This window comes from Streptomyces sp. NPDC002776 (assembly GCF_053592195.1).
Window position 1 is genome coordinate 220,439 of the sequence record NZ_JBSFVG010000011.1, and the last position, 57,671, is coordinate 278,109.

Annotated in this window: 42 protein-coding genes and 2 pseudogenes (1 of these 44 cut by a window edge); 20 read left to right on the plus strand and 24 right to left on the minus strand. The window is 72.9% G+C overall.

The window, feature by feature from the left end; all coding sequences use genetic code 11:
* Positions 1–10: 10 nt before the first annotated feature.
* Positions 11–1,198 (minus strand): ROK family protein, encoded by a 1,188-nt coding sequence (locus tag ACWD11_RS23200; RefSeq protein WP_451285179.1) that lies wholly within the window; start codon positions 1,196–1,198, stop codon positions 11–13.
* Between the two features lie 33 nt (positions 1,199–1,231).
* Positions 1,232–2,677 carry a xylulokinase gene (gene xylB / locus ACWD11_RS23205; RefSeq protein WP_451285181.1) on the minus strand — a complete coding sequence of 482 codons (1,446 nt, stop codon included), beginning with the start codon at positions 2,675–2,677 and terminating at the stop codon, positions 1,232–1,234.
* Between the two features lie 183 nt (positions 2,678–2,860).
* Here xylB and xylA point away from each other — a divergent pair, with 183 nt between their 5' ends.
* Together xylA and ACWD11_RS23215 are read left to right on the plus strand one after the other, a co-directional pair.
* The gene (xylA, locus tag ACWD11_RS23210; protein WP_389417654.1) at positions 2,861–4,027 is read left to right on the plus strand and encodes a xylose isomerase; all 1,167 of its coding nucleotides are present in this window, start codon (positions 2,861–2,863) and stop codon (positions 4,025–4,027) included.
* Positions 4,028–4,236: 209 nt separating this feature from the next.
* On the plus strand, positions 4,237–4,671 hold the full coding sequence (locus ACWD11_RS23215; protein ID WP_389417655.1) for a hypothetical protein: 435 nt from the start codon (positions 4,237–4,239) through the stop codon (positions 4,669–4,671).
* Positions 4,672–4,757: 86 nt separating this feature from the next.
* Here ACWD11_RS23215 and ACWD11_RS23220 read toward each other — a convergent pair whose 3' ends face one another.
* Together ACWD11_RS23220 and ACWD11_RS23225 are read right to left on the minus strand one after the other, a co-directional pair.
* On the minus strand, positions 4,758–6,026 hold the full coding sequence (locus ACWD11_RS23220; protein ID WP_451285183.1) for an SWIM zinc finger family protein: 1,269 nt from the start codon (positions 6,024–6,026) through the stop codon (positions 4,758–4,760).
* The gene (locus ACWD11_RS23225) at positions 6,023–8,980 is read right to left on the minus strand and encodes an SNF2-related protein (RefSeq protein ID WP_451285185.1); all 2,958 of its coding nucleotides are present in this window, start codon (positions 8,978–8,980) and stop codon (positions 6,023–6,025) included. Before ACWD11_RS23225 ends, ACWD11_RS23220 begins: the two co-directional genes overlap by 4 nt.
* A gap of 136 nt (positions 8,981–9,116) precedes the next feature.
* Here ACWD11_RS23225 and ACWD11_RS23230 point away from each other — a divergent pair, with 136 nt between their 5' ends.
* A complete protein-coding gene (locus ACWD11_RS23230) occupies positions 9,117–9,299 on the plus strand; it encodes a hypothetical protein (protein ID WP_389417658.1) in 183 nt (60 codons plus the stop codon).
* 45 nt (positions 9,300–9,344) lie between these two features.
* Here the strand turns inward: ACWD11_RS23230 and ACWD11_RS23235 are convergent, their stop codons facing one another.
* The 4 genes from ACWD11_RS23235 to ACWD11_RS23250 form a co-directional block, all read right to left on the minus strand.
* Positions 9,345–10,730, minus strand: coding sequence for a tannase/feruloyl esterase family alpha/beta hydrolase (locus tag ACWD11_RS23235; RefSeq protein ID WP_451285248.1), 1,386 nt, complete (start codon positions 10,728–10,730; stop codon positions 9,345–9,347).
* A 313-nt stretch (positions 10,731–11,043) separates the two neighbouring features.
* Positions 11,044–11,949, minus strand: a complete 906-nt coding sequence (locus ACWD11_RS23240) for a hypothetical protein (RefSeq protein WP_451285187.1) — start codon at positions 11,947–11,949, stop codon at positions 11,044–11,046.
* 137 nt (positions 11,950–12,086) lie between these two features.
* Positions 12,087–12,383 carry a hypothetical protein gene (locus tag ACWD11_RS23245; RefSeq protein ID WP_389417660.1) on the minus strand — a complete coding sequence of 99 codons (297 nt, stop codon included), beginning with the start codon at positions 12,381–12,383 and terminating at the stop codon, positions 12,087–12,089.
* A 169-nt stretch (positions 12,384–12,552) separates the two neighbouring features.
* Positions 12,553–13,152, minus strand: a complete 600-nt coding sequence (locus tag ACWD11_RS23250; protein WP_451285189.1) for a class I SAM-dependent methyltransferase — start codon at positions 13,150–13,152, stop codon at positions 12,553–12,555.
* A gap of 173 nt (positions 13,153–13,325) precedes the next feature.
* Here ACWD11_RS23250 and ACWD11_RS23255 point away from each other — a divergent pair, with 173 nt between their 5' ends.
* The 7 genes from ACWD11_RS23255 (at position 13,326) to ACWD11_RS23285 (ending at position 19,956) form a co-directional block, all read left to right on the plus strand.
* Positions 13,326–14,099, plus strand: a complete 774-nt coding sequence (locus ACWD11_RS23255; RefSeq protein ID WP_389417662.1) for an MHYT domain-containing protein — start codon at positions 13,326–13,328, stop codon at positions 14,097–14,099.
* A gap of 34 nt (positions 14,100–14,133) precedes the next feature.
* Positions 14,134–16,653 (plus strand): nitrate- and nitrite sensing domain-containing protein, encoded by a 2,520-nt coding sequence (locus tag ACWD11_RS23260; RefSeq protein ID WP_451285191.1) that lies wholly within the window; start codon positions 14,134–14,136, stop codon positions 16,651–16,653.
* Positions 16,650–17,123: a roadblock/LC7 domain-containing protein gene (locus ACWD11_RS23265; protein WP_451285193.1), complete on the plus strand. Its 474-nt coding sequence runs from the start codon at positions 16,650–16,652 to the stop codon at positions 17,121–17,123. Before ACWD11_RS23260 ends, ACWD11_RS23265 begins: the two co-directional genes overlap by 4 nt.
* 19 nt (positions 17,124–17,142) lie before the next feature.
* Entirely contained in the window at positions 17,143–17,556 is a 414-nt protein-coding gene (locus tag ACWD11_RS23270) for a DUF742 domain-containing protein (protein WP_451285195.1), read from the plus strand.
* Positions 17,557–17,753: 197 nt separating this feature from the next.
* Complete coding sequence (locus ACWD11_RS23275; protein WP_389417666.1) at positions 17,754–18,359, plus strand: GTP-binding protein; 606 nt, start codon at positions 17,754–17,756, stop codon at positions 18,357–18,359.
* A gap of 160 nt (positions 18,360–18,519) precedes the next feature.
* Entirely contained in the window at positions 18,520–18,933 is a 414-nt protein-coding gene (locus ACWD11_RS23280; RefSeq protein WP_451285197.1) for a roadblock/LC7 domain-containing protein, read from the plus strand.
* A gap of 126 nt (positions 18,934–19,059) precedes the next feature.
* Positions 19,060–19,956 carry a DUF6397 family protein gene (locus ACWD11_RS23285; RefSeq protein WP_451285199.1) on the plus strand — a complete coding sequence of 299 codons (897 nt, stop codon included), beginning with the start codon at positions 19,060–19,062 and terminating at the stop codon, positions 19,954–19,956.
* A 1-nt stretch (position 19,957) separates the two neighbouring features.
* Here the strand turns inward: ACWD11_RS23285 and ACWD11_RS23290 are convergent, their stop codons facing one another.
* Both ACWD11_RS23290 and ACWD11_RS23295 read right to left on the minus strand, forming a co-directional pair.
* Entirely contained in the window at positions 19,958–20,827 is an 870-nt protein-coding gene (locus ACWD11_RS23290; protein ID WP_389417669.1) for an acyl-CoA thioesterase, read from the minus strand.
* Between the two features lie 19 nt (positions 20,828–20,846).
* On the minus strand, positions 20,847–23,360 hold the full coding sequence (locus ACWD11_RS23295) for a DEAD/DEAH box helicase (protein ID WP_389417670.1): 2,514 nt from the start codon (positions 23,358–23,360) through the stop codon (positions 20,847–20,849).
* A gap of 145 nt (positions 23,361–23,505) precedes the next feature.
* Between ACWD11_RS23295 and ACWD11_RS23300 the strand changes: the two genes are divergently transcribed.
* Entirely contained in the window at positions 23,506–24,300 is a 795-nt protein-coding gene (locus ACWD11_RS23300; RefSeq protein WP_451285202.1) for a metal-dependent hydrolase, read from the plus strand.
* 20 nt (positions 24,301–24,320) lie between these two features.
* Here the strand turns inward: ACWD11_RS23300 and ACWD11_RS23305 are convergent, their stop codons facing one another.
* The 5 genes and pseudogenes from ACWD11_RS23305 to ACWD11_RS23325 all read right to left on the minus strand — a co-directional run.
* Positions 24,321–24,581 (minus strand): type B 50S ribosomal protein L31, encoded by a 261-nt coding sequence (locus ACWD11_RS23305; protein WP_389417672.1) that lies wholly within the window; start codon positions 24,579–24,581, stop codon positions 24,321–24,323.
* A gap of 33 nt (positions 24,582–24,614) precedes the next feature.
* Complete coding sequence (locus tag ACWD11_RS23310) at positions 24,615–25,085, minus strand: DUF5709 domain-containing protein (protein WP_451285204.1); 471 nt, start codon at positions 25,083–25,085, stop codon at positions 24,615–24,617.
* A gap of 279 nt (positions 25,086–25,364) precedes the next feature.
* Positions 25,365–27,182 carry an ABC transporter ATP-binding protein gene (locus tag ACWD11_RS23315; protein ID WP_389417674.1) on the minus strand — a complete coding sequence of 606 codons (1,818 nt, stop codon included), beginning with the start codon at positions 27,180–27,182 and terminating at the stop codon, positions 25,365–25,367.
* Complete coding sequence (locus ACWD11_RS23320) at positions 27,179–29,263, minus strand: ABC transporter transmembrane domain-containing protein (protein WP_451285207.1); 2,085 nt, start codon at positions 29,261–29,263, stop codon at positions 27,179–27,181. The genes ACWD11_RS23315 and ACWD11_RS23320 overlap by 4 nt, the downstream gene beginning before the upstream one ends.
* Before the next feature lie 296 nt (positions 29,264–29,559).
* Positions 29,560–29,700 (minus strand): annotated as a pseudogene (locus tag ACWD11_RS23325) (peptide-N4-asparagine amidase); the annotation flags it as partial.
* Here ACWD11_RS23325 and ACWD11_RS23330 point away from each other — a divergent pair.
* Positions 29,695–30,573, plus strand: a pseudogene (locus tag ACWD11_RS23330) (peptide-N4-asparagine amidase); the annotation flags it as partial. The pseudogenes ACWD11_RS23325 and ACWD11_RS23330 sit on opposite strands and share 6 nt — an antisense overlap.
* 51 nt (positions 30,574–30,624) lie before the next feature.
* Here the strand turns inward: ACWD11_RS23330 and ACWD11_RS23335 are convergent.
* Positions 30,625–31,068: a MarR family winged helix-turn-helix transcriptional regulator gene (locus ACWD11_RS23335; protein WP_389417678.1), complete on the minus strand. Its 444-nt coding sequence runs from the start codon at positions 31,066–31,068 to the stop codon at positions 30,625–30,627.
* 91 nt (positions 31,069–31,159) lie between these two features.
* Between ACWD11_RS23335 and ACWD11_RS23340 the strand changes: the two genes are divergently transcribed.
* Complete coding sequence (locus ACWD11_RS23340) at positions 31,160–32,962, plus strand: ABC transporter ATP-binding protein (RefSeq protein ID WP_451285209.1); 1,803 nt, start codon at positions 31,160–31,162, stop codon at positions 32,960–32,962.
* 43 nt (positions 32,963–33,005) lie between these two features.
* Positions 33,006–33,854, plus strand: a complete 849-nt coding sequence (gene mltG / locus ACWD11_RS23345; protein WP_451285211.1) for an endolytic transglycosylase MltG — start codon at positions 33,006–33,008, stop codon at positions 33,852–33,854.
* 12 nt (positions 33,855–33,866) lie between these two features.
* Here the strand turns inward: mltG and ACWD11_RS23350 are convergent, their stop codons facing one another.
* Positions 33,867–34,937, minus strand: a complete 1,071-nt coding sequence (locus tag ACWD11_RS23350) for an NAD(P)-binding domain-containing protein (protein WP_451285213.1) — start codon at positions 34,935–34,937, stop codon at positions 33,867–33,869.
* 110 nt (positions 34,938–35,047) lie between these two features.
* Between ACWD11_RS23350 and ACWD11_RS23355 the strand changes: the two genes are divergently transcribed.
* On the plus strand, positions 35,048–35,470 hold the full coding sequence (locus ACWD11_RS23355; protein WP_389417682.1) for a secondary thiamine-phosphate synthase enzyme YjbQ: 423 nt from the start codon (positions 35,048–35,050) through the stop codon (positions 35,468–35,470).
* Positions 35,471–35,672: 202 nt separating this feature from the next.
* Here ACWD11_RS23355 and ACWD11_RS23360 read toward each other — a convergent pair whose 3' ends face one another.
* Positions 35,673–37,166, minus strand: a complete 1,494-nt coding sequence (locus ACWD11_RS23360) for a SulP family inorganic anion transporter (protein WP_451285250.1) — start codon at positions 37,164–37,166, stop codon at positions 35,673–35,675.
* Between the two features lie 271 nt (positions 37,167–37,437).
* Between ACWD11_RS23360 and ACWD11_RS23365 the strand changes: the two genes are divergently transcribed.
* From ACWD11_RS23365 to ACWD11_RS23375, 3 genes are read left to right on the plus strand one after another with little or no spacing between them, the layout of a single operon-like run.
* The gene (locus ACWD11_RS23365; RefSeq protein WP_389417683.1) at positions 37,438–38,295 is read left to right on the plus strand and encodes an ABC transporter ATP-binding protein; all 858 of its coding nucleotides are present in this window, start codon (positions 37,438–37,440) and stop codon (positions 38,293–38,295) included.
* On the plus strand, positions 38,292–39,278 hold the full coding sequence (locus tag ACWD11_RS23370; RefSeq protein WP_389417684.1) for an ABC transporter substrate-binding protein: 987 nt from the start codon (positions 38,292–38,294) through the stop codon (positions 39,276–39,278). The genes ACWD11_RS23365 and ACWD11_RS23370 overlap by 4 nt, the downstream gene beginning before the upstream one ends.
* Positions 39,279–39,282: 4 nt before the next feature.
* The gene (locus tag ACWD11_RS23375) at positions 39,283–41,349 is read left to right on the plus strand and encodes an iron ABC transporter permease (RefSeq protein ID WP_389417685.1); all 2,067 of its coding nucleotides are present in this window, start codon (positions 39,283–39,285) and stop codon (positions 41,347–41,349) included.
* On the opposite strand, the gene ACWD11_RS23380 is transcribed toward ACWD11_RS23375, so the two are convergent.
* Together ACWD11_RS23380 and ACWD11_RS23385 are read right to left on the minus strand one after the other, a co-directional pair.
* On the minus strand, positions 41,346–42,125 hold the full coding sequence (locus ACWD11_RS23380; RefSeq protein ID WP_451285216.1) for an ABC transporter permease: 780 nt from the start codon (positions 42,123–42,125) through the stop codon (positions 41,346–41,348). The genes ACWD11_RS23375 and ACWD11_RS23380 overlap by 4 nt on opposite strands.
* Before the next feature lie 9 nt (positions 42,126–42,134).
* The gene (locus ACWD11_RS23385) at positions 42,135–43,460 is read right to left on the minus strand and encodes a lysine N(6)-hydroxylase/L-ornithine N(5)-oxygenase family protein (RefSeq protein ID WP_451285218.1); all 1,326 of its coding nucleotides are present in this window, start codon (positions 43,458–43,460) and stop codon (positions 42,135–42,137) included.
* A 122-nt stretch (positions 43,461–43,582) separates the two neighbouring features.
* Here ACWD11_RS23385 and ACWD11_RS23390 point away from each other — a divergent pair, with 122 nt between their 5' ends.
* Positions 43,583–44,530, plus strand: a complete 948-nt coding sequence (locus ACWD11_RS23390; RefSeq protein ID WP_451285220.1) for a methionyl-tRNA formyltransferase — start codon at positions 43,583–43,585, stop codon at positions 44,528–44,530.
* Positions 44,531–44,539: 9 nt separating this feature from the next.
* Here ACWD11_RS23390 and ACWD11_RS23395 read toward each other — a convergent pair whose 3' ends face one another.
* Genes ACWD11_RS23395 through ACWD11_RS23410 form a run of 4 tightly spaced genes read right to left on the minus strand, consistent with a single transcriptional unit; the run spans position 44,540 to position 48,176 of the window.
* Positions 44,540–45,403: an ABC transporter ATP-binding protein gene (locus ACWD11_RS23395; RefSeq protein ID WP_451285222.1), complete on the minus strand. Its 864-nt coding sequence runs from the start codon at positions 45,401–45,403 to the stop codon at positions 44,540–44,542.
* A 4-nt stretch (positions 45,404–45,407) separates the two neighbouring features.
* Positions 45,408–46,511, minus strand: a complete 1,104-nt coding sequence (locus ACWD11_RS23400; protein WP_389417690.1) for a FecCD family ABC transporter permease — start codon at positions 46,509–46,511, stop codon at positions 45,408–45,410.
* Positions 46,512–46,514: 3 nt separating this feature from the next.
* Positions 46,515–47,132, minus strand: coding sequence for a hypothetical protein (locus tag ACWD11_RS23405; protein ID WP_451285224.1), 618 nt, complete (start codon positions 47,130–47,132; stop codon positions 46,515–46,517).
* A gap of 3 nt (positions 47,133–47,135) precedes the next feature.
* Complete coding sequence (locus tag ACWD11_RS23410) at positions 47,136–48,176, minus strand: FecCD family ABC transporter permease (protein ID WP_451285226.1); 1,041 nt, start codon at positions 48,174–48,176, stop codon at positions 47,136–47,138.
* 179 nt (positions 48,177–48,355) lie between these two features.
* On the opposite strand from ACWD11_RS23410, the gene ACWD11_RS23415 reads away from it, so the two are divergent.
* Positions 48,356–57,671, plus strand: the 5' end (the start) of a protein-coding gene (locus ACWD11_RS23415; RefSeq protein WP_451285228.1) for an amino acid adenylation domain-containing protein. It continues 9,356 nt past the right edge of the window; 9,316 of the gene's 18,672 nt are visible here — the first part of the coding sequence; the start codon lies at positions 48,356–48,358; its stop codon lies off the right edge, out of view.

A 57,671-nucleotide genomic window follows, 5' to 3' on the forward strand; every position in this document is an offset into this window, starting at 1 on the left:
CGGCCTGGGGTCAGGCTCGTTCGCCCACCGCGGCCGGATCGTCCAGCACCCCGCGCACCACCCAGTGCGCGGCGCCCAGCAGCGGCCCCTCGGGCCCGAGCCGCGACACGGACACCGGACAGGCCGCGCCCGCTGTGCGCCCGTCCAGCTCGGCCTCCAGCGAGGGCAGCAGCCAGGGCGCGAGCCCGGCCAGCGCGCCGCCGAGCACCACGCTCTCGGGATCCAGCAGGTTGACCGCCCCGGTCAGCGCGACGCCGAGCGCCTCGCCCGCGTCGTGCAGCGCGCCCCGTACGTCCTTGTCCCCCTCGGCAGCCCGTCCCGCGAGCAGTCCGACGCGGTCCTGGCCCGGTTCCAGCCCCGCCGCCCGCAGCACCGCCTCCTCACCGGCGTACTGCTCCAGACAGCCGCGCCCCCCGCACGGGCACGGATGTCCTTCCGGGCGGACCGGAACATGCCCCAGCTCGCCCGCGAAACCGCGTGTTCCGCGCAGCAGTTGCCCGTCCACGACCACGGCCGCACCGATGCCGATCTCCGCGGACACGTGCAGGAAGTCCCGCGGAGTGCCCTCGCCGAGCCAGAGTTCGGCGAGCGCGCCGAAGTTCGCCTCGTTGTCCACGGTGAGCGCGAACTCCTCGGGCAGCAGCGCCCCGAGGTCGACGTCGTGCCATTCGAGGTTCGGCGCCCGGACGACCGTACGACCGTCGCGGGCCACCAGACCGGGCACCGCCACCGCGAGCCCGGCCGGCCACAGCCCTTCGCGCCCGGTCTCCGCCACGACCGCCCGCACCAGCTCGGTCAGCTCCCGGATCACCGGTTCGGGGGAACGCCCCCGGTTCGCGCCGTGCCGCACCGCCCTGGCCCGTACCGCGCCGCGCAGGTCGACCGCGCACACCGCGAGGTGGTCGACGCCGATCTCGGCGCCGATGCCGGCCGGGCCGTGTGCGCTGACGGCGAGCGCCGAGCCGGGCCGGCCCACCCGGCCGGGGCGCTCCGGGCCGAGTTCCTCGATCAGCCCGGCGCGGATCAGCTCGTCCACGAGGGTCGACACCGCCGCCCGCGTCAGACCGATCCGGGAGGCCACGGCGGCACGGGACAGGGGCCCCTCCGCGCTGACGGTGTGCATCACCCGGGCCAGATTGCGGCGGCGCATGCCCTGCTGCGTGTCGGGCAGCGCCCGTCCGGGAAGCGGTGCGGTCATGCCTCCGTCAGTCCTCGATCGGTGTGCGTGCGGTCACTGGGCCTGGGTGCCCCGCTCCAGCAGCGGGGCCGCGTCGGAGAGTACCCCGGCGATCCTCGCCAGGGCCGCCTCGTCCCGCTCCACGGCCTCCAGCACGGGACCCGCGGCCGTGTTCCAGCGCCGGGCGACCGCGGCCGGATCCTCGCCGGTCAGCAGGCCGGCCGCCTGGGCGGCGGCGCCGAGCGCCACCAGTTCCTTGGCCTCGGGCACCCGCACGGGACGCCCCGACAATCGGCGCACGGTCTGCTGCCAGGCCCTGCCGCGCGCGCCGCCGCCGATCAGCAGCAGCGGGGCCGAGCGGTCCGCGTCGGCGTCGAGGACCAGGTCCAGCGCGCCCAGCAAGGAGTGGACGGCGCCGTCGTAGGCGGCCTGGAGGAGCTGGCCCGCCGTGGTGTCGTGGCGCAGGCCGAACAGCAGGCCCGAGGCGTTCGGCAGGTTCGGGGTGCGTTCGCCGTCCAGGAACGGCAGGAGCGTCACGTCCCCGGCCGGTTCCACCGCCTCGCGGTCCAGGCCGAGCAGCGTGGCCACCCGGTCGACGGCGAGGGTGCAGTTCAGGGTGCAGGCCAGCGGCAGCCAGTCGCCGTGGGCGTCGGCGAAGCCCGCGACCGTGCCGGTGGGGTCGGCCGGGCGGCGCCGGGACACGGCGTACACCGTGCCGGACGTGCCGAGACTGAGCACCGGGGCGCCGGGGCGCAGGCCGAGGCCGAGTGCGGCGGCGGCGTTGTCACCGGTGCCGGGAGCGACCAGGGTGCCCTTGGAGAACGGCAGGTCGTGGTGGGTGCGCACGGTGCCCGCCACCTCGCCGGGCCGGACCACGCGGGGGAGCAGCGCCGGGTCGAGGCCCACATGCGCGAGGGTCTCCTCGTCGTACGCCTCCGTGCCGGCCGCCCACCAGCCCGTGCCGGAGGCGTCGCCGCGGTCGGTGGTGCCCTCCCCGGTGAGGCGCTCGGTGAGGTAGTCGTGGGGGAGCCGTACCGCCTTCGTCGCGCGGACGGCCTCCGGCTCGTGCTCGGCCAGCCACGCCCACTTCGTCACCGTGAAGGACGCGCCGGGCACGCTGCCGGTGCGCTTGGCCCAGGCTTTCGGGCCACCCAGCTCCTCGATGAGCCGGCGCGCCTGCGGCGCCGAGCGGACGTCGTTCCAGAGCATCGCCGGGCGCACCGGTTCACCCCGGGCGTCCAGGGTGACCAGGCCGTGCTGCTGGCCGCCGACCGACACCGCGGCGGCCTCGTGCGCGGCGTCGCCGCATTGGCGCAGGGCCTCGCACAGGGCGTCCCACCACTGGCGGGGGTCGGACTCGCGGCCCGCCCCGGCGGACACCGTGTGCGGGGCCTGTCCGCTCGCGACGACCCGCCCGGTGGCCGCGTCGACGACAAGGGCCTTGGTGGACTGGGTGGACGTGTCCACGCCGACGACGAGCGGTCCTTCGGCTGCTGACATCGGGCTCTCCTCCTGTGCGGCTCGGGTCCCGTGGGCGGCTGCGGCCCGGGCCCTGTGTGCGGCGCGTGATCATCCCTGAGGACAACTGTTCTCTTCCCAGGGATGCCTCGGCATACTAATTTGTAAATCGCCATGACGAAATAGTCGGCAGCAAGCAACTCGCAGCAGGCAAGGAGCCGCGGCATGAACTACCAGCCCACCCCCGAGGACAGGTTCACCTTCGGCCTGTGGACCGTCGGCTGGCAGGGACGGGACCCCTTCGGCGACGCCACGCGCCGCGCCCTCGACCCGGTCGAGACGGTGCAGCGCCTGGCCGAACTCGGTGCCCACGGGGTCACCTTCCACGACGACGACCTGATCCCCTTCGGATCCTCGGACACCGAGCGGGAGGCGCACATCAAGCGCTTCCGGCAGGCCCTGGACGCCACCGGCATGACCGTGCCGATGGCCACCACCAACCTGTTCACGCACCCCGTCTTCAAGGACGGCGCGTTCACCGCCAACGACCGCGACGTGCGCCGTTACGCCCTGCGCAAGACGATCCGCAACGTCGACCTGGCCGTCGAGCTGGGCGCGAAGACCTACGTCGCCTGGGGCGGCCGGGAGGGCGCCGAGTCCGGCGCCGCCAAGGACGTACGCGTGGCCCTGGACCGGATGAAGGAGGCCTTCGACCTCCTCGGCGAGTACGTGACCTCCCAGGGCTACGACCTGAAGTTCGCGATCGAGCCCAAGCCGAACGAGCCGCGCGGCGACATCCTGCTGCCCACCGTCGGCCACGCGCTGGCGTTCATCGAGCGCCTGGAACGCCCCGAGCTGTACGGCGTCAACCCCGAGGTCGGCCACGAGCAGATGGCCGGGCTGAACTTCCCGCACGGCATCGCGCAGGCCCTGTGGGCGGGCAAGCTCTTCCACATCGACCTCAACGGCCAGTCCGGCATCAAGTACGACCAGGATCTGCGGTTCGGCGCCGGTGACCTGCGCGCCGCCTTCTGGCTCGTCGACCTGCTGGAGAGCGCCGGCTACGCCGGGCCGCGCCACTTCGACTTCAAGCCGCCGCGGACCGAGGACCTGGACGGCGTGTGGGCGTCGGCCGCGGGCTGCATGCGCAACTACCTGATCCTCAAGGAGCGCGCGGCGGCCTTCCGCGCGGACCCGGAGGTCCAGGAGGCGCTGCGGGCCGCGCGTCTGGACGAGCTGGCGCAGCCCACCGCGGCCGACGGCCTGCAGTCCCTGCTCGCCGACCGCGGCGCGTTCGAGGACTTCGACGTGGAGGCGGCCGCCACGCGCGGAATGGCCTTCGAGCAGCTCGACCAGCTGGCGATGGACCACCTGCTGGGAGCGCGTGGCTGAACGAGTACGCGCGCGTGCCGCGCGCTGCCTTCGGGTGAGCGCGCGGCGCCGGTACGGCACGTATTGCGGCGAGGCGCGCACCGGTCATGGCGAGGCGCGCGCCGGTCGCGGCGGGGAATGCACCGGAATCGTCCCGTCCACCGCATGGGCCGGTACCAACTTTCGCGACGGGCTCGCGTGATCACCGCCGAGAGGTGACGCTGGGCGGTATGGCCATCCCGCCCGTACCGCCCCAGCCGCCCGGTTCGCCGGGCGGTGGCTTCGGCCCGCCCTCCGACGGCTCCGGACCGCCCACGGGCGGCTTCGGGCCTCCGTACGACGAACCGCCGCCCGGCGGAGGCCCAGGAAGGCGACGCGGTCCGCTGCTCGCCCTGCTCGTGGTGATCGTGGCGGGCGTGGCCGTCGCCCTGGTGGTGCTGCTGGCCTCGGGGAGCGACGACTCGCCGGAGGAGAAGCCGTCCGGGGAGAGCACCCGGAGCCCGTCACCGAGGCCGTCCTTCAGCCTTCCCACGGAACTGCCCAGCAGACTGCCGAGCGAGCTGCCGTCGGGCTTCCCCAGCGAGTTGCCCAGCGGGCTTCCCAGTGACCTGCCCAGTGCGATCGAGTCGCTGCTGCCGGAGCTCGACGAGGCCGAGCTGCCGTAGGGCGACGACCGTGTGCGGGGCGGAGGCGAACCGTCACGCACGCGTGCAGGCCATCTGGTCAGATGCCGCGCGGCAGCCCGACGTAGTCACTCCTCGGCTTCGGACTCGGCCGCCGTCGAGGCCAGCGCCGTTGCCGGGTCCTGGGACGGGCCGCCCGCGGGCACCCAGCGGCCCCGCTCCTTCCGGTACGGCCACCAGCGGCCGTCCCGTCCCAGCCGGACCTGCCCGGCGGCACCGGCGGCCGTCCACCGGTTGCCCTTCGCCCGCAGCGCCGGCCGTTCGTCCTCGTCCCAGGCCGACTCCAGTGCCGCACGCGCGCGTACGAGCGTTTCACCCTCCACGGCCCACTCGTCCTCCAGTACGTCCAGCGCGGCGGCCCCGCCGAACTCCCACGCCCGTACGGCCAGCTCCAACTGCTCCCGGGAGCGCCCCGAACCACGGGCCAGGCGCTCCCGTACGGCCTGCACGGACGTGCCGGCGGCGAGCCGGACCGCGTCCTGAGCCGCCGGTGTCAGGGCAGTGTGCTCCGCCGCTCCGCGCAGCGCGTCGGCGAGCAGGAGGTGCGCCTGCGCGGCGGCGCGGGCGGCGAGGTACTCCAGGGCGGCGGGGTCGAGATCGGACGGCGGCGGTGTCTCGGTGTCCAGGGACGGCGGTACGCCCGGGTGCTCGGGGAGCCGGGGCAGCTCCGGCAGCGGTGGCAGGATGTCCCCGGCCGCGAACGCCTCCGCCGCGTCCACGCCGTCCGTTTCCGGCGCCTCCTCGATGAGGGCGGTGCTGCGGGCCTGGATGTCGTCCAACAAGGCGCGCTCGCCCCGTCCCCGCATCAGCAGCAGCACGAACGGATCCTGGTCCAGCAGCCGGGCCATTTGGTAGCACAGGGCCGCTGTGTGCGCGCAGTGGTCCCAGGCTTCGCAGTCGCACTCGGGCTCCAGGTCGCCCATTCCGGGCAGCAGGTCGACTCCGGTGGCCGCCGCGTCCTCGACCAGGTGCGGCGGCATGTCGCGGTCCAGCAGGGCCGCGACATGCCCGGCCCGCTCGACGGTCATGTCCAGGAACCGGTCCCACTGTTCGCCGGACAGCTCCTCCAGCAGGACGTCCGCCCGGTGCTGTGTGCGGTCGCGGTCCTGGACGACGGCCGTGATGCGCCCCGGGCGCACCGACACCGCGCCCACGCTTCCCGCGCGGGCGAGCCTGCGGCCCGCCTTGAGCTGCTGGGAATCCAGCGCCGCGTCCTCCAGCGCCTTCAGCCAGGCCCGTCCCCACCACGTCCGCGCGAAGCCGGTCCCCTGCGCGGGCGGCAGCGCCGCGAACGTGCGCTCGGTGTGCTTGTGCTCGTCACGGTCGTAGCGATTCATCGTGCGCCCCCTCGCAGTTCCACCAGATCGGCCAGCTCCGCGTCCGAGAGCTCCGTCAACGCCGCTTCACCGGCGCCCAGCACGGCGTCGGCGAGCTCCTTCTTGCGGATCAGCATCTCCGCGATCCGGTCCTCGATCGTCCCCTCGGCGATCAGCCGGTGCACCTGCACGGGCCGCGTCTGACCGATGCGGTACGCGCGGTCGGTGGCCTGCGCCTCCACCGCCGGGTTCCACCAGCGGTCGTAGTGCACGACGTGCTCGGCCCGGGTGAGGTTCAGGCCCGTGCCGGCCGCCTTCAACGACAGCAGGAAGACCGGGACTTCCCCCTCCTGGAACCGGCGCACCTGCTCCTCGCGCTCGGTGATCGGCGTCCCGCCGTGCAGGAACTGAGAGGGCACCCCGCGGGCCGCCAGATGCTGTTCGATGAGGCGCCCCATGCGCACGTACTGGGTGAAGACCAGAACGCCCGCCCCCTCGGAGAGGATCGTGTCGAGCAACTCGTCCAGTAGCTCCAGCTTCCCGGAGCGCCCGGCGATTTCCGGCCGCTCCTCCTTGAGGTACTGCGCCGGGTGGTTGCAGATCTGCTTCAGGCCCGTCAGCAGCTTCACGATCAGCCCGCGCCGCGCCATGCTGTCGGCCGCGGCGATCTCCACGAGCGTCTCGCGTACCACCGCCTCGTACAGCCCCGCCTGCTCCTTGGTGAGCGACACCGCGCGGTCGGTCTCGGTCTTCGGTGGCAATTCCGGCGCGATCCCGGGGTCCGACTTGCGGCGGCGCAGCAGGAACGGCCGGACCAGCCGGGCGAGCCGCTCGGCGGCGGCCGGGTCCTGACCGCTCTCGACGGACTGCGCGTACCGGGTGCGGAACGTGCCGAGCCGGCCGAGCAGTCCCGGGGTCGTCCAGTCGAGGATCGCCCACAGCTCCGACAGATTGTTCTCGACCGGGGTTCCGGTGAGCGCCACGCGCGCGCGTGCGCCGATGGACCGCAGCGCCCGCGCAGTGGCCGAGTAGGGGTTCTTCACATGCTGGGCCTCGTCGGCCACGACCAGGCCCCAGGGCACCTCGGCGAGCCGGGGCGTGTCCAGGCGCATCGTGCCGTACGTGGTGAGCACGAACTCGCCGTCGGCGAGAGCGTCGAGATCGCGCCGGGCCCCGTGGAAGCGGCGCACGGGTGTTCCGGGCGCGAACTTCTCGATCTCGCGCTGCCAGTTGCCCATCAGCGAGGTCGGGCACACCACCAGGGTGGGACCGGCCGACGCGTCATCCGTCTGCCGGTGCAGATGCAGCGCGATCAGCGTGATGGTCTTGCCGAGACCCATGTCGTCGGCCAGGCAGCAGCCCAGGCCCGAGGAGGTCGTCCGGGCCAGCCAGTTCAGGCCCCGCCGCTGGTAGTCGCGCAGGGTGGCCGCGAGCGCGGCGGGCTGCGGGACCGGTTCCTGCCCCTCGGGGTCGGCGAGCCGCTCGCGCAGGGCCGCCAGCCACCCCGTGGGCTGCACCTCGACCCGGCGACCGTCGACCTCGGTCGAGCCCGTCAGAGCGGCGCTCAGGGCGTCGACGGGCGTCACCTTGCGGTCCCGCTGCTCACGCGCCCGGCGCACCTCCTCGGGATCGACCAGGACCCACTGGTCGCGCAACCGCACGAGCGGCCGGTTGGCCTCGGCCAGGCGGTCCAGATCCGCGCGGCTGAGCCGCTGGTCGCCCAGCGCGAACCGCCAGTCGAAGGCGAGCAGGGCGTCGGCGGACAGGAAGGACGGCGTGTCGGAGTCGAGCCTGGCGGCACCCGTCTCGTCGTCGGGCGGTCCCACCACCGCGCGGGCGGTGAGCTCATGGGCCAGCTCCTTGGGCCAGTGCACCTCGACGCCCGCGGCGGCCAGGGACCGGGCACCGGTGGAGAGCAGGTCGGTGACCTCCTCGTCGGCCAGTTCCACGGCGTCCGGCACGGTGGCCGAGAGCAGGGGCGCGAGGGGCGGCCACGCGCGTGCCGCGCCGCGCAGGGCCAGCAGGGCGTCCATGCGCGCGCGGGAGCCGAAGGCGGAGGTTCCGGCCCACACCTGGGCGGCGTCCGCGACGAGCGCCGGATCGCTCACGCCGTGCACCTGGAGCACCGCACGGAAGGCGGGCGCCGCGGCCTCCTCGGCCAGGGCGGCCAGTCCTGGAACCTCGACGCGCAGGGACAGGCGTACGCCGGCGTCGTGGCCCGCGGCCACATCGGCCGCCCACGCGCGGTACCCGGGCAGGTGCTGGGGTTCCGGTGCGGCATAGGCGGGGCCGCCGGTCACGAGAGGGGCCGCGGGCGTGCGGGGCACGGTGTCCGCGACGGCGTCCAGGAAGGAGCGCAGCAGCCGTTCGGGGTCGGGCAGCCGCAGGGCCGCGGTGGTCGTCAGCGGTACGGCGTGCGCCTCGGGCGGCATCGCCGCTGCTAGCCGGCGGATGTGATCCAGGTCCGCGGTGCTCAACGGGCCGATGCGCCAGGCGTCGTGGTCGTCGGGCGACAGACCGGGCAACAGCAGTCCCCGCGCCGCGAGATGCAGCGCCAGGACGGCCGCCGCGCCCCAGAACGCGGGACCTCGGTGGGCCTGCGCGGTGGCACGCGCGCGGATCAGGACGGGCAGGGCCGCGCGCAGGGGCAGCAGCACGGCGGGGACGGTGGTGAGCTCGACACCGTCGGCGCCGGGCACGACGACCATCAGGTCCTCGGCCGCCGCCGCTTCGGTGCGGGGAAGTGTTTCGCCGTCGGGGCACCAGAAGGCGACCCTGCCGGTGCGTGCCGGATCGCCGGGGACGAACACGGCGGAACAGTGGGCCAGTTCGAAGATCTCGGAGGGAGGAGCCGGGGGGACTGTCTGGACAGCGATGGTGAGTTCCTCAAACTTGACTACCAGGTCGGCCGCCGAGGGTACAGCACCGGTCGGCGGGAGCCGGCATGCCAGGGCTGTGTTCCGCGTCACTGCCATGGGAGGGTGGGTCAGGAGGTGGACCAGTAGGGGGAGCACCTCAGGGACGTCTCGGGGTCGTGGTGCGGAACCGCGGGAAGCGCGGGCCCGTTTTCAGAGCAGAGAGCGGCAGTGCGCCGCGGAGGAGGCGACACACATGACGAGGAACCACAAGATCGCCGCAGGAGGTGCGGCGGTCGGGATCTTTCTGCTCATCTGGCTGCCCTGGTGGGCAGCGCTCCTGATCATTCTGGGCGTCCCGGCCGCCGCGTACCTCGCACTCGACCCCTCACAGCGGCGCAGGTTGCGCCGCTCCTCCCGCAAGGAGCTCGGCCGCTGAGACATGAGGGCCTGGCCGGCATGATCCGCCGGCCAGGCCCGCCGGCTAGCGCTCGGCCGGATCCGACAGGGCGCAGGAGTTGATCACGTCGCCGCTCGCGGGCCTGTCGACAGTTCCGTCCGCGGGCGGCTGGTCTCCCCGGTCCACCCAGGAGACCAGGGCGTCGAACGCCGAGCGGTAGCAGGGCAGGATCGGTCGCAGCCGGTCCGGATAGGTGTCGTACAGCCCGTCCACGTGCGTGCCGCCCTCGATCGTGTAGTAGCGGTGCATCGAGCCCTGACCGGCTGCGCCGACCATGCGCGCGTACACGTCGGAGTCGGCCGCCTTCGGCAGCAGCGCGTCCAGATCGCCGTGCAGCGTGATCAGCGGTCTGCCGATCCGTCCGGTCAGCGCCACCCGGGCCACCGCGCGATGGACGGAGGCGGGACGGGAGGCGTAGTCGTAGGTCGCGTCCTCGGCGCAGGGCGCGAGGATCTGTTCCGCGGTCGTGCCGGCGGAGGGGCCGGGGCAGCCCGGGGCGTACGTTGGGTCGAACTCCGCCCGGTAGATCTTCTGGGTGACACCCCAGTAGGCCCTCTCGTGGTACGGCCACAGGAACTCGGAGCCGCGCGCGAAGCCCACCGCGTACAGATCCTCGTCCCGTGCGGCACCCGACATGCGGGCCACGGCGGTGGGGAGCGAGGTGAGCAGGTTGGGGCCGTCCGCGGTCCACAGTGCCCCCTCCCAGTCCACGCCTCCGTCGTACAGCTCGGGGTGGTTCTCCAGCTGCCAGCGGGTGAGGTAGCCGCCGTTGGAGATGCCGGTGATGAACGTGCGGCGCGGGAGATGCCCGTAACGCTGGGCCACGGCCTTCCGGGCGGCGCGGGTGAGTTGCGTGGTCCGGGTGTTCCACTCGGCCACCGCATCACCGGGCCGGGTGCCGTCGCGGTAGAAGTCGGAACCGTTGTTGCCCTTGTCGGTCGCCGCGTACGCGTAGCCCTGGGCAAGCACCTGGTCCGAGATCGCCTTGTCCGTGGCGTACTGCCGACGCGTGCCGGGCGCGCCCGTGACGACCAGGCCGCCGTTCCAGCGGTCCGGCAGCCGGAGGACGAACTGCGCGTCGTGCTTCCAGCCGTGCGTGGCGTTGAAGCGCGAGGAGTCCGGGAAGTAGCCGTCGATCTGGATCCCCGGCACCCCGGACGGCACCCGGGTGCCGGCGGCCGTCAGCCCCGCCTGGTCCGCCAGGTCGGTGTACGCGGTCCCGGCGAGGCCCGTGGTGGTCAGGTCCGGAAGACAGGCGCTCTGCTGGAAGGCCGCGCCGGGGATCCGCACCCGCTCCTGGCGGCCGCAATGGTCCTCGCCGACCGTTGCCGCCCCGGCGGACGTCGGCCCGATGAGCGCGGCCGCGATCAGGGTGACGGCGACGACGGGAACACCTCGGGACAGGCGCATGGCGACCTCCAGGGACGGGAGTTGACGCCAGGGGCGGCGTCGGAGCTGCCCCATGGTGTGGTTCTTCGGTCCCCTCATCCATGGGTTGGGGCCACATGGAACGGTGCCGTCGCATGGGTGCGGACGACGTGCCGGCGGGTGTCATGTCGGCGGGCGTCATTCCGTAGCGCATGCGCGCGTGCCGCAGTGCTCGCCGCGATCCGGTATCCCCGTGTCTTCCTGGCCGCGGGGCCGCCTGTCCCTGTGTCTCCTGGGCTACGGGCCGTCTGTCTCCGGCGCTGCCGGCGATGGCATGCGCTCGAGGTCGACGGCGTCAGCTGGGGCGTACCGCCATCTTGTCGAGGGCCTCCAGCAGACCCGGCAGTTCCGGGCCGCGGCCCACCGGCAGGACTTCGCCGGGCTCGTCGTCCAGGAGCACGAAGGCGATGTCGTCGGTCCTGGCCACGAGCGACCAGCCGGGACCGTCGGCGCGCAGGGTGCGGGCGTCGCCCGAGGCGAAGGCGGACCGGACCCGTCCGAGGGGCGGCGGGGTGTCCACGTAGGCGCGGGCCTCGGCGAGGACCCGGCGGATGCCGCTGTGTCCCTTGGGCTTCGGCTCGCCGCCGCCCGAAGACGCATTCGGGGACTCGCCCGCGGTCTCCTCCGAGGCGGCCTCAGCGGCCTCCTGGGCCGCCTCTTGGCCCTCGGCGGCCTCGGAGCCGCTCCCGGGAGCCGGGAAGTCGGTGTCGTCGAGCTGCTCGCGCCACAGCGCCCACTGGAGGGCGATCTCATCGGCACCCAGCCGGCGCTGGGCCGGGCCCCAGGTGGAGGTGTCCGGCGGTGCCAGGGGCGGACCGTCGGCTTCGTCGGGGTCGGGGTCGTGCGGCGCGGGCACGTTGGGGGCCGCGACGGCGACCGCCAGGGGCCAGCCGGGCAGGGCGGCGACGACCGTGCGCTCGTCGGGCGACAGGTCGTACTCCATGCCGCAGTCCCAGGACGCGATGGCGACCGCGACCAGCGAGACGTCGTCGATGACGACCGTCCACCGGGCACCGTCGCCGTCCTGGCCGAGCACCAGCCCGTACCCGTCGGCGAGGGGCGCGAGGCCGAGAGCCGCGCAGGCCTCCGGATAGTCGTCGCCCAGCACGCTCGGGAACTTCGCAGGCGTCAGCAGCACCGCCGTCAGCACATAGAGCGCGTCGTCCTCGGCGGCGACGGCGTCCTCGTCCGTCCCGGCCATCCCAGCCTCCCCATTGGTTCGTCCATCGGCGCGCACCCTAATGCGAGCGGAAGGCCCTTGTCACGACGTGCCGACCCACCCGGAGCTGCAGTTTTCCGCCTGGACGGGGTGAAATCGACCTGAGATCGCGGCGCGGTTCAGGCCGCCGGAAGGCCGAGGAGGTCCCGCGCGACGGTCCGGGGGGACTCGTCGCGTTCCCGCGCGAGGGCGATGACGGCCCGGCACGCCAGCTCGTTCACCCCGAACGACAGCGCCTCCGGCGACACCCATCCCGCGGTCTCGTCGATGCGCTCCTGGTCGTCCTCCGCGCAGGCCGAGACGTAGGCCGCGGCGGCTTCGAACAGGTTGTGCGTACGCCCTTCGTGATCGCCGGCGGACTCCGTGCGCCATGCGTCCAGAACTCTGTCCCAGGACTGCCGGACCTTGCCGAACATGCTGACCACCTTCCCCCTACGGGGTTGCCCTGGCTGATCGTCCCTCTCCTGCTGTTCAACGTAGGGTTGAAGTTCCGCCGGCAGAAGGGGGACGGCGCGGCCAAGGGCACCGGGTACCCCGCCGGGCCGCGCTACGCCGTCAGCCCGGGCCCTGGAAGCAGCTGAGCGCTCAGCCTTCCCGTACGGCGAGTGCCAGGAAGCGTGCGTCCACATCGACGTACGACGTCATGCGCCACCCGGAACCGGCGAGCAGCGGCCGGAGGTTGGCCTCCGCCCGCAGGTCGTCCGGGGTGATCTGCCGCCCCTGACGGGCCGCGAGGGCCGCCCTGCCGATCGGGTGGAACAGGGCCAGGGTGCCGCCCGGGCGCACCACACGGGCCAACTCCCGCAGGTTCCGCGCCGGATGGGGCAGATGCGCGACGAGCCCTGCCCCGAACACGGCGTCGAGCGACTCCGAGCGAAGCGGGAGCGCGGACACGTCGGTGAGCAGCAGCTGCCCGTCCCGGTGCCGTCCTGCCCGTACGGCGGCCTCCAGCATGGCCGGAGTCAGATCGGCGCCGAGGACCACTCCCGAGGGCCCCACGGCCGTACGCAGTGGCGGCAGGGCCCGTCCGGTGCCGCAGCCCGCGTCGAGGACGCGGTCGCCCTCGCGCAGACCGAGGTCGGCGACCGCGGCGTCGTACGCGGGGCCGTCGTCGGGGAACCTGGCGTCCCACTCGGCGGCGCGGGCGGTGAAGAACTCCTGGACACGTGTGTGGTCGTCGCTCATGTTCCGCATGATCCCTCACCGGAGGGAGTGACCTCCTCCCCTCCAGAGATGACGCAGCGGCGCACATGTTCGAGCGGCAGTCGATCGTTCTGGGCGAAAGCCGTGTCATATTCCAACAGCTTTCGAAATGCGCCCTCTTTGTGCGCCCCTGCCCCGACTAGCGTCCCTGAGCCATGGGACACCTGGACCACGCCGCCCTGGGGTGGCTGACCCCCGCGCTGTCGTACGCCATGGCCTGCATCGGCGCCGCGCTGGGTCTGCGCTGCACCGTCCGCGCCCTCGGCGCCACCGGCCGCTCGCGCCGCAACTGGCTCGTCACCGCCGCCTCGGCCATCGGCACCGGCATCTGGACCATGCACTTCGTGGCCATGCTGGGGTTCAGCGTCAGCGGCACCGACATCCGCTACGACGTGCCGCTGACCGTCGCCAGCCTGCTCGTCGCCATGGCCGTTGTGTGCGCCGGCGTCTTCGCCGTCGGCTACGGCCGCGACCGCACGCGCGCGCTGTTCCTGGGCGGCCTCACCACGGGACTCGGTGTGGCCAGCATGCACTACCTGGGCATGGCGGCCGTGCGCCTGCACGGCGAGGTGAGCTACGACCCCGTCCTCGTCGGGCTCTCGGTGCTGATCGCCGTGGTCGCCGCGACGGCGGCGCTGTGGGCGGCGCTCAACATCAAGTCGACCGTCGCCGTCACCGTCGCCTCCCTGATCATGGGCGCGGCGGTGAGCAGCATGCACTACACCGGGATGTTCGCGGTGAGCGTGCGGGTCACCCCCGCCGGGGACGTCCTGCCCGGGGCCACGGCGATGCAGTTCATCTTCCCCCTCGCCGTCGGCCTCGGGTCCTATCTCTTCCTGACCTCGGCCTTCGTCGCCCTCTCCCCGACGACGGGAGAGCGCGCGGCCTCCGCCTCCGCCCAGCGGCCGGTCGAGAGCGCCGCCCGCTAGCCACCGGCACGAACTACTTCCGAGCGAGGAGGCCATGCGTACACCCCGTAGGACCACCGCACCCGGCGCCGAGACGCCGTCGGCACCGCCTGTGCGCGGCCGCCGCGCCCACGCGGGACCGCCCGCCGACGAAAGCCCCGACGAGCAGGCGGGCGCGCTGCCCGAGGACACGCCCACGCGCGGAGGGGGATGGCGGATCCGGCCGCGCACCGTCCGGGCCAAGATCGTCTGCCTGCTGATGGTGCCCGTGGTCTCTCTGCTGGCCCTGTGGGCGCACGCCACGGTCACCACCGCGCAGGACGTCTCCGGACTACGGCAGGTCCAGCGCGTCGACGCCGAGATCCGCACCCCCGTCGCGGCCGCCGTCGCCGCTCTCCAGACCGAGCGCGCGAGTGCGGTACGGCTCGCCACCGACCCCGCCGCGGTGCAGGCCGGCGACTACCGCAAGCTCACCGAACGCACCGACGTGGCCGTGGCCGAGCTGCGCCTCGGCGACAGCAGCACCGTCGCCGACGCCGAGGAACTGCCCGCCGGAGTGGCCCAGCGGCTGGAGGAGTTCGTCACCGGCGCCGAACGGCTCGGCTCGCTGCGGACCGCGGTGCTCGACCGCAGGGCAGGCTGGGAGCAGACCTACCAGCGGTACACCGAGACGATCGCGGCGGCCTTCTCCGTGGGCGGCGCCCTCACCGGCATCCAGGACGCCGAGCTCGGCTCCGACGCGCGCGTACTGCTCGAATTCTCCCGCGCGGGGGAGGCGCTGGCCCAGGAGGACGCCGTACTGGTCGGCGCCCGCCTGGCGGGGAAGCTCGACGGAGACCGACTGCGGCTGTTCGCCGGCGCGGTCGAGACCCGTCGTACCCTCACCGAGGCCGCCGTCGCCGACCTGCGCGGCCCCGAGCGCACCGCCTGGCACAAGCTCGCCTCCGGCGGTGACTATGCCGCCGTGGGCGCCGCGGAGGACGCGGTCCTCGCCGCCGCACCGGGCACCCGCGCGATCCACATCGCCCCGCAGGCCGCCTGGGACCGGGCACTCGCGCGCGTGCAGGGCGAGATGCGGACCATCGAGGCCGACGCGGGACGCGGAGTCGCCGAGCGGGCCGACCCGTTCACCCGGGGACTGCTCACCCCGGCCGGTGCCGCCGTGCTGTTCGGCCTCGCCGCCGTCGCAGCCTCGCTGGTGATCTCGGTACGCATCGGCCGCGGCCTGGTCGTGGAGCTGGTGAGCCTGCGCAACAGCGCCCTGGAGATCGCCCGCCGCAAACTGCCCGAAGCCATGCGGAGACTGCGCGCCGGAGAGGAGATCGACGTCCGGGCCGAGGTCCCGCCGGGGCCGCCCGCCGAGGACGAGAGCGGACAGGTCGCCGAGGCCCTGGGCACCGTCCACCGCGCCGCCCTGCGCGCCGCCGTCGAGCGAGCCGAACTGGCCAGCGGCATCTCCGGGGTCTTCGTCAATCTCGCCCGCCGCAGCCAGGTCCTGGTCCACCGGCAACTCAGCCTGCTGGACAGCATGGAGCGCCGCTCCGACGACCCGAACGAACTGAGCGACCTGTTCCGGCTCGACCACCTCACCACCCGTATGCGCCGACACGCGGAGAGCCTGATCATCCTGTCCGGCGCGGCACCCGGCCGTGCCTGGCGGATGCCGGTCTCCCTGACGAACGTCGTGCGCGCGGCCGTTTCCGAGGTCGAGGACTACGCGCGCGTGGAGGTACGACAGCTGCCCGAGACGGCCGTCGTCGGCGCGGCCGTCGCCGACCTCACCCACCTGCTGGCGGAACTCGTGGAGAACGCCGCTCAGTTCTCGCCGCCCCACACGCGCGTGCGCATCACCGGCGAACCCGTGGGCAACGGCTACGCGGTCGAGGTCGAGGACCGCGGGCTCGGCATGGGCAAGGAGACCCTCGCCGAGGCCAACCGCCGCATCGAACAGTCCGAGGCGCTCGACCTGTTCGACAGCGACCGGCTCGGTCTCTTCGTGGTGAGCAGGCTCGCCGCCCGGCACGGCATCAAGGTGCACCTGCGCACCTCGCCCTACGGCGGCACCACCGCGGTCGTCCTGCTGCCCACCTCGCTGCTGCACGGCGGCGCGGCGGAACGTTCCCCCCGCAAGGCCGCCGAAGCGCCCAGGCCCGCCGAACGCGAGTACGCGCGCGTGCCCGGCGGCGCCGCGCACCAGGAGCCGGTCGAGGCACCGGCCGGCCGGCCCGCGCTGGTGGCCCCCGCACCCATCGCCGCGAAGACCGTCACCGTCACCCCGCCCCCCGGAGTCACCACCTTGCGACTGCACCGCCCACCGGACGACTCCGACGGCACCGACGACCTCCCGCGCCGCGTCCGGCAGGCGAGCCTCGCCCCGCAACTGCGCGAGCCGCACACCGAGGAGCCGGACCGGCCGTCCGCCCAGGACGAGGACCGGCGCACGCCCGAACTCGTACGGGACCGCATGGCGGCGTACCGCGACGGCTGGACGCGCGGCGACGGGCGGCGACCCGGCCGCGGCGGCGCCCCCGATCCCACAGTGCGCAGAGACAGCAGCGAAGGAGACCCCGCATGATCCAGGACCCCGGCATGAGGGACGGCGTGGGGGTCCCCCCGCGCGAGCGAAGCCGAGAGTGGGGGAGATCCGGCGAAGTCGACTGGCTGCTGGACGACATGGTGCTGCGCGTCAGCGAGGTGCGCCACGCGGTGGTGCTCTCCAACGACGGGCTCGCCGTGGGCGCGTCGACCGACCTCAGCCGCGAGGACGCCGAACACCTGGCGGCGGTCGCGTCCGGCTTCCACAGTCTCGCCAAGGGCGCGGGCCGGCACTTCGGAGCCGGTGGCGTGCGCCAGACCATGGTGGAGATGGACGACGGCTTCCTCTTCGTGGCCGCCGCGGGCGACGGCTCCTGCCTCGCCGTCCTCACCGCCGTGACCGCCGACATCGGCCTCGTCGCCTACGAGATGGCGCGGCTGGTGAAACGTGTCGGCGAACACCTCCGCACCGCCCCGCGCGTCGCCGTACGGCCGCCCGCCGCAGGCTGAGGCAGGGCGGTCGGTACCGATGAACGAAGACCTCAGGGACGCCCCGCGCGAGCAGGGCAGCCAGTGGTACGACAACGAGGCCGGACCCCTCGTCCGCCCGTACGCCATGACGGGCGGACGCACCAGATCCGGTCCCACCGGAGTCCGCTTCGACCTGATCGCGCTCGTCACCCTGGACGCGAGCGCCCCGCGCGTCGACGACGACACCGCCCTCGGACCGGAGCACCGGGCACTGATCGACCTGTGCCGGCCCGAGACGCAGTCGGTCGCGGAACTCGCCGCGGGCGCCGACCTTCCGGTGGGCGTCGTCCGCGTGCTCCTCGGTGACCTCCTGGAGATGGGTCGTGTCACCGTCAGCCGCCCGGTGCCGCCCGCGCAGCTTCCCGACGAACGGATTCTGCGGGAAGTCATCGAAAGATTGCGGGCGCTGTAGATGACGGTTCAGGACACGGAAGCACCGCCAGTCGGTCGCATAGGGCAAGAACCGGTCGAATCCCTCGCGGAGGGGCTGGAGTTGTCATCATGCTGACCTCGCACACACGCACTGAAACCGCGCACGCGCGTTCCGTCAGGCCGCGGTGCGCACCCGACGACGTCGCCCGTTGCCGGCACTCCCGAGAGAAGTGATCGATGGTCTCCGAGCACTCCGCCGACCCGGACGGCGAGACCGCCGCCCTGGCGCTGAAGATCCTGGTCGCCGGCGGTTTCGGCGTGGGCAAGACGACCCTGGTCGGCGCGGTCAGTGAGATCAGGCCGCTGCGCACCGAGGAACTGCTCAGCGAGGCCGGACAGTTGGTGGACGACACCGATGGCGTGGACCAGAAGGTCACCACGACCGTGGCCATGGACTTCGGGCGCATCACCATCCGGTCCGGGCTCTCGCTCTATCTGTTCGGCACGCCCGGCCAGGACCGCTTCTGGTTCCTGTGGGACGAGCTCTCCCAGGGCGCCCTGGGGGCCGTGGTCCTCGCCGACACCCGCCGCCTGGAGGACTGCTTCCCGGCCGTGGACTACTTCGAGCACCGGCACATCCCGTTCGTGGTGGCCGTCAACTGCTTCACGGGCGCCCGTGCCTACGGCGCCCGCGACGTCTCGCGGGCCCTCGACCTCGACAGCGGCACCCCTGTGGTGCTCTGTGACGCCCGGGACCGCGACTCGGGCAAGGAGGTGCTCATCCGGCTCGTCGAGTACGCCGGGCGGATGCACACCGCCCGGCTGCTCGACTCGGTGAGCTGAACCGGCTGCACCCGCGACGGACTTGTGCGCCAGGACCTTCCGTGTCGGTCATCTTCTGTGCCGTGCCCCCGTCCTCCTTGCCGGAGCCCGGCTCGTCGGCGAGGCTGGCGAGCAGATACCCCCTCGACCAAGGGGGAGACATCGCACGGGGAGACAGGACATGGCGCAGAATCAGGGACTGGGCTGGCTCTTGGACGATCTGACCGAGCGTGTGGAGCATGTGCGGCATGCGCTGGTCCTGTCCAACGACGGGCTGGTGACGGGGGCGAGCACGGGACTGCGCCGCGAGGACGCCGAGCATCTGGCGGCGGTCTCCTCCGGGTTGCACAGCCTCGCCAAGGGCTCCGGTCATCACTTCGGCGCGGGCAGAGTGCGCCAGACGATGGTGGAGTTCGACGACGCGGTGCTGTTCGTGACCGCCGCGGGGACCGGCAGCTGCCTCTGCGTCCTCAGCGGAGCGGAGGCCGACATCGGTCAGATCGCGTACGAGATGACGCTGCTCGTCAACCGGGTCGGCGAGCACCTCGCGGTCGACGCCCGAAAGCCGGAGCAAGATTTTCCCACAGACCTCTGACCTGCACGTTTGCTCTGCTCCGCGGAGTTATCCACAGGCTCGCGCCGAGATCCGCCGCAGCGGCTACGGTTCTGTCACGGCGAACGCACACAGCGTGAGCATCGGACTCCACGGGGGAGAGCGACGATGACAGGCGACACCATCACCCCACAGCACGGCACGTCCTGCACACCCGGGCGGGCCGCACGGGAACTGGGTTTGAAGCGGCGCGAGTTCGACCTCGCGGTCCACCTCAACCAGATCCGGACCGTGCCCGACGCGGCGGGAGGCGGCGCCCGCCGCGTCGACCGGGCGGAGATCGAGCGGGTGCGAGCCTCGCACGGTTTTCCCGAGACGCTCCTGGAGCGGGTGAAGGCGGTCGGCACCACGGAAGGGGCGGCCCTGATGCAGGTGCCGCCCGGCCGGTTCACGCGCCTGGCCCGCCTGGGCCTGGTGGTGCCCGTGCATTACTACCTCAACCGCTACCGGGCCGTGGTCTGGATGTATCTGGCCGAGGAGCTACGGCAGTTCGCGGCCGACGAGAAGAACACGCCGCTGCTGAGGGCCCGTACCCCCGAAGGGCTGCGGGACCAGCTGGACGCCGGCCTGGACCTGCGGCCGCGGAACTGGCGCGGACGCCATCTGGGATTCCTGCTGCGGCAGACCGATGATCTGTGGCAGCGGGCCGGAGCCGTGTCCGCCTTCCTCGACCCCGTTCAGATCGCGGAGGTCGTCACCGACCCCTACGACCGCTCCCATCTGCACCGCTTCCGGCCCGGGCCGCCCGTGCACGGAGCACCGGGATCACCGGCCGCGCGCCTGTGCGAGCAGATCATGACGGCGGACGACGCCGACGAGATCGGCTGGCTGCGGGCCGACCTCGCGCGGGCCGTGGACGAGGCGCGCGAGCACCGGCCCGCCCCGCGCCCCACGGCAAAGCGGGTCACCGCGGTGCCCGACGAACCCCGCCCGGCCACCGCGGTGCCCGACGCAGCCCGCCCGCCCCACGGTCTGCTGGGCTGGCTGCGTCGCAGAGGCGTCTGAGCTACAGCGGCCGGAACAGCCCTTCCTGGACGACGGAGACCAGCAACCGTCCCTGGATGTCGTAGATCCGCCCGCGGGCCAGACCGCGCCCGCCCGTGGCGATCGGCGACTCCTGGTCGTACAGGAACCACTCGTCCGCGCGGAACGGCCGGTGGAACCACATCGCGTGGTCCAGCGACGCGATGTCGAAGCTCCGCGGCCCCCAGAGGGGTTCGACCGGGATGCGCACGGCGTCCAGCAAGGTCATGTCACTGGCGTAGGTCAGCGCGCAGGTGTGCACGACCGGATCGTCGCCGAGGGGGCCGACCGCCCGCATCCACACCGCGCTGCGCGGCTCGGCGTCCTTGATCTCCTCGGGCGTCCAGCGCAGCCGGTCCACATAGCGGATGTCGAAGGGCTGGCGGCGCGCCATCCGCTCCAACTGCTCCGGCAGTGCCCCCAGATGCTCCCGGATCTCGTCGGTGACCGTCGGCAGCGACTCCGGGTCCGGGATCTCCCGGGCCGGTGGCAGCTGGTGTTCAAAGCTTCCCTGCTCAGGCTTGTGAAAGGAGGCGGTGAGATTGAAGATCGTGCGGCCCTGCTGCACGGCGGTGACCCGGCGGGTCGTGAACGACCGTCCGTCCCGCACCCGTTCGACCTGGTACACGATCGGCACACCGGGCCGGCCCGGGCGCAGGAAGTACGCGTGCAGCGAGTGCACCGGACGGTCGCCGTCCGTGGTCCGCGCGGCGGCGATCAGTGCCTGGCCCGCCACCTGGCCGCCGAAGACCCGCTGGAGGGACTCGTGGGGGCTGCGGCCGCGGAAGATGTTGAGCTCGATCTGCTCCAGGTCGAGCAGGTCGACGAGCTTCTCGGCCGGATTCGTCGTCATGGGTGGGATTCTCCTGTGCTCACAACTGGCCTACGTCGGTGACGCGGACCACCGCGCGGCCCTCCGCGTCGGAGGCCGTGAGGTCGACCTCCGCGCTGATGCCCCAGTCATGGTCCCCGTTCGGGTCGTCGAAGATCTGGCGGACGCGCCACAGCCGGTTCGCCGGCTCCTCCTCGATCACCAGCAGCTTCGGGCCGCGGGCGTTGGGACCGGTGCCGAGGTCGTCGTACTCGTCCCAGTACTTGTCCATGGCCTCGCCCCAGGCGTCCGCGTCCCACCCGGCGTCGGCGTCCAGCTCGCCCAGCTCCTCGACCTGGTCGAGCGCGGCGAGTTCGACACGGCGGAAGAGGGCGTTGCGGACCAGGACGCGGAAGGCACGCGCGTTGGTGGTGACCGGCTTGACCTCGTCGGCCTTCTCCTGGGCCTCCTCCGCGGTCATCACCTCGGGGTTGGCGAGCTGCTCCCACTCGTCCAGCAGGCTGGAGTCGACCTGGCGGACCATCTCGCCCAGCCACTCGATCAGGTCCTGAAGGTCCTCGGACTTCAGATCGTCCGGGATGTTGTGGTCGAGGGTCTTGTAGGCGCTCGCCAGGTAGCGCAGCACGATGCCCTCGGTGCGGGCCAGCTCGTAATGGGACACCAACTCCGTGAAGGTCATGGCCCGCTCGTACATGTCGCGGATGACCGACTTCGGCGACAGCGGATGGTCGCCGACCCAGGGGTGGCTCTTGCGGTACGTGTCGTACGCGTGGAAGAGCAGCTCTTCCAAGGGCTTGGGGTAGCTGATGTCCTGGAGGCGCTCCATGCGCTCCTCGTACTCGACGCCGTCGGCCTTCATCGCGGCGACGGCCTCGCCCTTGGCCTTGTTCAGCTGGGCGACGAGGATCTGCCGCGGGTCGTCCAGGGTGGACTCCACGACGGACACCATGTCCAGGGCGTAGGACGGCGAGTCCGGGTCCAGCAGCTCGAACGCGGCCAGCGCGAAGGTGGACAGCGGCTGGTTGAGCGCGAAGTCCTGCTGCAGATCGACGGTGAGCCGCACGATCCGGCCCTCGGCGTCCGGCTGGTCGAGCTTCTCGACGATGCCGCCGTCCAGGAGCGAGCGGTAGATGGCGATCGCGCGCCGGATGTGCCGCAGTTGCTGCTTGCGCGGCTCGTGGTTGTCCTCCAGCAGATGCCGCATCGCCTCGAAGGCGTTGCCGGGCCGGGCGATCACCGACAGCAGCATGGTGTGCGTCACCCGGAAACGCGACGTCAGCGGCTCGGGATCGGAGGAGATGAGCTTGTCGAAGGTGTTCTCCGTCCAGCCCACGAAGCCCTCGGGCGCCTTCTTGCGGACGACCTTGCGCCGCTTCTTCGGGTCGTCGCCTGCCTTGGCGAGTGCCTTCTCGTTCTCGATGACATGCTCGGGCGCCTGGGCGACGACAAAGCCCGCCGTGTCGAAGCCCGCACGGCCGGCGCGGCCCGCGATCTGGTGGAACTCACGGGCGCGCAGCGTGCGGACCCGGCTGCCGTCGTACTTCGTCAGCGCCGTGAACAGCACCGTGCGGATGGGTACGTTGACGCCCACGCCCAGCGTGTCCGTGCCGCAGATGACCTTCAGCAGGCCGGCCTGGGCGAGCTTCTCCACCAGGCGGCGGTACTTGGGCAGCATGCCCGCGTGATGGACGCCGATGCCGTGCCGGACGTAGCGGGAGAGGTTGCTGCCGAACTTGGTGGTGAAGCGGAAGTTGCCGATCAGCTCGGCGATCCGGTCCTTCTCCTCGCGCGAGCACATGTTGATGCTCATCAGCGCCTGCGCGCGCTCCACCGCCTGGGCCTGGGTGAAGTGCACGATGTAGACCGGCGCCTGCTTGGTCTCCAGCAGCTCGGTCAGGGTCTCCGTGAGCGGCGTGAACTTGTACTCGTAGGACAGGGGTACGGGACGGGTCGCCGAGCGGACCACGGCCGTGGGGCGGCCGGTGCGCCGGGTGAGGTCCTGCTCGAACATCGAGACGTCGCCGAGCGTGGCCGACATCAGCACGAACTGCGCCTGCGGCAGTTCGAGGATCGGGATCTGCCAGGCCCAGCCGCGGTCCGCCTCCGCGTAGAAATGGAACTCGTCCATGACGACCTGGCCGACGTCGGCGTGCTTGCCGTCGCGCAGCGCGATCGAGGCGAGGACCTCGGCGGTGCAGCAGATGACCGGGGCGTCGGCGTTGACCGACGCGTCGCCGGTGAGCATGCCGACGTTCTCGGTGCCGAAGAGCTTGCACAGCTCGAAGAACTTCTCCGACACGAGCGCCTTGATCGGGGCCGTGTAGAAGGTGACCTCGTCCCGGGCGAGGGCGGCGAAGTGGGCACCCGCCGCGATCATGCTCTTGCCGGAGCCGGTGGGCGTCGACACGATCACGTTCGCGCCGGACACCACCTCGATCAGCGCCTCCTCCTGGTGGGGGTAGAGAGTCAGACCGCGCTCCTGCGCCCACGACTCGAAGGCTTCGTAGAGGGCGTCGGGGTCGGGGGTCGGCGGCAGCTGATCGATGAGGGTCACCCACCCATCTTGCCTGTCGTCCTGGCCGACGAGGGAATCGGCTGCCCGCACGAAGATCACGAACGCTACGCTGTGTCGCCGACGACACGTCGGCGCACTCCGTCAACTGGACAGCGGCACACGAGGAATGGGGCGGGCAACGGCCATGATGGGACCAGCACACTCACTGTCGGGCGCCGCCGCCTGGCTGGGCGTCGGGGCGGCTGCCGCCGCGACCGGGCGCCCGATGCCCTGGCCCGTCGTGCTGGTCGGCGCACTGGTCTGTGCCGGTGCTGCGCTGGCCCCGGACCTCGATCACAAGGCGGCCACCATCTCCCGGGCCTTCGGTCCGCTCTCCCGTGGGCTGTGCGAGATCGTCGACAAGCTCTCCTACGCCGTCTACAAGGCGACCAAGAAGCAGGGCGACCCGCGCCGCTCCGGCGGTCACCGCACGCTCACGCACACCTGGCTGTGGGCGGTCCTGATCGGTGCGGGCGCCTCTGCGCTGGCGGTCAACGGTGGGCGGTGGGCGGTGCTGGGGATCCTCTTCGCGCACGTGGTGCTGGCCATCGAGGGTCTGCTGTGGCGGGCGACGCGGGGATCCGGCAGCGATGTCCTGGTCTGGCTGCTGGGGGCGACCAGCGCCTGGATCCTGGCGGGGGTGCTGGCCAAGCCGGGCAACGGCGCGGACTGGCTGTTCACGGAGCCGGGCCAGGAGTATCTGTGGCTCGGGCTGCCGATCGCGCTGGGGGCGCTGGTGCACGACATCGGGGACGCGCTGACGGTGTCGGGCTGCCCGATCCTGTGGCCGATCCCGCTGGGCCGCAAGCGCTGGTACCCGATCGGGCCGCCGAAGGTCCTGCGGTTCCGGGCGGGCAGCTGGGTGGAGCTGAAGGTGCTGATGCCGGCGTTCATGCTGCTCGGCGGCGTGGGCGGTGCCGCGGCCCTCAACGTGATCTGAGCGAGCCAGGCCCTTGCGGGTCAGGTTCCTTCGGCGCCTGCCCCGCCGTAGCGGCGCTCGAAGCGGGCGACCCGGCCCTCCGAGTCCACCGTGCGTGCCTTGCCGGTGTAGAAGGGGTGGCTCTCCGAGGAGATCTCCACATCCACGACCGGGTAGGTCTCGCCGTCGTCCCACTCGATGGTCTCGCCGCTGGTCGCGGTGGACCGGGTGAGGAAGGCGTAGCCGGCGGCGCGGTCCCGGAAGACGACCGGCTGGTAGTCGGGGTGCTTGTCCTGCTGCATGGCGGCTCCTCGTGGGCTGTCCTGACGGCTGCGTCAGCCGGACAGGGACTCCTCGTCGACGATGTGCATGGCGGCCTCCTCGGCCGAGGCCGCGGCGCCGTCGATGCCGACGTCCGTGGCGACCAGCGCGGGTTCCTCGTCCTCGTGGGCGCCCTCGTCGGGGGCGACGAGGCGGCCGGAGCGGACGGCGCCGACCTCGTTGTCCAGCAGTTCGCCGTCGGTGCCCTCGCAGTCGCCGAGGCCGTCGCCGTCGGGGGTGACGAGATCGGGCAGCTCCTCGGCGAGCCGCTGGTCCAGGGTCTCGCCCTGGTGGCGCTCCGCGGCCGTCACACCGTTGTGCTCCACCGCCCATGGTCGCTCCGGCGGGGACCAGCCGCGGTCGAGAGGATCGTCGACGCCGTCGTTGTCCAGGGTGTCCTCGGCGTCGAGCAGCCCCGCGTCGTCCTGGATCTCGGACGCGTCGGGCTGGTAGACGTCGTCCCCCCATCCGTCGGCGCTGTTCACGGGTACCTCCAGGTGGTGGGGACGGGCCCGTCGTCACCGCGATCGGCGACAGGCCGGCGCGCGGGGCACTGGTTGCGCCCGACGCGTGCCGCATGCTTCCCGGGTGCTCCCCGAACCGGTGCCGCTATCCACCCTTCCACCCCTTTTCACCCCCGCGCAACGGCACAGCTCCGGGGCGGGAGGGATCGGTCGTCGGGCGCCGTACCGGGCCGGAGGGGCGTTCCCTCCGGCCCGGGACGGGTGCACCCGGCACCGACGGCCCGGGCCCGGCTGGTGGTCTCAGCCGTGCCAGGACTGCCAGAGCGCCGCGTAGGCGCCCTTCGCCGCGACCAGTTCGTCGTGGCTGCCCAGCTCGCTGATGCGGCCGTTCTCGACGACGGCGATGACGTCGGCGTCGTGGGCGGTGTGCAGGCGGTGGGCGATGGCCACCACCGTGCGGCCCTCCAGGACGCGGGCCAGCGAGCGTTCCAGATGGCGGGCGGCCCGTGGGTCGAGCAGGGACGTCGCCTCGTCCAGGACCAGCGTGTGCGGGTCGGCCAGCACCAGCCGGGCCAGGGCGATCTGCTGCGCCTGCGCCGGGGTCAGTGCGAAGCCGCCCGAGCCGACCTCGGTGTCCAGGCCGTCGTCGAGCGCGCGGGCCCAGCCGTCCGCGTCGACCGCCCCGAGCGCCGCCCACAGCTCGGCGTCGACGGCGTCGTCCGCCACCCCCGCCTTCGACGGCAGACGCGAGTGAGGCAGGGCGAGCAGCAGGTTGTCGCGCAGGGAGCCCACGAAGACGTGGTGCTCCTGGTTGACGAGGGCCACATGCTCGCGGACCCGCTCGGCCGGCATCCGGGACAGCTCCGCGCCGCCGAGGGCGATGCGGCCCTTACGGGGCGCGTAGATCCCGGCGAGCAGCCGCCCCAGCGTGGACTTCCCCGCGCCGGAAGGGCCGACCAGTGCCAGCCGGGTGCCGGGGGCCACCTCCAGGGACACCTTGCGCAGGACGTCCACGCCTTCGAGGTAGCCGAAGTGCACCCGGTCGGCGTGGACGTCACGTCCGTCGGGAGCGAGCGAGGCGTCCCCGGCGTCCGGCTCGATGTCCCGGACCCCGACGAGGCGGGCCAGCGACACCTGGGCGACCTGGAGCTCGTCGTACCAGCGCAGGATCAGGCCGACCGGGTCGACGAGCATCTGCGCGATGAGCGCCCCCGTGGTCAGCTCACCGACCCCGATCCAGCCCTGGAGCACGAACACGCCGCCGAGCATGAGGACCGAGCCGAGGACGGTGACATGGGTGACGTTGATGACCGGGAAGAGCACCGACCGCAGCCAGAGGGTGTAGCGCTCCCAGGCGGTCCACTCCCGCACCCGCTGCTTGGACAGTTCGATCCGGCGGTCGGCGAGCCGGTGGGCCTCGACCGTGCGGCCGGCGTCCACCGTCTCGGCCAGGGCGGCGGCGACGGCCGCGTAGCCGGCGGCTTCCGAGCGGTAGGCGGCGGGCGCCCGCTTGAAGTACCAGCGGCAGCCGACGACCAGCAGCGGTACGGCGACCAGCACCGCGGCGCCCAGGGGCGGCGCGGTGATCACCAGTCCGCCCAGCAGCAGGGCCGCCCACACGACGCCGATGGCCAGCTGGGGCACGGCTTCGCGCATGGCGTTGGCGAGCCGGTCGATGTCGGTGGTGATCCGGGACAGCAGATCGCCGGTCCCGGCGCGTTCCAGCACGCCGGGCGGCAGTCCGACGGACCGGACCAGGAAGTCCTCGCGCAGGTCGGCCAGCATCCGCTCGCCGAGTATCGCGCCGCGCAGCCGCACCTGCTGGACGAACACCGCCTGGATGACGAGTGCGACCAGGAACAGCGAGACGGTGAGCCCCAGATGGAGCTCACGGGCCCCGTCCGACACCCGCTCGACCAGCCCGCCGAGCAGCCACGGCCCGGCCATGGAGGCCACGACGGCGGCGGTGTTGACGGCGATCAGGAGCAGGAAGGACCGGCGGTGCCGGCGGAACAGTTCGGTCACGTAGTCCCTTACGGTGGCCGGGGCGCCGACGGGCAGGGTGTTCGCCGTCGTCGGGGCGGCGGGGTCGTAGGCCGGTGGCGCGACGCCGATCATGCGCTCTCCTCGATTTCTTCCCGTGCGTCCAGCCGTGCGGCGCCCGCCAGCGGGGAGTCGCCCCCGAGCCGGGAACCGCGGCCCCGCCTCGCATCCGCGTCCTGCCGCGCATCCTCTTCCTGCCTCGCATCCCCGTCCGGCCGAGGGTGCGGTCCGGTGTCCGGCCGCGAGTCCAGCCGGGGGGCGAGCCCCGCGTCCGGCCGGGAATCGACCCCGGTGCCCAGCCCGGTGTCCGGCCGGGAATCGACCCCGGTGCCCAGCCCGGTGTCCGGTCGGGAACCGGCCCCGGTGTCCGGCCCACCGTCCCCGTCCGCCCCCGCAGCCTCCCGCAGTGCCGTCTCCTCGTCCGTCTCCCGCGTCACCACGGCCCGGTACAGCGGCTCCTTGTGCAGCAGCTCCCGGTGTTCGCCGACCGCCGTGACCTCGCCGTCGTGGACGAGGACGACCCGTTCGGCCCGGTCCAGGAGCAGCGGCGAGGAGGTGAACACCACGGTGGTGCGCCCCGCGCGCAGTTCCCGGAGGCCGTCCGCGATCCGCGCCTCCGTGTGGGAGTCCACGGCGGAGGTGGGTTCGTCGAGGACGAGCACCTCCGGGTCCGTCACCAGCGACCGGGCCAGAGCAAGGCGCTGGCGCTGGCCGCCGGACAGGGACCGGCCGCGCTCGGTGATGAGCGCGTCCATCGGATCCGCGGCGTCGAGCGAGCCCTGGGCCAGCGCGGCCAGCACATCCGCGCACTGGGCCGCCGCCAGCGCCTGTGCCGAGCCGATCGCGCCCGAGTTGGGCACGTCCAGCAGTTCGCGCAGGGTGCCGGACAGCAGTACCGGGTCCTTGTCCTGGACGAGGACGGCCGTGCGGGCGGTGCCGAGCGGCAGTTCGTCCAGCGGTACTCCGCCCAGCAGGACCGATGTGCCGGCCTCGGAGGGGTGGCCGCCGAGCCGTTCGGCCAGGCGTCCCGCCGCGTCCGGGTCGCCGCACACCACGGCGGTGAACCGGCCCGCGGGCACGAGCAGTCCGGTGGCCGGGTCGTACAGGTCACCCGACGGCAGGTCCGCCGCGCGCGACCCGGCGGTGCCCCGGTCGTCGACGGCTCGCTCCAGTGACAGCACCCCAGCGGCCCGCCGAGCCGCGGGGCGCGAGAAGGAGTAGGCCATGGCGATCTCTTCGAAGTGCCGCAGAGGGTAGGTGAGCAGCATGATCGAGCTGTAGGCGGTGACCAGTTCACCGACGGCGATGCGGCCGTCGCGGGCGAGATGGACGCCGTACCAGACCACCGCGATCAGCAGCAGGCCGGGCAGCAGGACCTGGATCGCGGCGATCAGGGCCCACATCCGGGCGCTGCGCACGGCGGCGTGCCGGACCTCCTGGGAAGCGCTGCGGTAGCGGTCGAGGAAGAGTTCCTCGCCGCCGATGCCGCGCAGCACGCGCAGCCCCGCGACAGTGTCGGAGGCCAGTTCGGTGGCGCGGCCCGCCTTCTCGCGCTGGACGTCGGCACGCCGGGTGGCCCGGGGGAGCAGCGGCAGCACCGCCAGCGCCAGGACCGGGAGGCCGACGGCGACGATCACGCCGAGCGCGGGCTGGTAGAGCACCAGGCCGACGCAGACCAGCACGATGGTGACCGCGGCCGCGGTGAACCGGGAGACGGCCTCCACGAACCAGCCGATCCGCTCGACGTCACCGGTGGAGACGGCGACGACCTCGCCGGCCGCGACGCGCCGGGTCAGCGCGGAGCCGAGCAGGGCGGCCTTGCGGGCGAGCAGTTGCTGGACGCGGGCCGCGGCGACGATCCAGTTGGTGACGGCGGCCCGGTGCAGGAAGGTGTCGCCGAGGGCGTTGCCGGCGCAGGCGACCGCCAGCAGTCCGCCGGCGAGGGCGAGCCGGCTGCCGGAGCGGTCCACGACGGCCTGGATGGCGAGTCCGACGCAGAACGGCAGCGAGGCGACGGACACGAAGTGCACCAGGCCCCAGGCCAGCGCCTTCAGCTGTCCGCCCAGCTGGTTCCGGAAGAGCCACCACAGGAAGCGGGGTCCCGAGCGGGCGTCCGGGACGCCTGGGTCGGGATACGGAAGGTCTTGAATCTGCATGACGTCCCAGTGGCTCGGGTCGGGGGCGGAGAGGCGGGCACCGCGCGCTGCGGCAGCAAACCGTGACAGGTTCGCGTCGCAGCGTGGTCGGGGGCAACCGGTTTTTCCGCACAGCCGAAACGATCCGGCTGTCCCCTGGGACCCCACCGGACCCAGAGGTTCCGGCAGCCGCGGGACCCACGGCTGGCCGACCCGCCCGCACGCCTCCCGTACCCCTCCCGTCTCCGCTCCGATTCACGCCGTACCGCGGCACGTACACCCCGCCCGCCGACTGCGGCGACCGCTGGAACAAGGTCGTGCTGTGTGACGTCCTTCTCGACGGACCATGCGATGCCGTCCGGCGAGGGCTGCGGGATCGAGGTGCGTAAGATCTCGACTCCGCCCACGCTGACGTGGCCGAGGCGGTCGTACTGACGGCCCTTGACCTTGCCGTCCAGGCCAGGGTGGACGGCCGACTGGCCGGTGTCGCCGCGCCCTTCCCGCACGTGTGGACCGGCGGCTGGTCCCATCCCTTCCTCTGGTACGTCGTTCCCGGACCGTGCGCCTCCGACGTCCGGCCGATCACCTACGACCTGACGCCGTTCGCCGGGATCCTCAACGGCGGTTGCCCGCACGACACCCAGGTCTCCGTCGCCGGACTGCCCGAAGGCAGGCCCGGCTGGAGTGCCCCCGTCGACATCCTGGTCCGGCAGGACGAGGGCCGCGCCCGCGTCACCGGCGCGCTCACCGCGCACCGGGACCAGGGCCTCGCCAACTGCTCGACGTACACGTCCGGTTCGGAGCACCGGGTGGACACCGAGAGCGGGCACCGGCCGGCCGTCGCCGGATACGTCGACACCTCGCACGGCCGGGTGACCACCACCGTCCGCAGGTCACTGGCGCACACCTCCGTCCATCGCTGGACCGACGGCGAGACCATGGACGCACTCGACGCCACCTGGCGCGACGACGAGTCGGTGACGGTCGACGGACCCGGACCGGCCAGGACGATGCGCACGGACCGGACATACACGATGGACGGCACGACCACGCTCGGCGCGGACGACCGGCTGCGCACCGTGCTGCGCCTCGGCGACCGGGCGTCGGCCGTCACCACGCGCGACGGGCGGCGCACCGCCTGGTCGGGACTGGACGACACCTACGCCGGTGACGCGACCTGGACCGTGAACGTGCCGCGCGACCGACGCCGCGCGGTGGGCACGTCGAGCGAGCGCTACCGGCTGTACGGCTCACACGTGCCCGGCGGCTGCTACGACCGCAAGCTGGCCACCGACCAGGGCGTACTGACGGAGGATCGGGAGAGCTGCTGAACGACAGGCTGCTGAACGACAGCGCGTCGGATCACCGTCCGCCCCCGGCGCTCAGCAGCGGTTGACCCCGTCCACCAGGGTGTCCAACAGCCCGCCGAGCACCTCGCGCTGGCCGTCCGTGAGCGGCGCGAGGATCTCCTGGGCCGCCGAGCGGCGTGCCCCGTGCAGTGCCCGCAGCGCCTTGACCCCGTCCTCGGTGAGCTCGATCCGGATCACCCGCCGGTTCGTCGGATCCGGCACCCGGCGCACCTTGCCGCTCGCCTCCAGGCCGTCGACCAGCGAGGTGACGGCCCGCGGAACCACTTCGAGACGCTCGGCGAGGTCGGCCATCCGGGGCGGCGAGGGGTAGTGCGCGAGGGTGCGCAGCAGCCTGGACTGGGCCGGGGTGACGCCCAGTCCGGACTGCTCGATGTGCCGCTTCTGGATCCGGTGCACACGCCGGGTGAACCGCAGCAGTTGCTCGGCGAGCGTGCCGTCGGGATCTGGGGTGGTCATACGGGAACAATATCAGGACGTAGTTCATTGTGAGCATAGGTAACAATGAGCTAAGCTCCGTCAGTCCCGTCTCACCCCTCCGTAGGAGCCCATGCATCCCGATCGCGAACCCGTCTGGACACCGCCGACCGAGGCCGCACAGCAGCCCCGGCAGGTGCGCCGCATCCTGCGTCTGTTCCGCCCCTACCGCGGTCGCCTCGCCGTCGTCGGCCTGCTGGTCGGTGCCGCCTCGCTGGTGTCCGTGGCCACGCCGTTCCTGCTGAAGGCGATCCTCGACGTCGCCATTCCCGAGGGCCGCACCGGGCTGCTCAGCCTGCTCGCCCTGGGCATGATCCTCAGCGCCGTCCTCACCAGCGTCTTCGGCGTCCTGCAGACCCTGATCTCCACCACCGTCGGCCAGCGCGTCATGCACGATCTGCGCACCGCCGTCTACGGCCGCCTGCAGCGGATGTCGCTGGCCTTCTTCACCCGGACCCGCACCGGCGAGGTGCAGTCCCGGATCGCGAACGACATCGGCGGCATGCAGGCCACCGTCACCTCCACCGCCACCTCGCTGGTCGCCAACTTCACCAGCGTCGTCGCCACGATCGCCGCGATGCTCGTCCTCGACTGGCGGCTGACCACGGTCTCGCTGCTGCTGCTCCCGGTGTTCGTGTGGATCAGCCGCCGGGTCGGCAACGAACGCAAGAAGATCACCACCCAGCGCCAGAAGCAGATGGCCGCGATGGCCGCCACGGTCACCGAGTCGCTCTCCGTCAGCGGCATCCTGCTGGGGCGCACGATGGGCCGTTCCGACTCGCTCACGCAGTCCTTCGCGGTGGAGTCCGAGGGCCTTGTCGACCTCGAAGTGCGTTCCAACATGGCCGGCCGCTGGCGCATGGCCGTGATCACGATCGTCATGGCCGCGATGCCCGCCGTCATCTACTGGACCGCGGGCCTGGCCCTGAAGTTCAGCGGCCCGGAGGTCTCGATCGGCACGATCGTCGCCTTCGTCTCGCTCCAGCAGGGCCTGTTCCGCCCGGCCGTCAGTCTGCTCGGCACCGGCGTCCAGATCCAGGCCTCGCTCGCCCTGTTCCAGCGCATCTTCGAATACCTCGACCTGCCCATCGACATCACCGAGCCCGAACGCCCGGTCCGCCTCGACAAGATCAGGGGCGAGGTCCGCTTCGAGAACGTCGAGTTCCGCTACGACGACGAGGGCGCCCCCATCCTCGACGGCGTCGACCTCGCCGTCCCCGCCGGTGGAAGTCTCGCGGTCGTCGGCCCCACCGGCGCGGGCAAGTCCACGCTCGGTCACCTGGTGCCGCGGCTCTACGACGTCACCGGCGGCCGGGTCACCCTCGACGGAGTCGACGTCCGCGACCTGGACTTCGACACCCTGGCCCGGGCGGTCGGCGTCGTCTCGCAGGAGACGTACCTCTTCCATGCCTCGGTCGCCGACAACCTGCGCTTCGCCAAGCCGGACGCCACCGACGAGGAACTGCACGAGGCGGCGCGGGCGGCGCAGATCCACGACCACATCGCGTCGCTGCCCGAGGGGTACGACACCGTGGTCGGCGAGCGCGGTCACCGCTTCTCCGGCGGTGAGAAGCAGCGCCTGGCCATCGCCCGGACCATCCTGCGCGACCCCCCGGTGCTGATCCTCGACGAGGCGACCAGCGCCCTGGACACCCGTACCGAACGGGCCGTGCAGGAGGCCATCGACGCGCTCTCGGCCGACCGCACCACGCTCACGATCGCGCACCGGCTGTCCACGATCCGGGGCGCCGACCAGATCGTCGTCCTGGACTCCGGACGGGCCGTCGAACGCGGCACGCACGAGGAACTGCTGGGGCGGGACGGGCGGTACGCGGCGCTGGTCCGCCGGGACGCCCAACTGGAGCCGACAAGATGAAGATATGCCGGGTTTGTGAGCTTTAGCGGGTTACCGTGCCCGCATGCAGATGAACACTCCGTCACGGAACACGATCCGACTGACGCGCCGGGGCCGACTCGTCCTCATCGCGACCGGGGCCGTCGTGGCCGGCACCGCCGTGGCGGTGCCGCTGCTCAGCCTGGGCGGCGAGGAGGAGAAGAAGCCCACCACCCTGGTGATCCCGGAGGGCTGGCGGGCCGGCCAGATCTACGAGGCCGTCGACAAGGCGCTCGCCCTGCCCGCGGGCAGCACCAAGAAGTCCTTGGCGAAGGCGAATCTGAAACTGCCGAACGACGCCGAGGGCAACCCGGAGGGCTATCTCTTCCCGGCGACCTACCCGCTGGAGCGGAACGGCAAGAAGGCGACGCCCGAGCAACTGCTGTCGTACATGGTCGACACCGCCAACAAGAAGTTCAACGGGGCCCCGATCGCCGCGGGCGCGCAGCGCAACGCCATGAACGTCTACCAGGCGGTCACCATCGCGAGCATCATCCAGGCCGAGGCGGCGACCAAGGCGGACATGGGCAAGGTGGCCCGGGTCGTCTTCAACCGGCTGGAGCGCGGCATGCCGCTGCAGATGGACTCCACCATCAACTACGCCCTCAACCGGGCGACGCTGAAGACCACCGAGGCCGACACCCGGATCGACAGCCCCTACAACTCGTACCAGCGCATGGGGCTCCCGCCGACCCCGATCGACAACCCGGGCGAGGACGCGGTGCGTGCCGCGATCAGTCCCACCCCGGGCGACTGGCTGTACTTCGTCACGGTCAAGCCCGGCGACACCCGCTTCACCGCCGACTACGCCGAGCACCAGCGCAATGTCGCCGAGTTCAACCGCAGCCAGCAGAGCTCGCCGAAGGCGAAGTGACCGGGCGGGGCATCACGCGGCCAGCGGCTGCTCCGCGGCCAGCAGCCGCCTGATGTCCCGTACGGCCGCGCGGCCGGCCCGGTTGGCGCCGATGGTGCTCGCCGAGGGGCCGTAGCCGACGAGGTGGATCCGCGGGTCGGCGACCGCCCTGGTCCCCTCGAGCCGGATCCCGCCGCCCGGCTCGCGCAGCTTCAGCGGTGCCAGATGGTCGACGGCGGCCCGAAAACCGGTCGCCCACAGGATGACGTCGGCCCGCACGCGCCGGCCGTCGGCCCACTCGACGCCCTCCGGAGTGATCCGGTCGAACATGGGCTGCCGGTCGAGCACGCCGTCCGCGAGTCCCTGCCGGATCGCGTCGTTGAGCGGCAGCCCGGTCACCGACACCACGCTCTTCGGCGGCAGCCCCTGCCGCACCCGCTCCTCCACCAGCGCCACCGCGGCCCGGCCCGCCTCCTCGTCGAAGGGGCCTTCGCGGAAGACCGGGGGCCGCCGGGTGACCCAGGTGGTCGCGGCCGCGTACGGGGCGATCTCCAGCAGGTGCTGCGTCCCGGACGCGCCTGAGCCCACGACGACCACCCGCAGCCCCGCGAACTCCTGGGGCCCCGGGTACTGCGCGGTGTGCAACTGCCGCCCGCGGAAGCCCTCCTGACCGGGATAGCGCGGCCAGAACGGGCGGTCCCAGGTGCCGGTGGCGTTGATCAGTGCCCGGGTCGACCAGACCCCGGCCGAGGTCTCCACGAGCAGCCGCCCGCCCTCGCCCTCGCGCACCGCCCGCACGTCCATCGGCCGCCGTACCCGCAGGTCGAAGGCGCGCTCGTAGGCGGCGAAGTACTCGGCGATCACCTCGGCGGACGGCCGCGCCGGATCGGCCCCGGTCAGCTCCATGCCGGGCAGCGCGTGCATCCCGTGCACCTTGCCGTACGTCAGCGAAGGCCACCGGAACTGCCAGGCGCCACCCGGGCCGGGGGAATGGTCCAGCACGACGAAGTCACGCTCCGGCACGAACCCGGCGCGCCGCAGGTGATAGGCGCCGGCGAGCCCCGCCTGCCCGGCGCCTATGACGACTGCCTCGGTGTTGTTCACGCTTCCACCAACTCCACCGGGGCCGGAGATCTTCCCGAGCCGCTGCCGCCCGCCGGGGACAGGGACGCGTCGGCGCCGCGGCGGCGGTCGGATGACGGAGGATGGAAGGCATGTCAGACGCCTTCACCACTCGAGTTCTCCAGGTCGCCTCCGGCACCGCGGAGACGGTCATCGATCTCACCCGCGACTGCGAGTCCTTCCTCCGGGAGTCGGCCGGCGGCCGGGACGGCCTGCTGAACATCTTCGTCCCGCACGCCACGGCCGGCATCGCCGTCATCGAGACCGGCGCCGGCAGCGACGACGATCTCCTGGCCGCCCTTCACACCCTGCTCCCGGCCGACGACCGCTGGCAGCACCGCCACGGCAGCCCGGGCCACGGCCGCGACCACGTCCTCCCGGCCCTCGTGCCCCCGCACGCGACGCTCCCCGTGCTGAACGGGCGCCTGGAACTGGGGACCTGGCAGTCGGTGTGCCTGGTGGACACGAACAAGGACAACCCCAATCGGCAGGTACGGCTGAGCTTCTTCGGCTGACCTAGCCGGACAGGCTCAACGGCACTGGCCGCGCGGTCGGTTCGCGCCGCGCTCTCGGCCCGGCATCCGAACCCGTACGAACATTGCCGGGAACCGGCAGTGCGCGGGCGGTGGCCGGTCGGGCACGATGGCTCGCGGGGAGCACCGCGGATGGTTCCGGTGCCGGGCACCGGCAGGGTGTGCGGCACCGGAACCACGTCGGTCAGTGGCCGCCGGTGAGTTCCCCGCTGAGCCGCTGGTGCAGGTGGGCGCTGGGCCCGTTCAGGCCGGTGATCTCCACCCGCTTGCCGCGCTGGGCGTACTTCGCCTCGACCGAGTCCAGGGCGGCGACGGAGGACGCGTCCCAGATGTGCGCGGCGGACAGGTCGATGACCACGCGCTCCGGGTCGGTGGCGTAGGAGAAGCGGCCGACGAGGTCGTTGGACGAGGCGAAGAACAGCTCGCCCGTCACCCGGTAGACCACGCTGCCGCCGTCGGGGTCGGTGACGGCGGTGACCTCGGCGAGCCGGGCGACGCGCCGGGCGAAGACGGCCATCGCGGTGACCGAGCCGGCGACGACGCCGATGGCGAGGTTGTGGGTGGCGACCACGCACGCGACCGTGACCACCATGACGGTGATCTCCCCGACGGGCATCCGCCGCAGCGTCTTCGGGGCGACGGAGTGCCAGTCGAAGGTGGCGACCGACACCATGACCATCACCGCGACCAGGGCCGCCATGGGAATGTCGGAGACGACCGGCCCGAAGACGATGCACAGCACCATCAGGAACGCGCCCGCCAAGAACGTCGACAGACGGGTGCGGGCGCCGGAGACCCGTACGTTGATCATCGTCTGGCCGATCATGGCGCAGCCGCCCATGCCGCCGAAGAACCCGGTGACGATGTTGGCGACGCCCTGGCCGACGGACTCGCGCGTCTTGGAGGAGGCGGTGTCGGTGATGTCGTCCACCAGCTTGGCGGTCATCAGCGACTCCATCAGGCCGACCAGCGCCATCGCCAGCGCGTACGGAGCGATGGTCGTCAGCGTGTCCAGGGTGAACGGCACGTCCGGCAGGCCGGGCACCGGCAGCGCGGACGGCAGCTCCCCCTTGTCGCCCACGGTCGGCACCGCGATCCCGGCCGCGACGGTGAGGACGGTCAGGACGGTGATGGAGACCAGCGGCGCCGGGATCACCGTGGTGACCCGCGGGAAGAACACCATCAGCGCCAGCCCCGCGGCGAGCAGCGGATAGACCGGCCAGGGCACGTCCGTCAGCTCCGGGACCTGCGCCATGAAGATCAGGATCGCCAGGGAGTTGACGAAGCCGACCATCACGCTGCGCGGCACGAACCGCATCAGCCTGGCCACGCCCAGCGAGCCGAGGACGATCTGGATGACGCCGGCGAGGATGACGGCGGCGACGAGATAGCCGAAGCCGTGCTCGCGGTTGAGCGGGGCGATGACCAGGGCGACGGCGCCGGTGGCGGCGGAGATCATGGCCGGCCGGCCGCCGACCACGGCGATGGTGACGGCCATGGTGAACGAGGCGAACAGCCCGATGGCCGGATCGACCCCGGCGATGATCGAGAAGGAGATCGCCTCCGGGATCAGCGCGAGGGCGACCACCAGACCGGCCAGCACCTCGGTGCGCAGCACCTTCGGGTCGGACAGCCACGACGGACGTCGGGAGCCGCGCAGCCACGCGGCCGGCGACAGTACGGAGAAGGACAAGACGAGGGGAACCTGTCGTGCTCGGGCACACCCGGCAGCAGGGGCGGGCACGCGACGGAAGAGGGATACGGGGCGCACCGCACGACCGGTCAGGGGGGCGGCGATGCGACGACCGGGCGGCGCACGGGGGCTTCGTCGGCCCCGACGCGGCGGACAGCCGGTCCGATGACCTGGGCAAGCCTACCTGCCGCGGCCGAACCGGCCGGCCGCACCGGCCCCCGTGAAGATCGAATTTAGGTTAGGCTAACCTCTGTCCGTGCGATCAAGCGAAGAGATCCCCGCGGCCGTGACGGCCCGCGGTCATGAACTGTCGGCCACCGGCGTCACCGTGGCCTACGACGGCGTGGACGTCGTGCACGACGCGGCCGTGACCCTGCGGCCCGGCCAGGTGACCGTGCTGGTGGGGCCGAACGGCAGCGGGAAGTCGACGCTGCTGCGGACGATCGCGCGGTTGCAGCGGCCCAGGACCGCCACCCTCGTCGTCGACGGCACCGACGGTCTGGCGCTGTCCCCGCGCGAGTTCTCCCGCCGGGTGGCCCTGCTGACCCAGGGGCGCCCCACCCCGAGCGGGCTGACCGTACGGGACGTCGTCGAGTTCGGCCGCTACCCCTACCGGGGCCGCTGGGGCAGGGCGGACCCGGACGGGCCGGCCGCGGTGGACCGCGCGCTGGCCATGACGGGGGTCGCCGAACTCGCCGAGCGCGGCGCCGAGCACCTCTCCGGCGGACAGCTCCAGCGGGTCTGGCTCGCGAGCTGCCTCGCGCAGGAGACCGGCGTACTGCTCCTGGACGAGCCCACGACCTACCTCGACCTGCGGTACCAGATCGAACTGCTCGACCTGGTCCGCGACCTCGCGGACGACCACGGGATCGCGGTGGGCGCGGTCCTGCACGACCTGGACCAGGCCGCCGCCCTCGCCGACCGGATCGTCCTGCTGCACCAGGGCCGGATCGTCGCGGACGGACTCCCCGAAGACGTCCTGACGGCCGAGCGGCTGACCGACACCTACGGCATCCGCATCGACGTCGACACCGACCCCCTCACCGGCCGGCTGCGCACCCGCGCGATCGGCCGACACCACCAGCGAAGCGAAAGGCTCAGCACACCCTCATGAGACGCCTCCTCCTCACCGCGGCGGCCGCCACCGCCGCGGCCCTCACCCTGACCGCCTGCGGAACCACCGAGCCCGCCGCCGACAGCGCCGAGGCCACGAAGACCGCCGAGCGCATCACCCTCACCGACGCCTCCGGGACGAAGGTCGAACTCGACGGACCCGCCACCAAGGTCGTCGGCACCGAGTGGCACGAGGTCGAGCTGCTGATATCGCTGGGCGTGGACCCGGTCGGCGTCGCCGACGTCAAGGGGTACAAGACCTGGGACCAGGCGGTGCCGCTGACGAACGAGCCCAAGGACATCGGCACCCGCGGCGAGCCCAGCACGGACACGATCGCCGCGCTGAAGCCGGACCTCATCGTCGCCAGCACCGACCTGCCGCCCGCCGCCGTGAAGCAGCTGCGCGAGGTCGCCCCGGTGGTCGAGGTGAAGTCCGCCGACGCCGCCGACCCGATCGGGCACATGACGGACAACCTCGACCTGCTCGCCAAGGCCACCGGCACCACCGAGCAGGCCGGCAAGATCAAGGAAGCCTTCGACGCCAAGCTCGCCGAGGGCAAGAAGGCCCTCGCCGACGCCGGTCTCGCCGGCGCCGAGTACGCCTTCGCCGACGGCTACGACATCTCCAACCAGGTCTCCATCCGCCCCTTCACCAGCGGCTCCCTCATCGGCGCGGTCAACGAGCGGCTCGGCCTGAAGAACGCCTGGACCGTCAAGGGCGACGAGAGCTACGGCCTGGGCGCCACCGACGTCGAGGGCCTCACCAAGCTCAGCGACGACGTGCACTTCGCCTACATCGGCAACGACGGCGACAAGAGCAGCACCCCGTTCACCGGCGCCCTGGCCAAGGACAAGGTGTGGACCTCGCTGCCGTTCGTGAAGAAGGGCAACGTCCACCGGCTGGACGACGGCATCTGGATGTTCGGCGGTCCCGAGTCGATGAACCAGTATGTCGACTCCGTCGTCGCCGCGCTGACGAAGTAACGCCATGGCCGTCACCGCGACAACCCCCGCCACCCGTCCGTCGGCGGCCACGTCCCGGACGGGCGCGGCCGCGGTGACGGCCGCCCTGGTCCTGCTGGTCACGGCCCTCGCGGTCGTCGACATCACGCAGGGCACCGCCGCCGTCGGCGCGTCCGAGGTGTGGAAGGCGCTCACCGGACAGGCCGACCCCGCCGACGCCTCCGTCGTCATCGCCTCCCGGCTGCCCAGGATGACCGCGGGGCTCCTCGTCGGCGCCATGCTCGGCATGGCGGGCGCCGCCCTTCAGGCGGTCAGCCGCAACGTCCTCGCCTCCCCCGACACCCTCGCCGTCAACGCCGGTTCCTACCTGGCCCTCGGGCTGGTGGCCGTCACCGGCGTCTCGCTGCCGCTGCTCGCCTCCTCCGGGGTCGCGCTCCTCGGCAGCCTCGCCGCGGCGGCCGTCGTGCTCGGCCTGTCCGGGCTCGGCGCCGGCACGGTACGCCTCGTCCTCGCGGGCACCGCCCTGATGCTCGGCCTCAACGCCGTCACCGAAGGACTGCTCCTGCTGTTCCCGGAGGAGACCCACGGGCTCTACCAGTGGAACCAGGGCAGCATCGGCCAGAACGGCTTCGACGGCGTGGTCCGGATGGCGCCTCTCGGCCTGGCGGGCCTGCTCGGGCTGCTGCTGGTGGCCCGCCGGGTCGACGCGCTGGCGCTCGGCGACGAGGCCGCCCGCGGCGTCGGCGTGCCGGTCCGCGCCACCCGGGTCACCGCGGTCGTGCTCGCGGCACTGCTGTCCGCCGCGGCCGTCACCCTGGCCGGACCGATCGGCTTCGTCGGCCTGTGCGCCCCCGCCCTCGTCAGGCCCCTCGCGCGCCGGTACCGGGCCTTCACACGGACCCGCGGGAGCCTGCCGGTCGCCGGCCTGGCCGGCGCGGCCCTGGTCCTCGGCTCGGACGTGCTGCTCAGGTCCCTGGTCCCGGCGGACCTCGCGGTCGCGGTGCCGACCGGCGTGGTCACCAGCCTCGTCGGCGCCGTCTTCCTGGTCGTCATGGCCGTACGGCTGAAGGACACCGCCGCCTCGGCCGCCCCCGACCGGCTGCGGATCAGGAGCCGGGCCGTCTTCCTCACCGTCACGGCCCTCCTGGCGGTCGTGCTCGTCGGCGTGACGATCGCCGCCCTGCTGCTGGGCGACGCCAAGCTGCTGCTCGGTGACGTCGTCAACTGGGCGCAGGGCAGGGCCGGGCAGACCGTCTCCTTCGTGCTGGACACCCGGATGCCCCGGGTCCTGGCCGCGCTGCTCGCCGGGGCCGCCCTCGCCCTGTCCGGGACGCTCATCCAGGCCGTGACCCGCAACCCGCTGGCCGAGCCCGCCGTGCTCGGCGTCTCCGGCGGGGCCGCGCTGGGCGCCGTGCTCCTGGTGACGACCGTGCCGCTGGCCGGGTCGTGGAGCCTTGCGGGCGCGGCGTTCGCGGGCGCGGCGGTCAGCGCCGTCGTCGTCTTCGGCCTCGCCGCGCGGGGCGGGTTCCAGCAGAACCGGCTGGTGCTCGTCGGCATCGGGGTGGCCACCGCCGCCACCGCGCTGATCAGCCTGCTGATCGTCCTCACCGACCCGTTCAACGCGGTCAAGGCCCTGACCTGGCTGTCCGGTTCGACGTACGGCCGCACCCTGCCGGACGTCGTGCCGCTCGCGGTCGTCGTCGTGCTGGGCGTGGTCGTCGCGGTGCTGCGGCGCGCGGAACTGGACCTGGTCTCCCTCGACGAGGACACCCCCCGGCTGCTGGGCATGGACCTGGCCCGCGGGCGCCTCGGCTTCCTCGTGCTGGGGGTGCTGCTGAGCGCCACCGCCGTCGCCGCCGCGGGCACGATCGGCTTCGTGGGACTGGTCGCCCCGCACGCGGCCCGCGCCCTGGTGGGCCGGCCGCACGCCCGGGTGGTCCCGGTGGCCGTCCTGCTCGGCGCCGCCCTGGTGGGCACGGCGGATCTGCTGGGCCGTACCGTGATCGCGCCCGCACAGCTCGGCGCCGGCATGGTGACCGCGGTGATCGGCACGCCGTACTTCCTGTATCTGCTGGTCCGCAGCCGCCGTTAGGGGCCTTGCCGGTGGAGCCTGCGGCGGGCGACGAGTTCGACGGTCAGGGCCACCGACAGCGCCTCCACCGCCAGCAGGGCGATGAGCACGAAGACCTGGACGGTGCCGGCCGGCACGGGGGAGGCGCCGCCCAGGAGCATGCCGACGAACGCGCCCGGCAGCGTGACCAGACCGACCGTGCGGGTCTGGTCCAGGGCGGGCAGCAGCGCGTCGGAGGCGGCGCCGCGGACCACTTCGAGGTGGGCGTCGCGGTCCGGGAAGCCCAGCGACAGCGCGGCCTCGATCTCGCCGGACCGCCCGGCGGCCTCGTCCAGCGCCCGCCGCCCGGCGAGGACGGTCGCGGTGAGCGCGCCGCCGATGAGGATGCCGGTCACCGGCACGACGGCGATGCCGGGCACGGTGAGCAGACCGGCCGGCACCAGGGCGGCGACGACCGGGACCACCGGAACCGCGATCGGCAGCACCGCCCACCGCCAGGTGCCGTTCGGCGTGATGCGCCGCCCCGCGGTGCGGGTGGCGACGGCGAACATGACGAACAGGAACCCGAGCAGGGCCGCGGTGTGGTGGACGGCCCAGCCGATCACCAGGGACACCGCCGCCAGTTGCAGGGCCGCCCGCACGCCCGCCGTCACGACCTCACGGGCCCGTCCGTACGACTCGTCCGGCGAGAGCCGGAAGACGGCGGCCACGGCGGTGGCCACGAGCAGCAGGACGACGAGGGCGACGGCGAGCGTCGGGTTGACCGGCAGCAGCGTGCCGGCGGCGAGGTGACGCACGGGTCGGGTCTACTCCCGGAGGCTGCCCGCGTTCTGCGCGAGGAGGGAGGAGCAGATCTCCCCGGCGCGTACGGCGGTGGTGGACAGCAGGGTCGAGGTGAGGCCGTGGGTGTGCTCGGTGCCGCCCTGGAGGTAGATGCCCGCGGTGACGTGCGCGGCGGTCTCCACCCGGTGGTCGCGTCCGACGCGGAGCTGGTCCTCGTCGTCGCGCAGGCAGAGCTTGGCGATCTCGCCGAGGTGGTCGCCGATGCCCCGGGGCTGGTAGCCGGTGGCGTAGACGATGAGATCGGAGCCGAGCACCTGGCGTTCGCCCGTCGGCAGGAACTCCACCGTCACCCGCAGGCCGTCCGCGTCGCTCGCGACCTCCCGGATGCGGGAGACGTTCAGCATCCGCAGGCGCTGTCTGCCCTGCACCTTCTCCTGGTACATGGTCCGCGACAGCGACTCGATCAACTCCATGTCGACCACGGAGTAGTTGGTGCCGCGGTGGTAGTCGTGCAGCGACCGCTTCACCTGGGGCGGCGCGCCGTAGAACACGTCGACGGCCTCGGGGTCGAAGATTCGGTTGGCGAACGGGCTGTCGTCGGCCGGGGTGTAGCCGTACTTGGCGAACACCGAGCAGATCTCGGCCTCGGGGAAGCTGCGGTGCAGATAGTCGACCGCCTCGGCGGCACTCTGGCCGGCGCCGAGCACGAAGGCACGGCGAACGGGCGTGCGGTCGCGCAGGAGTTGGTCCACCCGGGGCAGTAACTCGCTGGTGTGCCAGACGCGTTCGGACAGCACCGCGTCGGGCGGCAGGTGCGGTTCGAGGCCGGTGGCCACGCACAGGGTGCGGGTGCGGCGGACGGTCGTGCGCTCGGGCGCCGCGGGATCGCGGCTGGTGACGTCGAACCAGCGGACCTCTCCGGCCTCGGTGACGGGCCGTACGGAGACCACCTCGGCGCCGTACTCGACGAGGTGGCCGACGCGGGCGGCGGCCCACTCGAAGTAGTCGTGGAACTCGATGCGCAGCGGGAAGAGCGTCTTCTGGTTGAGGAAGTCGACCAGCCTCCCGCGGTCGCGCAGATAGCACAGGAAGCTGAAGTCGCTGGTGGGGTCACGCATCGTCACCAGGTCCTTGAGGAAGGACACTTGCATGGTGGCGTCGTCGATGAGCATGCCGCGATGCCACCCGAACCGCGGTTGCCGCTCCAGGAATCCGGCGCGCAGTCCAGTGTCCTGGCGTGCGGTCGCGCCGTGTTCGTGGAGCGCTATCGCGAGCGCGAGGTTGGACGGGCCGAAGCCGATGCCCAGCACGTCGTAAGGGGAGTCCGGCCCAGTGTGAAGCGTCGTCACCGCGTCATCGCCTCCTGTAGGGGGGAGTTCACAGTGTTCTCCAGTGGATGCCACAGGCTCCCCCGAGCAGGCACATGCTAGATAAGGTTAGCCTTACCTAGCAATGGCTGAGGAGGGCTTATATGCGGGTCGTCATGTTCGGTTACCAGACCTGGGGACACCGGACGCTAGAGGCTCTGCTGGACTCCGAGCACGAAGTGGTCCTGGTCGTGACCCATCCCAAGAGCGACCACGTCTACGAGAGGATCTGGAGCGACTCGGTCGCCGACCTGGCCGAAAAGCACGGCGTACCGGTGCTGTTGCGCAACCGTCCGGGGGACGACGAGCTGCTGCGGGCGCTCGAGGACGCCGAGCCGGACATCATCGTCGCCAACAACTGGCGCACCTGGCTGCCCGCGGAGATCTTCGATCTCCCGCCGCACGGCACGCTCAACATCCACGACTCGCTGCTGCCGTCCTACGCCGGGTTCTCGCCGCTGATCTGGGCGCTCATCAACGGCGAACAGCGGGTCGGCGTCACCGCCCACCGGATGGACGCCGAACTCGACATGGGCGACATCCTGGTGCAGCGCGCGGTGCCCGTCGGACCCACCGACACCGCCACCGACCTGTTCCACCGCACGGTCGACCTGATCGGCCCGGTGGTCCGGGAGTCCCTCGATCTCATCGCCTCGGGCAAGGCCGAGTGGATCGCCCAGGACCGCTCCCGGTCGAGCTTCTTCCACAAGCGGTCCCTGGAGGACAGCCGCATCGACTGGACCTGGCCCGCCGAGGACCTGGAGCGGCTGGTGCGCGCCCAGTCGGATCCGTACCCGAACGCCTTCACCCACCATCGCGGCGAACGCCTCCGGGTCGTCAAGGCGGCTGTCTCGCAAGGGCGTTACGGCGGAACCCCGGGCCGGATCTTCATCCGGGAAGGGGACGGCGTGGTCATCGTGGCCGGGGCCGGGGCGCATTCGGGACGGCTGCCCGGGCTGCTCGTCCAGCGGGTGCGGACCGAGGACGGCACCGAGTACCCGGCGACCGAGTACTTCCGCACGATGGGGGGCTATCTGACGGCCCGTCCGTAGCGTCCCGTCTCACCCGGTGACATGCGGGACGCCGACCGGCGCCGCGTCCTCCACCCCTTCGTGGTGGCGGCCCATGGGAATCACCATCGGCGTCCCGCTCACCGGATCCGTACCGACGACGCACCGCAACCCGAACACCTCCTCCACCATCGCCGCCGTGACGACCTCGGTGGGGGAGCCCTCGCCGGCGATCCGGCCCGCCTTCATGGCGACGATGTGGTCGGCGTACCGGCAGGCCTGGTTGAGGTCGTGCAGCACCATCACCACCGTGCGGCCCTGGTGCCGGTTCAGGTCGGTGATCAGGTCGAGGACGTCGATCTGGTGGGCTAGGTCGAGATACGTCGTCGGCTCGTCCAGCAGCATCACCGGCGTGCCCTGGGCCACGGCCATGGCGATCCAGGCCCGCTGGCGCTGGCCGCCGGACAGCTCGTCCACCGCGCGGTGCGCGAGGTCGGTCATGTCGGTGGCCCGCAGCGCCTCGTGCACGGCGTCCTCGTCGGCGGAGGACCACTGCCGCCACCACGTCTGGTGCGGTGAACGGCCGCGTCCCACCAGGTCGATGACGGTCAGGCCCTCGGGGGCGACCGGGGACTGCGGCAGGATGCCGAGCTGCTGGGCGAGGGTGCGGGTGGGGATCGAGTGGATCGAGCGCCCGTCGAGCCGGACGGCCCCGGACTTCGGCGTCAGCAGCCGGGCCAGGGCGCGCAGCAGAGTGGACTTGCCGCACGCGTTGGCGCCGACGATCACGGTGATCCGGCCGGTGGGGACCACCAGGTCGAGATCCTCCACCACGACCCGGTCGTCGTACGCCAGCCGCAGGCCCTCGGCGCGCAGACCGGGGCGGCCGGCCGGTGCGGGGTCCTTCTTCGACACGTTGTCAGCCTCCTGAACCTGCGCGGTTGGCGCGGACGAGCAGCCACAGCAGGACGGGCGCGCCGAGCACGCCCGTCACGATCCCGACCGGAAGCTCGGTGTCGATGAGCTTGCGGGCGACGAGATCGGAACCGAGCACCATGACGGCGCCGGTCAGCCCGGCGCCCACGGGCGGCGGGAAGGCGGTACCGGCGAGGCGCTGGGCGACCTGGGGCGCGGCGAGCGCCACGAAGGCCACGGGCCCCGCGGTGGCGGTGCCGAAGGCCACCAGGCCCACGGCGGCGAGGAGCACGGTGACGCGGACGGTCTGCACGCGGGTCCCCAGGCCCCGGGCGACGTCGTCGCCGAGCTCCAGGGTCCGCAGCAGCCGCCCGAGCAGCAGCGCCGACGGCAGGAGTACGGCCATCGCCACCGCGAGCGGGGTGATCTGCTGCCACGTACGGCCGTTGAGGTTGCCGACCAGCCAGCCCAGGGCGGCCTGCGCCTGGAAGCGCTGGCCGCGGGCCATCAGGTAGTCGGTGGCGCTGGTGCAGATCCAGGCGACGCCGACGCCGACGAGGACGATCCGGTACCCGCTGGTTCCCCGCTTCCAGGCCAGCGCGTACACCAGCAGCGCCGCCAGCAGCGCGCCGGCCAGGCCCAGGGCCTGGGTGCTCAGGCCCCCGTCCCAGCCGAGGACGATGCCGGCGACGACCGCCGTGCCGGCGCCCTGGGTGATGCCCATCATGTCGGGGCTGGCGAGCGGATTGCGCGTCAGGGTCTGGAGCAGGGCGCCGGAGACGCCGAACGCGATGCCGACGAGCAGACCGGCCAGGGCCCGGGGCAGGCGCAGCTCGTGCACGATCAGCTCGGTCGCGGGGTCGCTCGCGCCGACCAGGGCCCGCAGCACGTCGGTGAGCGGGAGGGAGATGTCCCCGATCGAGGTCTCCACGGCGAACAGCAGGAAGGCGGCGACCGCGAGCCCCAGGCACACGACCAGCAGCCGGGGCCGCAGCAACCCCGAGACGGGCGGAACGGCAAGCCGGAAACCGACCCGACCGGCGGTACGCCGAGCCGGCGGCTCGCCGGAGTCCTCCTCGCCCGGCCGGGGCGCGAGTTCGGTACTCATGGCTCACAACTCCGCGGGTCGTCGGCGGCGGGCCGAGGTGGTGGGAAGGGGGCGGCGGTCGGGGCGGGCGATGGAGGTGGGGTCGGTGGCTTGCGGTCGGCGGGGCGCGACTTGGGTGGTCGGGGTCATCGGCTCCGCGTGTTGCCCGTCGCGGGCCGGCGTGGTGGGGAGGGGGCCGTCGGAGCGGGTGGTGGGGTGGCTTGTGGGGTGGGTGGCGTGCGGTCGGCCGAGGGGGCCGTCGGGGGCGGCGGTGGGGTGGCCTTGCGGTCGGTCTGGGGCGGAGTCGGTGGTCATGGCTGCCGGCTCGGCGGGTCGTCGGCGGCGGGCCAGGTCCGAGAGTGGTCTGCCGGTGATGAGTGTGGTGGGGAGGGGGCCGTCGGAGCGGGTGGTGGGGTGGCTTGTGGGGTGGGTGGCGTGCGGTTGGCCGAGGGGGCCGTCGGAGCAGGTGGCGGGGTCGCGTGTGGGGTCGGTGGCGTGCGGTCGGTAGAGGGTGCCGTCGGGAGCGGCGGCGGGGCGGCCTGTGGGGTTGGCGGCGTGCGCTCGGCAGCAGGGGCCGTCGGGACGGGCGGTGCGGCGGCCTGGGGCGGCCGTCGTGCGCTGCGGGCTGGAGGCAGTCGGCATGGCTCACAGCTCCGCGAGTCGGCGGCGGCGGACCAGGGCGATGAAGAACGGGCCGCCGAGGAAGGCGACCAGGATGCCGGCCTGGATCTCCACGGGCCTGGCGATCAGCCGGCCCGCGATGTCCGCGGCGAGCAGCAGGCAGGGGGCGAGCAGGGCCGACAGGGGCAGCAGCCAGCGGTGGTCCGGGCCGAGGCCGGCGAGTCCGGCGAGGACGCGGGCGATGTGCGGGACGACCAGGCCGACGAAGACGACGGGCCCGATGACGGCGACCGCCCCGCCGGTGAGCAGGGTGACCGCCACCACGCCCTGGACGCGGACCAGGCCGAGCCGCAGCCCCAGGGACCTGGCCACGTCGTCGCCGAGCGCGAGGCGGTTCAGGGCGGGGGCCGACGCCAGGGCCAGCACGGCGCCCACGGCGAGGAACGGCAGGACCCGCAGCAGGACTTCCTCGTCCTGGTCGGCCAGGGACCCCGCCGACCAGAAGCGGTAGCGGTTCAGGGCGTCCGGGTCGGTCAGGGCGATCGCGCTGGTCAGCGAGAACAGCAGGGAGGTCACCGCGACGCCGGCCAGGGCCAGTTTCACCGGCGTCGTACCCGACCGGCCGAGCCCGCCCAGCAGGTAGACCACGACGCTGGCGGCCATCGCCCCGGCGAACGCGAACCAGATGTAGCCGTAGACCGAGCCGATGCCGAGCACCCCGACGGACAGCACGACGGCGAAGGCGGCGCCCGCGCTGACGCCGAGGATCCCGGGATCGGCCAGCGGGTTGCGGGTCAGCGCCTGCATGAGCGCGCCGGACAGGCCCAGCGCGGCGCCGGTGGCGAGGCCGAGGGCGGTGCGGGGCAGCCGTACCGACCAGATCACGTTGTCGACACGGGAGTTGGGCGCGTCGCCGAGCAGGGTGTGCCAGACCTGGTCCAGCGGGACGTCGAGCGCGCCGAACGCCATCGACAGACCGCACAGCGCGAGCAGCGCCGCACCGGACAGCGCGAGCAGGAGTACCGCGCGGGGGCCTTTCGCCGCCCCGACCGCAGAGGTCCCCACGTCATACTTCCTTTGGTCAGCCTTGCCTCAACTGTCTGGACTGTAGGGGGAGTTGCGTCACCGTCCCATCCCCTTCGACAAATCTGTGCGCGACCTATGAAATTAGGTAACCCTTACCTTACTATGACGCGGATCCCCGGCCCAGGCCGGGAACGACCTGCCTGGGAGGGCGCGCTGCCGTGTGCGGTTCCGAGGAAGTCCTGGCCTACTGGCAGCGGTTGCTGACCCCGCTGCCGCTGGAGATCTCACTGCCCGCCGACCGGCCGCACCCGTCCGAGCCGGACCCCGGCCGGGCGACCCGCACCCTGTCCGGCGTCCCGGACGCCGCGGACACCGACCTGCTCACCGCCTTCGTCGCCCTGCTGCACCGCTACAGCGGCGCGATGGACATCACCGTCGGCCACGACGGCCTCCCGTTACGCGTGTCCGCCGACCACGAGCCGACCTTCCAGGGGCTGCGGCACCGCGTGGCGCAGGCATGGCAGGAAGCCGAGACCCACCGGCTGCCCTTCGACATGCTCAGCGACGAACTGCGCCCCCGGCGCACCCGCGGCGGCGGCCTGTTCTTCAACACCGCGTTCGCCACGGCCGCCCGCCCCGCAGGCGAACTGCCCGCCCCGGTCGACCTGTTGCTGGCGGTGCGCGAAGGCGAGGCGCGGGCGACGTACGACCCCCGTCTCTTCGAGGCCGCGACCGTCGACCGGCTGCTCGGCCACTACCGGACCCTGCTGACCGACGCGCTCGCCCGCCCGGACGCCCCCGTCGACCGGCTCACGCTGATGGGGCCGCAGGAGTACCGGCAGGTCGTCCTCGACTGGAACGCCACCGAGCACACGGTGCCCGCCGCCACCTGGCCCGCGATGTTCGCCGAGCAGGTCCGCGCCCGCCCCGACGCCGTCGCCCTGGTCTTCGAGGACCAGGAACTGACCTACGCCGAACTCGACGAGCGGGCCAACCGGCTCGCGCACGCCCTGCTCGCGCGCGGAGCCGGTCCCGAGCGCATCGTCGCCCTGGCCCTGCCGCGCTCCCTGGACCTGATCGTCGCCGAGGTCGCCGTCCTGAAGTCCGGCGCCGCCTATCTGCCGATCGACCACGACTACCCGGCGGACCGCATCGCCTACATGCTCGGCGACGCCGGACCCGTGTGCATGGTCACCACCGAGGAGACCGCGGGAGACCTGCCCGAGCGGGAGGGCATGGCCCTGCTGCTGCTCGACGCGCCCGGCACGGCCGCCGAACTCGTCCGGCACCCGGCCCACGACCCCGGCGCTCCGATCACCGTCGACACCGCCGCCTACGTCATCTACACCTCGGGCTCGACCGGGCGCCCCAAGGGTGTCGTCCTCGCCCACAGCGGGGTGGCGAAGCTCGTCGCCACCCAGACGGAACGGTTCGGCATCGGGCCGCACAGCAGGGTGCTCCAGTTCGCCTCGCCGAGCTTCGACGTCGCCTTCTGGGACCTGTGCCTCGGCCTGCTCTCCGGCGGCCGGCTGGTCGTCGTCCCGGCCGAGCGGCGGGTGCCGGGCGCCCCCCTCGCCGACTACGCCCACGCGCACGGCATCACCTTCATGATCCTGCCGCCCGCGCTGCTCGCGGCCATGCCCGACGACGTCCAACTGCCGCCCACCGCGACCCTGCTGGCGGGCACCGAGCGCGTCTCCCCGGAACTCGTAGGCCGCTACGCGCGCGGACGGATGATGTTCAACGCCTACGGCCCGACCGAGGCCACCACCAACTCCACGCTCGGCCTGTGCGATCCGGACATCCCCGCCGGCTCCATCGTCCCGATCGGCGTGCCCGACCCCGGCACCCGGGCCTACGTCCTCGACGCCTGCCTCCGCCCCGTCCCGGCCGGCTTCACCGGCGAGCTGTACCTGGGCGGCGCCGGCCTCGCGCGCGGCTATCTCGGCCGGCCCGACCTGACCGCCGAACGGTTCGTCGCCGACCCCTTCGGCGCGCCCGGCGAGCGGCTCTACCGCACCGGCGACCTCGTGCGCTGGAAGGCCGACGGACGGCTGGAGTTCCTCGGCCGCGCCGACGCACAGCTCAAGATCCGCGGCTTCCGCATCGAACCGGGCGAGATCGAGTCCGTGCTGCGCGGCCACCCGGCCGTCGACCAGGTCACCGTCGTCGCCCGCGAGGACCGGCCCGGCGACCGCCGGCTCGTCGCGTACGTCGTGCCCGACCTCGACGACCCGGGCACGCACGTCGAGGAGTGGAAGCAGGTCCACGAACTCCTCTACAGCGCGGCCGGATCGGAGGGCTCCCAGGAGAACTTCGCGGGCTGGAACAGCATGTACGACGGACTCCCGCTGCCCGTCGAGGAGATGCGGGAGTGGCGGGAGGCGACCGTCGAGCGCCTCCGTGAACTCGGCCCGGCCCGACGGGTCCTGGAGATCGGCGTCGGCAGCGGGCTGATCCTCTCCCGGCTCGCGCCCCACTGCGAGGAGTACTGGGGCACCGACCTCTCCGACGAGGCGATCGGCGCCCTGCGCGCCCAGCTGGACCTGCCCGGCGTCGAACTGCGCGCCCAGCCCGCCCACGACACGACCGGCCTGCCCGCCCACCACTTCGACACCGTCGTCCTCAACTCCGTCGCCCAGTACTTCCCGAGCGCCGACTACCTCACCGACGTCCTGCGCGCGGCGGCCGGACTCCTCGCCCCCGGCGGACGGATCTTCGTCGGCGACGTACGCAATCTGCGGCTGCTGCGCACCCTGCGCGCGGCCGTGGAGACCCGGCGCGCCGCGACCGACGACAAGGGCGCCCTGCGCGCCGCCGTGGAGCAGTCGGTGCGCTGGGAGGGCGAACTGCTGCTGGACCCGGACTACTTCGCCGCCCTGGACGGCTTCGACGCCGAGATCCGGCTCAAACGGGGCACCCACCACAACGAGTTGAACCGGTACCGGTACGACGTCGTCCTGCGCCCCGGTCCGCGGACCGCCGCCCCCGACGAACACGAGATCCCGTGGGCGGAGGCCGGCCGGCTGGACGCGCTCCTCACCGAGCGGCGCCCCGCACGGCTCCGGCTCACCGGCATCCCCAACGCCCGCCTCGCCGACGACCTCGCGGACCTGTGGCAGCTGGAGGGAAGCAGCGGCAGGACGGCCGCCGGCGCCGACCCGGAGGACATCCACGCCCTGGCCGCCCGGCACGGCTACGAAGCGGTGTTCACCTGGAACGGCACCGCCGACGACGGCGCCTTCGACGCGGTCCTCGCCCTCTCCGACCCGTGCCCCGGCCTGTACCGGACGGCCGGTGCCTATCCGCACGCCAACCGTCCCGCCCCCTTCCGCGATGTGACCGCGCTGATGAGAACGCTGCGCGCGCACGCCGCCGAATGGCTGCCCGACTACATGGTCCCCTCCGCCCTGGTGCCGCTGCACACGCTGCCGGTCACCCCGAGCGGCAAGATCGACGCCCGGGCGCTGCCCGCCCCCGACTACGGGGCGCTGAGTGCGGGCCGCGCACCGGGCACCCCGCGCGAGAAGCTGCTGTGCGCCCTGTTCGCCGAGGTGCTCGGGCTGGACTCGGTCACGGCCGAGGACGACTTCCTCACCCTCGGCGGGGACAGCATCACCGCCATCCAACTCCTCATCAAAGCCAGGGAGTCGGGGCTGCGGCTGACCACCCGTGACGTCTTCCGGCACCGCACCGCCGAGGCCCTCGCCCAGGCGGCCGTCGAGCGCGTCGAGGAGCACGCCGAGCAGGCACCGCTGCTGGAGATCGGCCCCGGCGACCTGGCCGACCTCCAGGGCACGGACCCGCTGGACATCCAGGAGGCGCTTCCCCTCACGCCCCTCCAGCAGGGCTTCTTCTTCCACTCCCTGACCAGCGCCGCCCAGGACGACATCCACGACGACATCTACGTCGTCCAGCAAGTGCTCGAGCTGGCCGGGCCGGTCGACGGCCCCACCCTGCGCCGCGCCGCCCAGCGCCTGCTGGACCGGCACGCACCCCTGCGGGCCGCCTTCCGCCAGGGCCCCGACGGCACCCCCGTGCAGATCATCACCCGGCAGGCCGAACTGCCTTGGCGAGAAGCCGATTTGTCGGCGCGCCACGTCGAGGACCGGGCCGCCCTGGCCGAGGCGGTGGCGGCAGATGAACGGGCCGCGGGCTTCGACCTGGCCCGACCGCCCCTGCTGCGCTGCGCCCTCGTCCGCTTCGGCGGACAGCGCAGCCGACTCGTCCTGACCTTCCATCACATCGTCGCCGACGGCTGGTCCCTGCCCGTCCTGCACCGCGAACTGATGGCCTGCTACGGCACCGCCACCCCACCGCTCCCCGAAGTCGCCCCTTACCGCTCCTTCCTGCGCCGTCTGGCCGGTCAGGACCGGGACGCGGCCCGCGAGGCCTGGCGCACGGCGCTCGCCGGGCTCGACGAACCCACCCGCCTCGTCGACGCCCCGGTCACCGCGGCCCCGGTGCGCCCCGGGCACGTCCGGGTGGAGCTGCCCGAGCGGACCACCGCGCGGCTCGTGGAGCGCGCCCGCGAGCACGGCGTCACCCTCGGCACCGTCGTCCAGGCCGCCTGGGGACTGCTGCTCGGCCGCCTCACCGGCCGCCACGACGTGGTGTTCGGCACCACGGTCTCCGGCCGCGACAGCGAGGTCGACGGCATCGCCTCCATGGTGGGCCTGTTCATCAACACCCTGCCCACCCGGCTGCGCTGGACCCCCGGGGAAACGCTCGGGGACCTGCTGACCCGCCTCCAGGAGGAGCAGGCGCGGCTGCTGGACCACCAGCACCTCGGCCTCGCGGAGATCCAGCGGCTCGCCGGGCACGCCGGACAGGGCGAACTCTTCGACACCCTGGTGGTGTTCGAGAACTACCCCGCGGAAACCGACCTGCGGGACGCCACCGGCAGCGTCCGCATCACCGGCGACGCCTTCCACGACGCCGTGCACTATCCGCTCGCCCTCGTCGTCAAGCCGGGGGAGCGGCTCGACCTGCGGCTCAAGCACCACGCCGAGCGCCTGGACGGCGATGCCGTACGGCTGCTCGGCGACCGCCTGGCACGCGTGCTGGAGGCCCTGGCCGCGGATCCGGCCCGCCCGGCGGCCTCCGTGGACCTGCTCTCCCCGGACGAGGCCCTGCGTGCCCACCCGGCCGGCGAGGAACGGGCCGTCCCGGAGACCACCCTGGCCGAGGCGTTCGCGGCGCAGGCGGCCCGTACCCCGGACGCCACGGCGGTCGTCTTCGCGGACGAGCGGCTGACGTACGCCGAACTCGACGCCCGCGCAGAGGCGTTGGCCGCACGGTTGCGGATCCGCGGTGCGGGACCGGGCGCCTTCGTCGCGGTGGCCGTGCCCCGGTCGGCCGAACTGGTGGTGGCGCTGCTCGGCGTGCTGAAGTCGGGCGCCGCCTATCTCCCGGTCGACCTCGACTACCCGGCGGACCGCGTCGCCCACATGCTCACCGACTCCGGCGCCACGACGGTGATCACGCTCGGCACGACCGCCGACCGGCTGCCGCCCACGCCCGACACGACGGTGCTGCTGCTCGACGACGAGGCGGAACCCCCCGCCGAGTCCCCCGCCGAACCCGTGGCCACGCACCCCGACGACCCCGCCTACCTGATCTACACCTCCGGCTCCACCGGCCTGCCCAAGGGCGTGCTCGTCAGCCACCGCGCGATCGTCAACCGGCTCGCCTGGATGCAGGACGAGTACGGACTGACCGCCGCCGACCGGGTCCTGCAGAAGACGCCCTCCAGCTTCGACGTCTCGGTGTGGGAGTTCTTCTGGCCGCTCCTCGAAGGCGCGGCCGTGGTCCTCGCCCGCCCCGACGGCCACCGCGACCCCGCCTACCTGGCCGCGCTGGTCCGCGAACAGGCCGTCACCACCCTGCACTTCGTGCCGTCCATGCTGGCAGCCTTCCTCCAGTCCGGCGAGGTCACCGCCGACCCCGGCTGGGCGGCCTCCCTGCGCCGCGTACTGAGCAGCGGCGAGGCGCTGCCCACCGGCGCCGCCCGGCGCTGGCGGGAGCTGACCGGCGTACCGCTGCACAACCTGTACGGCCCCACCGAGGCCGCCGTCGACGTCACCCATCACCCCTGCGACGGCACCGACGAGGGCCCCTCCGTGCCCATCGGCCGTCCGGTGTGGAACACCGGCCTGCGGGTGCTGGACACCTGTCTGCGGCCCGTCCCCGACGGCGCCCCGGGCGAGCTGTACCTCACCGGTGTGCAGCTGGCCCGCGGCTACCACGCCCGCCCGGCACTGACCGCCGAACGGTTCACCGCCGATCCGTACGGGCCGCCCGGCAGCCGCATGTACCGCACCGGCGACCTGGTCAGGCGCCGCCCCGACGGGGTGATCGAGTACCTGGGCCGCACCGACCGGCAGGTCAAACTCCGCGGCAACCGCATCGAGCCCGGCGAGATCGAGGCCGCACTGACCCGGCTGCCCGCCGTGGCCCGGGCCGCGGTCACGGTACGGGACAACGCCCTCGTGGCGTACGTCGTACCGTCCGCGGACGCCTCCCCCGACCCGGCCCGCCTGCGCGAGGCGCTGGCGGCGTCGCTGCCCGCCGCCCTGGTGCCCGCGTCCTGTGTCGTCCTCGCCGACCTGCCGCTGACCCCCAGCGGCAAGCTCGACCGCAACGCGCTGCCCGCCCCGCAGGCCGAACGCGCCACGCCCCGTGCCCCGCGCAACCCTCGGGAACAGTTGCTCACGGAGATCTTCGGCGCCGTACTGAAGCTGCCGGACGTCGGTGCCGACGACGACTTCTTCCTGCTCGGCGGCGACAGCATCAGCTCGATCGCCGTCGCCAGCCGGGCCCGCCGGGCCGGACTGGTCCTCGGCCCGCGCGAGGTTTTCGAGCACCGCACCCCGGCCGCGCTCGCCACCGCCGCAACGGTGGCCGCACCCTCCACGGCGGCGGCCACGGCGACGGCGTTCCGCCTCACCGAGGAGGAACGCGCCCGCGTCGAACGGCTGGCCCCCGGCCTGATCGAGGACGTCTGGCCGCTCGCCCCGCTCCAGGAGGGCCTGTTCTTCCACTCCACCTACGACGACAGCCCGTTGGACGTCTACACCGTCCACGAGTCCTTCGACTTCGCCGCACGCGTCGACGCCGAGCGGCTGCGCGCCGCGACCCGCACCCTGTTGGCCCGCAACCCCTCGCTGCGCGCCGGGTTCACCAGTGAAGGGCTGCGCCGGCCGGTGCAGTTCATCGTGCGGGACGCGCAGATCCCGCTGACCGAGGTGGACCTCGCGGATCTGCCCCCGGCCGAACAGGACCGGCGCATGCGGGAGTTGTTGGACGAGGAGCGGTCCCGCCGCTTCGACCTGACCCGTCCGCTGCTGTTCCGGCTGCTGCTGGTGCGGCTCGGCGACGCGCGCGGCGACCGGCTCGTCGTCGGACGCCATCTGATCCTGTGGGACGGCTGGTCGGCCTGGCTCTTCCTGGACCAGCTGTTCGCCCTGTACGAGAGCGGCGGCGACCCGGCCGGGCTCGCCCGCCCCGGCTCCTACCGCGACTATCTGACCTGGCTGGAGCGGCAGGACGGCACCGAGGCGACCCGTGCCTGGCGCGCCGCCCTGGCCGGTTTCGAGGAACCCACCCTGCTGGTCCCGGCCGTCGGTGACCGGGGTCCGCAACCGGTGATCCCGCAGCACCTGGACGCCGTCCTCGACGCGGCGACCGCCGAGCGGCTGCGCGACACCGCCCGCCGCCACGGCCTCACCCTCAACACGGTGCTCAACGCGGCCTGGGGGCTGGTCCTCGCGAGCGCGTCCGGCCGCGGCGACATCGTGTTCGGTACGACGGTCGCCGGGCGGCCCAGCGAGGTGCCGGACGTCGAGAACGTCATCGGCATGTTCCTCAACACCGTCCCCGCCCGTATCGCCTTCGACCCCCGGGAGTCCGTGCTCGACCTGCTGCGCCGCGTCCAGGGCGAGCGGCTGGCGGTCATGCCGTACGAATACCTGGGCCTCGGCGTCCTCCAGGCGGAGACCGGTCACCGGCGGCTGTTCGACACGCTGTTCGTGCTGCGCAACGCCGACACCGACGAGCGGCTCGCCGAGCTGCGCGAGCGGCACGGGGCGACGGCGGTCGCCAACGTGGACGCCACCCACTACCCGGCCAACCTCGTCGTCACCCCCGGCGAGCGGATCCGCGTCACCCTCGCCTACCGCCCGGACCTGCTGGACGACGCGTACGCGCGCGCTCTGCTGGACCGGTTCGTGCTGCTGGCCGGACGAGTGGTGGCCGACCCGTCCGCCGCCGTCGGTTCGCTGTCCGCGCTGCTGCCCGCCGAGGCCGCCGCGTTGGCCCGCGAGGAGGCCGAGCAGCGGCAGCCCGTGCCGCACGAGACCGTGGCGGACCTGCTCGCCGCCCAGGCCGCCCGCACCCCGGACGCCACCGCGCTCGTCTTCGGCGAGCACACCGTCACTTACGCCGAACTCGACGCCCGCTGCAACCGCATGGCCCGGATGCTCATCGCCCGCGGCGCCGGACCCGAACAGGTCGTCGCGCTCGGGCTGCCGCGCTCGATCGACACCGTGGTGGCGCTGTTCGCCGTCCTGCGCACCGGTGCCGCCTATCTGCCGCTGGAGCTGGACCACCCGGCCGAGCGGCTCTCGCTGATGCTGGCCGACGCCCGGCCGCTGCTCCTGCTGACGACCGAGGCGGTATCCCGGACGCTGACGGACGACACCCCGCGCGTCCTGCTCGACGACCCCGCCGCGCTCGGCGGCCACTCCACCGACCCCGTCCTGCGGACGTTCAGCCTGGACCACCCCGCCTACGTCATCTTCACCTCCGGCTCGACCGGCCGCCCGAAGGGTGTCGTCACGCCGTACGTCGGCCTGACGAACATGCAGCTCAACCACCAGAAGGAGATCTTCGCCCCGGCGATCGCCGCGGCCGGCGGACGGCGGCTGCGCATCGCGCACACCGTCTCCTTCGCCTTCGACATGTCCTGGGAGGAGCTGCTGTGGCTCGTCGAGGGGCATGAGGTGCACATCTGCGACGAGGAGCTGCGCCGGGACGCCACCGCGCTGGTGGCGTACTGCGAGGAGCACCGCGTCGACGTGGTCAACGTGACCCCCACGTACGCCCATCTCCTCATCGAGGAGGGCTTGTTGGAGGGACACCGCCCGCCGCTGGTGCTGCTGGGCGGCGAGGCGGTCACCGAGACCGTGTGGAACACGCTGCGGGACACCGAGGGCACCTACGGCTACAACCTGTACGGGCCCACCGAGTACACGATCAACACCCTCGGCGGCGGCACCGGCGACAGCGCTACCCCGACCGTGGGCCGCCCGATCCGCGCCACCCGCGCCCGCGTCCTCGACCCCTGGCTGCGGCCGGTGTCGGACGGTGTGGCGGGCGAGCTGTACATCGCGGGCGTGGGCCTGGCGCGCGGCTACCTCGACCGGCCGGGACTGACCGCGGAGCGCTTCGTCGCCGACTCCTACGGGCGGTCCGGCGAGCGCATGTACCGCACCGGGGACCTGGTACGGCGCCGCCCGGACGGCAACCTCGACT

Excerpts from the sequence above, each read along its gene's own strand:
- ACWD11_RS23200 (WP_451285179.1), bottom strand. The coding sequence starts at position 1,198 with ATGACCGCACCGCTTCCCGGACGGGCGCTGCCCGACACGCAGCAGGGC.
- xylB (WP_451285181.1), bottom strand. The coding sequence starts at position 2,677 with ATGTCAGCAGCCGAAGGACCGCTCGTCGTCGGCGTGGACACGTCCACC.
- xylA (WP_389417654.1), top strand. The coding sequence starts at position 2,861 with ATGAACTACCAGCCCACCCCCGAGGACAGGTTCACCTTCGGCCTGTGG.
- ACWD11_RS23215 (WP_389417655.1), top strand. The coding sequence starts at position 4,237 with ATGGCCATCCCGCCCGTACCGCCCCAGCCGCCCGGTTCGCCGGGCGGT.
- ACWD11_RS23220 (WP_451285183.1), bottom strand. The coding sequence starts at position 6,026 with ATGAATCGCTACGACCGTGACGAGCACAAGCACACCGAGCGCACGTTC.
- ACWD11_RS23225 (WP_451285185.1), bottom strand. The coding sequence starts at position 8,980 with ATGGCAGTGACGCGGAACACAGCCCTGGCATGCCGGCTCCCGCCGACC.
- ACWD11_RS23230 (WP_389417658.1), top strand. The coding sequence starts at position 9,117 with ATGACGAGGAACCACAAGATCGCCGCAGGAGGTGCGGCGGTCGGGATC.
- ACWD11_RS23235 (WP_451285248.1), bottom strand. The coding sequence starts at position 10,730 with ATGCGCCTGTCCCGAGGTGTTCCCGTCGTCGCCGTCACCCTGATCGCG.
- ACWD11_RS23240 (WP_451285187.1), bottom strand. The coding sequence starts at position 11,949 with ATGGCCGGGACGGACGAGGACGCCGTCGCCGCCGAGGACGACGCGCTC.
- ACWD11_RS23245 (WP_389417660.1), bottom strand. The coding sequence starts at position 12,383 with ATGTTCGGCAAGGTCCGGCAGTCCTGGGACAGAGTTCTGGACGCATGG.
- ACWD11_RS23250 (WP_451285189.1), bottom strand. The coding sequence starts at position 13,152 with ATGAGCGACGACCACACACGTGTCCAGGAGTTCTTCACCGCCCGCGCC.
- ACWD11_RS23255 (WP_389417662.1), top strand. The coding sequence starts at position 13,326 with ATGGGACACCTGGACCACGCCGCCCTGGGGTGGCTGACCCCCGCGCTG.
- ACWD11_RS23260 (WP_451285191.1), top strand. The coding sequence starts at position 14,134 with ATGCGTACACCCCGTAGGACCACCGCACCCGGCGCCGAGACGCCGTCG.
- ACWD11_RS23265 (WP_451285193.1), top strand. The coding sequence starts at position 16,650 with ATGATCCAGGACCCCGGCATGAGGGACGGCGTGGGGGTCCCCCCGCGC.
- ACWD11_RS23270 (WP_451285195.1), top strand. The coding sequence starts at position 17,143 with ATGAACGAAGACCTCAGGGACGCCCCGCGCGAGCAGGGCAGCCAGTGG.
- ACWD11_RS23275 (WP_389417666.1), top strand. The coding sequence starts at position 17,754 with ATGGTCTCCGAGCACTCCGCCGACCCGGACGGCGAGACCGCCGCCCTG.
- ACWD11_RS23280 (WP_451285197.1), top strand. The coding sequence starts at position 18,520 with ATGGCGCAGAATCAGGGACTGGGCTGGCTCTTGGACGATCTGACCGAG.
- ACWD11_RS23285 (WP_451285199.1), top strand. The coding sequence starts at position 19,060 with ATGACAGGCGACACCATCACCCCACAGCACGGCACGTCCTGCACACCC.
- ACWD11_RS23290 (WP_389417669.1), bottom strand. The coding sequence starts at position 20,827 with ATGACGACGAATCCGGCCGAGAAGCTCGTCGACCTGCTCGACCTGGAG.
- ACWD11_RS23300 (WP_451285202.1), top strand. The coding sequence starts at position 23,506 with ATGATGGGACCAGCACACTCACTGTCGGGCGCCGCCGCCTGGCTGGGC.
- ACWD11_RS23305 (WP_389417672.1), bottom strand. The coding sequence starts at position 24,581 with ATGCAGCAGGACAAGCACCCCGACTACCAGCCGGTCGTCTTCCGGGAC.
- ACWD11_RS23315 (WP_389417674.1), bottom strand. The coding sequence starts at position 27,182 with ATGATCGGCGTCGCGCCACCGGCCTACGACCCCGCCGCCCCGACGACG.
- ACWD11_RS23320 (WP_451285207.1), bottom strand. The coding sequence starts at position 29,263 with ATGCAGATTCAAGACCTTCCGTATCCCGACCCAGGCGTCCCGGACGCC.
- ACWD11_RS23335 (WP_389417678.1), bottom strand. The coding sequence starts at position 31,068 with ATGACCACCCCAGATCCCGACGGCACGCTCGCCGAGCAACTGCTGCGG.
- ACWD11_RS23340 (WP_451285209.1), top strand. The coding sequence starts at position 31,160 with ATGCATCCCGATCGCGAACCCGTCTGGACACCGCCGACCGAGGCCGCA.
- mltG (WP_451285211.1), top strand. The coding sequence starts at position 33,006 with ATGCAGATGAACACTCCGTCACGGAACACGATCCGACTGACGCGCCGG.
- ACWD11_RS23355 (WP_389417682.1), top strand. The coding sequence starts at position 35,048 with ATGTCAGACGCCTTCACCACTCGAGTTCTCCAGGTCGCCTCCGGCACC.
- ACWD11_RS23370 (WP_389417684.1), top strand. The coding sequence starts at position 38,292 with ATGAGACGCCTCCTCCTCACCGCGGCGGCCGCCACCGCCGCGGCCCTC.
- ACWD11_RS23375 (WP_389417685.1), top strand. The coding sequence starts at position 39,283 with ATGGCCGTCACCGCGACAACCCCCGCCACCCGTCCGTCGGCGGCCACG.
- ACWD11_RS23390 (WP_451285220.1), top strand. The coding sequence starts at position 43,583 with ATGCGGGTCGTCATGTTCGGTTACCAGACCTGGGGACACCGGACGCTA.
- ACWD11_RS23400 (WP_389417690.1), bottom strand. The coding sequence starts at position 46,511 with ATGAGTACCGAACTCGCGCCCCGGCCGGGCGAGGAGGACTCCGGCGAG.
- ACWD11_RS23405 (WP_451285224.1), bottom strand. The coding sequence starts at position 47,132 with ATGCCGACTGCCTCCAGCCCGCAGCGCACGACGGCCGCCCCAGGCCGC.